Raw genomic sequence first — 57,671 nt, 5'->3', positions numbered from 1 at the left:
TTACACAGGCCATAACCGAGTTCAGATCTCCGAGTTTATTTCCCTGAAAACCTTTAACTCTGGCATAGGCAATTTTAGAACCCAGCCAGGTATCTTCTCCTGCTCCTTCCATCACTCTCCCCCAACGCGGATCACGGCCAATGTCGACCATTGGAGCAAATGTCCAGTGAATTCCACTTGCTGAAGCCTCTGTAGCTGCAACTCTTGCTGCCAATTCAATAGCTGCTAAGTCCCAACTCGCTGCTTCGGCTAACGGAATTGGAAAGGTAGTTTTGTACCCATGAATGACATCCTGACCAAATAACAACGGAATTTTTAAACGGGACTGCATGGCCAGTTCCTGATATTGTCGGGTGTATTTTGTTCCGGTTACGTTTAACATCGAACCTATTAATCCTGCCTTTATTTCGGCTTGTTTGTTGGCATTTATGGTAATAGGCCCCGTTGCTGCATTGTCGCCCGTATACTGATTTAACTGACCGATTTTTTCCTCAAGAGTCATTTTTTTCAACAGAGCATTTACTTTTTGATCTATTGTTTCCTGCTGAGCGGTCGCAAAAAACGATACCATCAACAGGGTAAATGTGGTTATTTTTTTCATAATTAATTTATTTGGATCAAAACAGGCAAATGATCAGATGGATATTTTAAATCTTTTGAATCACTTAAGACTGCATGTTTTTGAATTTTTAATCCGCTGTTTTTAGATACAAAAATATAATCCAGTAACAAATTCACAGGTTCATTGTGTTTGAATTCATTAAAGGTTCCCAAAGGACCAAAAGGTTTTTCTATCGAAATATCCCTGGTATCGTCCATCATCTTTTTGATCTCGACAATTTGTTTCGTGTCCGGTACTGAATTGAAGTCTCCCATTAAAAACACGGGATCATTTTTAGTGTTGATTTCCTTTATTTTTGAGAGAACCAGCTCGACTCCTTTTACGCGGGCTAACTCTCCAACATGATCCAGGTGAAGGTTAAAAACCCAAAACATTTTTTTTGTTTTTAAATCTTTAAACAATCCATAAGTACAAACTCTGTTACAGGCAGCATCCCAGCCCCTTGATACTTTTTCCGGTGTTTCAGACAGCCAAAATGTGTTTGTATGTTCTACCTGAAAACGGTCTTTTTTATAGTAAATCGTACAGGCTTCTCCGGTTCCTTTTTCTTCTCTGCCTATCCCAAATTTATGGTACTCCGGTAAGGCCGAAGCAATCTCAGCTACCTGATTAGGCAATGCCTCCTGAATTCCAAGAATATCCGGACTGTAAAATCTGATTTGAGAATTAAAAAAGTCTTTCCGGTTGGACCAGGCATTTTCTCCGTCAGAAGCAACATCTAAACGAATGTTATACGTCATCATTTTTACACTCTGAGCATAAAATGGAGCACTGACAAAAATCAGAAACATTACGAGAACAATTGTGTTTGTCTTTTTCATAGTAAAAAAAATTGAATTCGTAAAGCTACCATTTCATTAGGCTCAAAGAAAAAAACAATTGTAAAAAGAATGTTAATTTAACCCGTTGCATTTATTTAAACACATAGAAAGTTTGCAGTCGCAATTTACAGTCACAGTTTACATCTAACATTTCACACCTACTCTCTTTCTTATAAATACCTCTTTAAGCCTTTATTTTTTCTGATCTGAAAAATCTAGATAGTTCAAATTGAAACCTCCTTTTTCGAAAACAACTTTAATTTTTTGCATTCCTTTATTTAGTAACACTCCGGACAGTACAACCGTTTTCCATTTGTCATTTCCTCCCGTTGCAGGTAATGTAACGATCTGGGATCTTTTTCCATTTTCTGCTTCGAGATGTATTTTTCCTTCTGAATTTTCAGCCGAATATCGAATCGCTACTTTGTATGTATTTTGCTTCTTTACTTCAGCTGTAAACTGTAACCATTCTCCATCCTCAATAAATGAAACCTGATATCCGTTTGATCCGGCATCTTTGCAGGGTAAAATATCCACGCCATCATTTCGCATCGTATTTCCTTTGTTCCACTCGTCAAATTTTCCGGTTTCGACTCTGTAGTTTATAAAATCTTTGTCTGAATAAGCCTTTTCATTGGTTCCCAAATCATACTCTGTTGCTGCAATTTTTCCGGGAATCAAATGTCGTTTATAAGGTTTGGTATCGTTGGTCTGCACTTGTCGGAACATGGCATCGATCACGTCCGGTTTTACGGTTACGTTTTCCATTTTGTAATTGTCGGCGATTTTCATTAAAGTTTTTTTGGCAAAATCAGGCTTTGGTTTCTCACCGCCGTCTTTCCAGTACTTTAATAAAACATCGTATTCGGGAATCTTTGTAACGGAGGTCACTCCCGCAATATTCTCGATTTTTTTCATGGGCCAGAATGCCCAGCCTATATTGTTGTTTTCGACCAATGTCAATGCCTCTTTGAACCATACGTTCGAATTTTCTCCGCTTTCACCCAACCAGATCGGCACATTGTATTGTGTTCTGTAATCCAGCATTTTCTGAATGGAGGCTGTGGTATTGTAGTTCCAGTATTTGTGAAAACTCAATGCCATATTTTCATCCCATAAAGGAAAAATTCCGTTGTAATTGTTTCCCCAACAGTTTCCTTCAATAAAAATCAAGTGGTTGGTATCGACTTCCCGAATGGCTTTTGTAACCCGAACCATCAGCTCTCTTAAAGGACCGTTTGAGTTTTCATCACAGCCATTTTTATTGGTTCCGGTAAAATTCCAATTGGGTTCATTGATAATGTCATAGGCTCCAATCCACGGATTATCCCGGTAACGTGACGCCAGTTTTTGCCATAAGGCAATCATTTTTTTCTGATTGGCTTCGCTCTCCCACAAGGAGGGTTTTGTGGTATCATAATCCGAAATTGCGGCATCATTGCCTTGGCCTCCCGGAGCGGCATGCAAGTCTAAAATCAGATACATTTTATTTTCGGCACACCATTTCAGCAAATTATCGGTCATGGTAAAGCCTTCTTCAATCCAGGAGATTTCATCCTTTTTTTCTGCTTCGATCGGTGGTGTGTATAAATTGTAATGCATCGGCAGGCGGATCGAATTGAATCCCCAGGCGGCTAATGAATCTACATCTCTTTTAGTGATTCCGTTTGCTTTGTAGGCAGCGTAAAATTCCTTGGTCGCTTCTTCTCCAATAACATCCTGAATCTTCTGCCTGATAACATACTGTGGACTTGCGAAAGGCTGTGTCTGTAACATATAGCCTTCCTGAACCATCCAGCCTCCTGTTCCGAGACCTCTTAAAATGATATTCTTTCCGGTTCCGTCTACAATTTTTTGTCCTTCTCTGTGTAAAAAACCCTGAGCGAAAGTGGCAAAGGAAAGTAATAACGGTAGGGTAATAATTATTTTTTTCATGTCTCTATAATATGAAATAGCTAATTTTCTTTTGACATTCCAACACCAAATATCTTTGCGGAAATAACGATGTTTATTTTCTTTGCTTTAACCCGTTGGGTGAAATTGAACAAAATTTAATTTTAACACATAGAAACATAGGTAGTACTACCCCAAAAAAGAAGGCAAAGTAGAAATATCTTTCTTCCACATAGTTATGTGCTTTTTAACTAGTGAAACGCCTTTTTTAAGTCTACAAAGACTATGACTCTATGTGTTAAAACAATCTCTCCCAACGGGTTACTTTAATAAAAAGTCCTTTTTAAGATTTGCGATCTGAATTGTAAAAGTTCCTTTTTCGGAAATCCATTTCAGATCTTCGTTTACGAATTGCAAATCTTTTTGGTTTAAAGTAAATTTCACCGTTCTGGTTTCGTTAGGCTCTAAACTAATCTTTTCGAATCTTTTTAGCGCTTTTACTTCAGGAGTTATAGAAGCATAATGATCTGACAGGTACAATAAAACCGATTCTTTTCCGGCTCTTTTTCCGGAATTGGTAACCTCAACTGTTATTTTTACTTCATCGGTATTCGTAATTTCTACTTTGTCGATTTTTAAATTCGAATACGTAAAGGTGGTATAAGATAATCCTGTTCCAAATTCAAACTGAGGGGAATAACTTTTCTCGTATTTAGCATCATTATTTTGTTCTTCATCTGCTAAACTTTCTGTATGTTTTCTGTTGTATTTTTCTAATGAATTAGGGTATCTCGGATAGTTGTAAGGCAATCTCCCACTTGGATTTACCTCTCCGTACAGTATATCAACCAAGGCTCTTCCTCCTTCATTTCCCGGCAAATAACATTGTACAACGGCACTCATTTTATCTTCGAAATCACTGATTAATCTTGGTCTTCCTTCGTTTAAAACCAGAATAATTGGTTTGTTTACTTTGGCTAAGGCGAGGGCTAATTTTACCTGAGATTTACTCATATAAAGATTACTGATATCTCCCGGAGTTTCGGTGTAGTTTTTCTCTCCCAGACACAATACAATTTTCGATGCCTTTTGAGCCAGTTCAACCGCTTTTTGAATTTCGGCATCATCTTCTTTTTCAATATCTGCTCCGGCAGTATAGAGTACATTCTCTTTTCCTAATTTAGCCTGAAAAGCTTCCAGAATAGTTAATTTGTCAGCAGCATAAGTATCTGCATTTTCACCCTGCCAGGTGTACGACCAACCTCCGTTCAGGTTTTTCATACTGTTTGCCGTTGCTCCGGTTACCAGGATTTTTTCCTCTTTGTTTAAAGGTAAAATGGCCCCGTTATTTTTTAACAATGTAATGGATTCTGCAGCCGTTTTATAAGCTTCCTGAATGTGTTCGGCTGAACCAAATTTTGGATAATCCTTTAGATTCGCAACTGTATTCTGGAACAGGTTTAACTCGAATTTCATTCTCAGAATTCTGGTTACCGCATCATCAATACGGGACATTGGCACTTCTCCTTTTTGAACTAAATCTACAAGGTCTGTGTAAAAAGTAAATTCTTCGGGTACCATGCTCATGTCTATTCCGGCCATAACCGCGATACGAACCGCATCTCTTTTGGTTGCTGCAATTTTATGTCTGGTATTCAAATAAATAATATCCTTCCAATCCGTTACTACTACTCCTTCAAAGCCTAATTCTTTTTTAAGAATGTCCGTAATCAGATGTTTGCTGGAGTGCACCGGAGTTCCATTGATTTCTCCGGAACTTACCATTACGCTTTTTGCTCCGGCTTTTATGGCAGCCTGATATATGGTTAAATCATATTGTCTTAGAATGCGCTCGGGAATAATACTTGGTGTTCTGTCTTTTCCGGTTGTAGTGCTGCCATAACCAATATAATGTTTCATACAGGAGGCTACGCTATATTTTGATCCTACATTGCTTCCTTCAAAGCCATCTACCAAAGCGACGGCCATTTTGGAAGACAAATAGGCATCTTCTCCAAAGGATTCCCACATTCTGGACCAGGCCGGGTTTCTCGGAAAATCTAAATCCGGAGAGAATACCCATGGAATGGAGGAGGCTCTGGTTTCGTAAGCCGAGATTTCAGCACCGCGTTTTACCAGCTCTGTATTAAACGTTGCGGCCAGACCAATTTGTTGTGGAAACAAGGTGGCTCCGGCGGTATAACTCGCTCCGTGTATGGCATCTATACCATACAATACCGGAATTTTAAGTCTCGATTTGTTGGCTTCATTGGTAATGGCGGTCATAGTCTCCTGCCATCTCTGAAGTGTTGGTGCTCCCGGATTGGGCACATTCAGAATGGAACCGATATGGTACTCCTGAATTCCTTTTTTTAGTTTGGCGGCATCAAAATAACCCGGTTTTTGAGCATCTTCAAAAACAGTAACTGTTATCTGCGTCATTTGCCCTACTTTTTCTTCCAATGTCATCTTTGATAACAACTCTGAAACCTTGGCATCTATATCTGCTCTCGTTTTCCTGGCTTCCTGACTCCATACTGCTCCACAAAAAAATAGAGCAACTACTATAAACTTCGTGTTTTTCATTGTATTTCTTTAAATTAATATGCTGCTACAAGAGGCTAATACACTAGCGTTTGCATGGCATGAGCCGGTATAGTAAGCGTTTTTTTCACCGCATTGATTGCTATTTCGTATACCACTGCTTTGTCTGACTGATTCATTACAACAGTGGCAATTTTTCCGTTTGTATTTAGAAAAGAAGTGCTTAATACACTTTTGTTGCTTATTACATTTCCAATTCTCTTCGCTCCCGGTTGGATGAATTTTGAAAAATGTCCAATATAATAGTACATCGGTGTGTAGATCAGTTCATCTTTTGTAGTGTCAGCATGAATTGGGGCAAAACAAAAATTACCAACATGATTGGGGCCTCCGTTTTGATCCAGCAAAATGTTCCAGTCCGTCCAGCCTGTCGTTCCGTTGTTAAAATCATGGATCATATTGATTCCGTATCGTTCGGCATTTCCCCAAAACTGGAATTTCGAAGCGTCAAATTTTTCGATACAGCCTTCGGTAAACAGCAGGTTTTTGTTTGGAAAAGCTTCATGTACTTTCCCTACAGATTCAAATTTCGGACTGCCTCCGTTCCAGGTTTCGTACCAATGGAATCCAATTCCCCAGGCGTATTTGGAAACTTCAGGATCAGAAAAAACTAAATTAGCTCTTTTCTCGAGCATCTCTCCGCGGTTGTGATCCCAAATAATGATCTTTTTAGATCCCAATCCTTCTTTTTCTAAAGTAGGCCCCAGAAAGTTTTTCAGAAAATCTCTTTCGGCTTCCGGACTGTAAATACAAGATTCCCATCTCTGACTTGCCATTGGTTCGTTCTGAATCGTCAGTCCCCAGACCGGAATTCCTTCTTTTTCGTATGCTTTTATAAATTTAGCATAATAATTGGCCCATGATTGTGCAAACTCCGGCAATAAAACGCCTCCATGTAAAATATCATTATTGTCTTTCATGAAAGCCGGAGGACTCCACGGACTAACAAATAAAGTTAATTTCCCACCGGTTGTTGCAATTGCTTTTTTGAGTAATGGGATTCGGTATTTTTTATCGTGATCAATAGTAAAGGTTTTTAGCTCTTTGTCGCCTTCCTGAATATAGGTATAACTTTCGCTGCTAAAATCACAGCTATGCATATTGGTTCTGGCCAAAGAATACCCTATTCCTTTATTTTTATCGTAGTAAGCGGTTAGAAATTCCTGTTGCTTTTTGGGTGACAGTTTAGCAAAAACTTCTGCGCTGGCATCGGTAATGGCGCCACCGATCCCCAAAAAAGTCTGATCTGTTTTTGAAGGATCAATCGTAATTGAAACCGTTGATTTTGTTTGTTGTGAAACTGAATTTAAAATGAAATTATTGGATAATGACAATCTTAATTGGGTGTTTTCGGCAGTAGTATATACTTGTATTTTTGGGTTTGATTTAAATGAGGGTACTACAGACTGCGCTCCAACTTTTGAAGAAGAAACGAATTGCAGCACTAGTAATGGGGCGATTAAAACTCTATTTATGGCTTTCATGGTACACTCAAAGCGATTTCATTATTATTAAAAGGCAAGGGGCGAAACGGACGAATCAGATTGCCCCTCTAACTAACTCACAAAATTTCAATAGACCAGCGTTTGTATCGCGTGTGCAGGAATTTTTACAATGGTCTGTTCTGTTGCAATAATAAAATTATAGGTAATAGCATTGTCGGTATTGTTCATCACTACAGTCGCCATTTTTCCGTCAGTATTCAAAAAAGAGGTACTTGACAAATAACTGCGGCTTACCGAAGTACTTACCCGAACGGCATTTGGACGAATGAATTTTGAAAAATGTCCGATATAATAATACGATGGGGTGTAAATGAGTTCCCCTGTAGTGGTATCTGCATGTATAGGTGCGAAGCAAAAATTGCCTACGTGGTTCGGTCCTCCAAATTGGTCCAAAAGTATGTTCCAGTCTGTCCAGCCTACAGTTCCATTATTAAAATCATTGATCATAGAAGTGCCGTATCGTTCTGCGTTGGGCCAGAATTGGTATTTTGCAGCGTCAAATTTCTCGACACAGCCTTCTGTAAAAATGAGTTTTTTGTCCGGATATGCTTCATGTACTCTCGCAACATTGTCAAACATTGGCTGAGCTCCTGTCCAGGTTTCGTACCAATGAAAACCCATTCCCCAAACATATTTGGAAGCTTCCGGGTCTGAGAAAATAACATTGGCTCTCTGTACCATTAAATCACGATTGTGATCCCAGGCAATAATTTTCACCTTCTCCAGACCTTCTTTTTTTAAGGTTGGTCCAAGGTAATTCTTCAAAAAATCTCTTTCCTGTTCGGCGGTGTACAAACAGGATTCCCAGGTTTGGGTGGCCATGGGTTCGTTCTGAACGGATGTTGCCCAAATTGGAATTCCTTCTTTTTCGTATGCTTTTATAAATTTTGCATAGAAATTTGCCCACGGTTGATAAAATTCCGGGAGTAATGTTCCCCCTTTGAGCACATTCTTATTGCTTTTCATAAAAGCATTGGGTGACCACGGAGTAGCATAAGTAATCATTTTTCCGCCAGCCGTTTTTATAGCCGCTTTAATCATGGGTAAACGGTATTTGCGGTCATGATCAATCGAAAATGTTTTTAAATCTTTGTCACCTTCTTCGATATAAGAATAACTTCCGCTGCTAAAATCAGAACTTTGAATCGTTGTTCTTAGCAATGAATATCCGATTCCTTTTTGGGTATCGTAGTAGGCATTTAAAAATTCTGTCTGTTTTTCTTTTGATAATTGGGCAAAAATTTCGGCACTTGCATCGGTAATGGCACCGCCAATGCCCAGAAAACTCTGGAAACGTTTGGAGGGTTCAACAAAAACGGACAACTCTGTTTCTATAGGCTGTCTGGATGCCGTAAAATTTAAATGATCTGTTGGTGTTAATCTTAATTGTGTATTCGCTGCTGTGGTATAAACCGTTATTTTTTTATTGGTAGTGGTAAATTTTTGTTGCTGTTTTTGGTTTTTCTGTTGTGGAAAAACAGATAAAGAAAAACATAAACAAGTAATAATATAGCCAATCTTTCTCATTGAGTATGTTTTAATAATTGAGACTTTGATCAAATTTCTTAGTCAAATGATTTCCGGTTTGATTTAAAAATAGCCCATACTCATAATGATCATGGGCTATTTACAACCAACCTTAAACTTAAACTTAACTTACTTCATTATTGTGGATATCCCTGATTTTGAACCATTTTAGTATTATTGAATTCACTATATGGAATTGGGAATGCTTCATTTTTATTGGCCTGAAATCCTTTGAAAGCAAGTTTGGCAGCAGCCTGACCTGTTCTCACCAAATCAAACCAACGATGACCTTCACCTGCAAGTTCTAATCTTCTTTCGGCTAAAATAGCCGGAATAGAAACCGGTACTGATGTTAATCCGGCTCTTAATCTAACAGCATCTAGTAGTGCCTGAGCTCTTGCTCCTGTTCCCCCTAAAGCTTCAGCCTCTAATAAATAAGTATCTGCCAAACGAATAACGTAGGTATTGATTCCAAAATTTAAGAAAGGGTTACTTGCTTTGATATCGGCATTAACCGGTGCATATTTAATAAAATGATATCCAGTCTCCTGATAACTGTCTTTGTACGTAATCAAAGTGTTCGGATCTTTATCCGGATCTCCAGTAGCTCTTGCGGTCTTTGCATCAAAAATAGTAGATGCAAAACGTGGATCGCTTTTCATCGTATTTGCCAGATCAGCGGTAACAACACAAAAACCCCATCCATTAATATAATCCGGCAAAAGTGCTGCTTTTCCATATTTTGTTCTGGAATAATCTCTGATTCCCATCAACTGAGCGGCAACGTTTCCTTCATCGTCACCTCTTTCAAAATTCCCCCAATCTGCATTGGATTTATCGGTGTAGGTAATTTCAAAGATAGATTCTGAATTGAATTTTTTGGTATGATCCCATAAAGAAGCGAAAGTATCCATCAACTTATAACCAAAACTACTTGTTCCTCCGGGAGTTCCGTTTACTTTTGCCAATTCAACCGCCGCCTGTGGCTTTTTGTTATCGTATAAATATACCTTTCCTAAAAGTGCTGTTGCAGCTCCTTTAGAGAATCTTCCCAACTCCGGTGCAGGTAAGCTCATTGGCAAATCAGGAATTGCTTCGTTTAAATCTTTTTCGATTTGTGCATAAACCTCGTCAGGTTTAGCCTGCATAACTAAAGGGATTTCGTTTTTCGTTAGTGGTTTCAGGATCAAAGGAATATTCTTAAACATTCTCACCAGATCAAAATAGTAATAAGCACGTAATGCTTTTACTTCTGCGGCAAATCTTGCTTTCTTAGCGGCATCCATAGGAACATCCGGAAGTTTTACCAGCATGACGTTACATCTTGCTACGCCTTTGTAATAATCTGCCCAAATTGCCGGTGGAATATTCGCCGGACTAACAGAATAGTTCGATGCCACCTGAAGTCCTGGCTGGTCGTCTGAACCACCCCCACCTGCATAGAAGTCATCGGATGCAGAGTTTAAGAATAATAAAGGCGCATTTTCCATTGCTCCTGCAAACTTTCCTAATTTATCGTAAGCTGCTACCAGACCTGAATAAGCCTCGGTTTCGTTTCTGTAAAAATTATCTTCCAGCACTACTCCATCTCCTTTTACCTCCAATTTTTCATCGGTATCGCACGATCCAAGTGTCAGTAACACCCCAAAAGCGAATAATGATTGTTTAAAACTTATAAGTTTCATAATATCTTTTTTTTAAATTTAAAATTGCAAATTAACTCCTAACATATACGATTTTGCCTGAGGGTAATATCCTCTGTCAACACCCTGTACGTTGTTCATTCCGGCTGTAGTAGGACCTCCAATCTCAGGATCATAACCCGTATATTTAGTAATCGTCCATAAATTTTCTCCCGTTACATACAATCTTACTTTTTGCAATGAGATGCTTTCTATCCATTCTTTTGGAAATGAATATCCAAGTTGGATTGTTTTGAATCGGAAGAAATCTCCTTTTTGCAAATTGAAATCTGATGGATTCGTAAAGTTTTTGTTGGAATCATCCGTAGTGACTCTCGGATAACTGTTTGTTGATCCCGGTCCTGTCCAGCGTCCCATAACTTCTGTTTGATAATTTGCGGTAGAAATATCAAGTCTTCTCAATCCCTGATAGATCATATTTCCTCCAGCACCCTGACCGAAAACTAACATATCGAATCCTTTGTATGCTAAATTCATAGTAAATCCATACGTGAATTTAGGCAATGAAGTTCCTAAGAAAGTTCTGTCGTTAGCTCCAATTACACCGTCCCCATCCAAATCCTGCCAACGGAAATCGCCCGGTTTAGCATTGGGCTGAATTACTTTTCCTGTCGCATTTTTATAAGAATCGATATCGGCCTGAGTCTGGAAAATACCATTTGTTTTGAATCCGTAGAAGGAGTTATACGCATGACCTACTTCTGTTCTGTTGATTTCGTAAGAACTGGACTGTACCGTTTCGTCTCCAACTAAGAAATTAACTCCTTTGTCTATATAAGTAATTTCATTTTTGATATAAGAGAAGTTCCCATTAACAGACAGGTTCAATTCTCCAATTTTCTTACGGTAGCCTAATTCAATATCTACACCGCGGTTTTCCATATCTGCTAAGTTAGCATAGGTATTGCCTGTGGCTCCAACATAACCCGGAATTGGCACTTTCATTAAGATGCCTTCTGTTTTTTTGTTGAAAAGGTCCACACTTAAATTGAAGTCACGTAATAACGTAGTTTCAAAACCAATGTTAAGTTGTTTCGTTTCTTCCCATTTCAAGTCAGGGTTTGGAATTGCATTTGGACTTTGTCCGTTAACAATTACCCCACCGATAGTATAGTTTCTTTGAATTCCAACTGTAGAAATGTATAAGAAATCAGGAGAGGAATCATTACCTGTAACCCCATAACCTCCTCTTATTTTTAAAGTATTCACGATTTTATTTTCTCCCCAGAAACTTTCTTTGGAAGGAACCCAGCCTAAAGATACTGACGGGAAAGTTCCGTATTTATGGTTTGGTCCAAAGCGTGTCGAACCATCACGACGAAGAATCCCGGTAAAAATATATTTTTCTTTGTAATCGTAGTTTAATCTGGAAAACAAGGACTCCACTCTGTGTTCTAAAGCTTGTGCATTGTAAGCGTTCGCTATTTTATCAGAGATTGGAATGTCAACATTAAAAGAAGCTTCGGCATGTGTCGTAGCCGGTACACCTCTGTAGGTGATATCATTACCGGAAGTAATATTATCAACATAAGTACCTTTTCCAATTAAAATACCGAAATGATGATTTCCAATTTTCTTATCGTAGTTTAAAGTGTTCTCCCAGTTCCAGCTGAAAGATTTTTTGTACGATCGGAACAATTCATTTACATCTTTTTTGGTAGCTCCGTTTAAGTAATAAACCGGTGTAAAGTTATCTGAACCGTAATAGGCTAATTTTCCCCCTGCAGTTGATTTGAATTTTAATCCGGGTAAAATTTCTGCTTCAGCGAAAATGTTTCCAACAAAATTATCTGCAAAATCATTATTTCCTAATCTTGTTTGCGTATACGCTAATGGATTTGAAGTTTCCTGCGTTACAATTGTAGAGATACCGTAGTAATTTCCGTTTGCATCTCTAAGTGCATTTTTGTTCTCGTACGGAGTACCTGCACCGGTTGCCGCACCCGGAGCAACAAGCACCGGTGTTAACGGATCTAAGTTTATGGCTGACGACAAAGGCCCTCCAAACTCATCATTGGTATTTCCTACACCAATTGTTTTTTCATGAGAATATCCTAAAGTCTGACCAATTTTAATATACTTCCCTAATTTATGGTTAGAGTTCAAACGGATGTTTTTTCTGTTGTAATTAGAAATATCAGAGTTTACAATACCTTCCTGATCTGTTAATCCAAAAGACATGTAAAAAGTTGACGTATCGTTACCACCGCTAAAACTTAGCTCATGAGAAGAACGTTGTGCATGATTATTAAAAATTACATTCTGCCAGTCTGTTCCGTTTCCAACATTTGCAGGAACGGTATATCTATTCGGAGTTCCGCCATTTACGTTGGCTTCATTCATAATAGTTACGTACTGATTTGCATCTAGTAAATCTAATTTTTTAGCTGCCTGAGATGTTCCTGCAAAACCGGTATAACTTACCGAGATTTTACCTGCCTTACCTTTTTTTGTAGTTACAAGAATAACTCCGGCCGCTGCACGAGAACCATAAATAGCTCCTGAAGCGCCATCTTTAAGCACCTCGATAGACTCGATATCAGACTGGTTTAGGTAACCAATACCTCCATTGTCAACAATTACACCATCTACAACCCATAAAGGATCATTATTGTTTAATGTAGTAAAACCTCGAATACGTATCGTCGAAGCTGATCCCGGCTGTCCTGCATTTGCTGCTATAGAAACCCCGGACACTCTACCTTGTAAAGCTTGTTCTACCCTTGTTATAGGGAGACTCTCTAAGTCTTTTGCCTTAACACTGGAAATAGAACCTGTAACGACACTTTTCTTTTGTGTACCATATCCTACTACTACAACTTCATTTAAGGCCTGAGATTCCGCTTTTAACTTAACATCAATTTTAGTTCTTCCGTTTACAGCTTCCTGTACTGTATTATAACCTACAAAACTAAATGTTAAAATACCGTTTGCAGGAACATTGATCTGAAATTTTCCATCGAAATCAGATGCTGTCGCCTTATTTGTGCCTTTTATTAAAATAGACGCACCCGGAACTGGCATTCCATTTTCATCATTTATGATTCCGCTTACTGTAACATCCTGCGCCATGGTGACAACTGAAAACAACAGAAACGAAAAACAAAAAATAAGTAATTTTGTTAATTTCATTTTTCTAAAAATTTTGGTTAATTAATTAGTAATTCGATGCAATAATAAATTTAAAATTTCAGTATCTGTAATTAAATTTCATTACAAAAACACATCAACATATAAATTAACACCTTACAAAAACACATCAAATTATAAATAATTTATTGATTTTCACTATTTTAAAAATAATTTTATACTGTTATAGAATTGTTAACTAAATAAAATAAACACTACATTTACTAAAAATGAATTATTTTCGATTTTATGAAGAATTTCCATAGAAAAACACAATATTCCGATTGCAATAATCCAAAAAGAGAGGATTACAAAACATTACTAATAGAAACCCTGATCTAAAATTATGAAATTCGCAAATGCATCTATTTCGATTTTTATCCTTTTTATACTGCCTTTTACTATTTTTTCCCAAGTAAAAAACATCGGATTACCCGCAATCAAAAACTATAAACGATCCGATTATAAAGGAGGCACTCAAAATTGGAATATTGATCAGGATAAAAATGGCAATATCTATTTCGCAAACAATAACGGCTTAATCCAGTTCGACGGATCAACCTGGAACAAATATCCGCTTCCCAACAATACTGCCATCAGAAGCTTAAAAATAGACGACCAGTCTGGCAGAATATATGTTGGTGGGAATAATGAATTTGGTTATTTTAAGAGTGATGCAAAAGGCAGATTACAATACCATTCCCTTTCTGCCTTAATCAGTAAAAAAGATAGCAGAAACATTAACCTGATCTGGAGAATACATCTTTATAAGGGAGAAGTCGTCTTTCAATCTTTCACCAAGGTGTTCTTTTACAAAAACAACAAACTGCGTCTTATCAATGCCCCAAGAAGATTTCAATTCTCTTTTCTAATAAGGCAACATCTTTATTTTCAGGATAAAGTTTTGGGTATTTTAGAATACAAAAACCAAAAACTAACTCCTTTAAAAGGAACCACTGCTTTAAACGACAAAGAGATCTGGGCAATGTTTCCGCTACCCAACAACAAATTACTTTTTGCAACCTTAGAAAAAGGGCTTTTTACTTATGACTATAATAGCATTACAACTTGGGAAACCGAAGCAAATAGTTTCATCAAAAAGAACACCTCTTTGGGCGGAGCAATTATCGGAAACAAATTCATCGTACTCAATTCGGTTCTCAATGGTGCCGTCATTTGCGACCTGAATGGAAAAATCCTTCAGCATCTCAACCGACAAAAAGGACTCCAAAACAATACGGTACTGACCTCTTTTGTTGACAATAAAAACAATCTATGGCTAGGACTGGATAACGGAATCGCCTTTATAAACCAAAACTCTCCTTTTACCTTTTTTGACTATAGTTATAATATAGGTACTGTTTATGCTTCTGTGATTTTCAACAAAAACCTATATGTTGCCACCAATCAGGGTTTATTTTATCATTCCTGGAACGCTCCTTTTAAAGACGAACCCTTCAACCGCGTCGAGGGTACCATTGCACAAGCCTGGAACATTCAGGTCATTAATAATACTCTTTTGTGTGCAAGCAATAGCGGCGCCTTGGTAATTGAACAAAACAGAGTTTCAAAAACACTGGACAATAGAGGTTATTTCGGCTTCAAAACCATTCCAAACCACCCCGGTTACATTATTGGCGAGAGCTACAATGGTTTTTCTATCTTTAAAAACTCTGCAAACAAAATCACTTACGTTAATCAGGTGGCGGGATTTGATGAGACTACAAATACATTTGAAATCGAGCTTGACAACAATTATTTGTGGCTGAAAAAAGATCCTTATCTGTATCAGATGAGATTGTCTGAGGATTTAAAACGATTTGACCTTGTAAAAAAACACGCTCACATTTCAACATCGAAAAAAGGAATAGGAAGTCTTCAATTGATCAACAACAAAGTTTACTTTCAAACCAAAAATCACTTTTACAGATACAGTGACGAACAGGAAGACTTTTTTGAGGACAAAAAAATAACCGCTTTATTCGAAAAAATTCCGACTGTAAACACTATAATAGAAGACAAATACAACAATTTATGGTATTCCTACAATGAATCACTTGGTGTTTTAATTAAAGGCCCCAATGGAAAATACATCCGCACAGAAGCACCATTTTCTAATTTAACAGGTAATCTGGTAAACAAATATATTTCGGTCAATACAATCGATCCGAAGAACATTTTTATAGGGCTAACGGATGGACTCGCCCATTATGATTCTCAAATTTCAAATAAATTCATCACAAAACCTAAAGTCTTTTTTGAAAGTTTCTCCTCTACCAGCGATACGATTATCACAGGTAATCTTGAAAAACCGTTAACAGACCTTTTAATTCCTTATCAGTCCAATCACGTCAAATTTACGTTCTCCTCTCCTACCTTCGAAAATCAGGAGAATGTAACGTACTCCTACAAACTTGAACCATTTGAAGAAAACTGGCGCAATTGGTCGGGCACTTCCATAAAAGAATACACCAACCTGAGAGAAGGCAAGTACACCATGAAAATTAAAGCAAAAAACAGCTACGGCAGGGAATCCGGTGTGTCTGAAATCATTTTTACCATCTCACCTCCCTGGTACAGACATTTCCTGGCCTATCTGACCTACTTTTTATTACTTCTGGCAGCAATCTATATTGTCTCAAACAGAGTTAAACTCAAAATCAGAAAGAACAAATACTATGAAACGATAGAGCAAAGAAGACTGTATCTCGAAAAGGAATCTAAGATCAGACACGAGCAACACGAACTGGAGAAAGAAATTGAACGCCTAAAAAGCGACAAACTTCAGATAAAAATCCTCGCCAAAGACAAAGAACTGGTGAGCAATTCCCTTCAGGTTGTAAAGAAAAACAAAGTCTTAAATGGCATCATTCACAAATTAAAAGAAATCGACAACGATGCTCTCGACGAATCGACAAAATTTCAGGTGAGCAAGCTAAACAAAAGCATTGTAAAAGAGGTCAACACAGACAAAAGTTGGAAAGATCTGGAGAAGCACATCAAAAACGTACATTTTGAATTCTTAAAACGCTTAAAAGAAAAATACCCTACAATTTCTCCACGCGAACTGGATTTATCCACTTATTTACTGATGAATATGTCTACCAAAGAAATAGCCGAAATTATGAATATTTCGACAGGTGGAGTTGAATTAGCACGCTATCGACTCCGGAAAAAACTAGGTTTAAACAAAAAAGAAAACCTGATTGGATTTCTGATGAGTATCTAAAAACAAAAAGGCATTCTGTAGAGAATGCCTTTTTATTAGTTTATAAATTCTAATGTTCGTTCCAAAGCCATGCCTCTGGATCCTTTTATCAGAATTGTATTTTCTTTAAAATGTATCGTCTTCAAAAACTCAGCAAAAACATCAAAAGTTTCAAAAAACTGAAGTTTGTCGCTGACCACTTTTGTTTCGTAAAAGTACTTCCCAATCAAATAACAAACGGATTGATTTTGATCGGATAGTGAATCTACAATTTGTTTATGTTCCTGTTGGCTTTCTTCGCCAAGTTCAAACATATCACCTAAGATCATCACCTTGTTCGAATTTTCCAATTGCAGGAAATTAGTAATAGCCACAGCCATACTGCTCGGGTTTGCATTGTAGGCATCCAGAATAATCTCATTCGATCCCTTCTTTAATAATTGAGATCTGTTGTTCTCCGGTATGTAATTTTCGATAGCCTGTTTTACCGCCTTTTCTTCTACCTTAAAATAAGCTCCCATTGCTACGGCCGCATTGATATTATTTGCGTTATAAAGTCCTATTAAATGCGATTCTACGCTAAAATTATCGTACCCGATCACCACAAATGGATTGGCCTGAATGCTATTGATTTTCAGGTTTGCCTGAGCATTATTCACTCCAAAAGTAAAAGATTCAATTCCGGCTGATTTTTCAATCTGGATTGGATCTTCGAGGTTTACAAAAGCAATCTTGTTGTTTTTCGCCAGATATTGGTACATCTCGCTTTTACCAATAATTACTCCTTCAACACCGCCAAAACCTTCTAAATGTGCTTTTCCGAAATTGGTAATATAGCCAAAATCAGGCTGTGCAATTTCACACAAGAACGCTATTTCTCTTTTGTGATTTGCTCCCATTTCAACGATTCCGATTTCTGTCTCTTTTGTAAAAGACAACAAAGTCAGCGGAACCCCAATATGATTGTTTAAGTTCCCAACAGTTGCTTTGGTTTTAAACTTCTGAGATAAAACTACATTGATCAATTCCTTGGTAGTTGTTTTTCCGTTACTTCCTGTTAAAGCAATAATGGGAAGTTTCAAATATGCTCTGTGATACTTTGCCAGTTCCTGCAATGTTTCTAAGCTGTCTTCTACCAAAATTGTCCTGTCGTCAATAGCATAAGCGGCATTGTCAATAACAACAAACAAGGCTCCCAATTCTAGCGCCTGCGAAGCAAAAGTATTGGCATCAAAGTTTTCTCCTTTTATAGCAAAAAACATAGAATCCTTTTCAATTTTTCTCGTATCAATTGAAACTGATTTACATTTTAAAAACAAATTATGAAGGTCCTTAATATTCATTTATAAAAAATTTTACATATTAAAAATAAGCAATAAAAAAATTCCAAATTCCAAAAGCTGCGTAAATCAGTTGGAATTTGGAATTTTTTTATTGAATTTTCTTGATTTTAGTTTCTAGGTGATTTTCTTTTCTCAGATTTAGCACCTACTCTGGACATTGCACATCTAAATCCGATGTAATCAGTTGCCATATCCTGAGGGAAATATCTTCTTTGACCCGGATCCAGCCAATAAGCTCTGTCTCTCCATGAACCTCCTTTGTAAACTCTTACATTATCATCGATTAATGTTGTACGTTTACTTGAGTTGTCATATTTCTTAACCATCTGACCTAAACTATCTGTTGTGATATTATGTTTAGGTGAGTTGTACATCGCCTGATCTGCTTTAGATCCTGATTCAGAATCTCCGAAATCAAAATATTTAGAAGATTGCTTGTCTCCGTCTCTGTAGTTAATGTTGTTACTTGTATCGAAGTTAGTTCTTAAGTAAGTTTCATTTTCATCAACAGGAACCTGAGCAATTTCTCCAGGTAAATTTGTTGCTACTTTTTTACCGTTACTTAATGTTTTGTATTGAATATTATCTTTAGTAATAATTTCAATTTTACCATCTTTCCCGATTTTGTTTTTAGCATACTGATTTCCTCTAAAGTAGTTGAAATCATTTGCTTCGTTATCGATAATAGGTCTGTAAACGTCAGCAACCCATTCGGCAACGTTTCCTGCCATATCATACAATCCAAAATCGTTAGGAGCGTAACTTTTTACAGAGTTTGTAATATCTGCACCATCATCAGACCAACCTGCAATTCCACCGTAATCACCGTTTCCTTGTTTGAAGTTAGCCAATTGATCTCCTTTGTTTTTACGTTTTGCAGAACGTGTATAATCTCCAGACCAAGGATATTTCTTTTGTCCTTTATAGATATTGTATTCTCTTTGTCCAACATCAGCAGCAGCAGCATATTCCCACTCCGCTTCGGTAGGAAGTCTGTATTCCGGCAAAATAAGTCCTGAAGAACGTTGTGCATATACATTTTTCTCTTCCTGAACAACACCGTCTTTACCTGCTTTAGGTTTTTTTCTTCCGCTAGGGTTTTTCTTTAACACAAGCTCTTCGTTACCTCCGTAAGTTGTACTTGGAGAAGCAACATAACCTTCTGTATTAAATAAACTTTCAGCGCTAACATCCTGAGTTTTTGCTCCTCTTTTAAGGTAACCGTTTTTCTCTAAAACTGCTTCGTTCACACGATCAGTTCTCCATTTAGCAAATTCAACAGCCTGAATCCAATTTACACCTACTACCGGGTAGTTTGCATAAGATGGATGTCTTAAGTAGTTGTTTGTCATCGTTTCGTTGTATCCTAAACGATTTCTCCATACTAAAGTATCAGGAGATGCTCCTTCGTAAATATTCTTGTAATTTTCTTCTGTTGGTGGGAAAACTTTCTTTAACCATTCCAGGTACTCTAAGTACATACCGTTTGTAACTTCAGTTTCATCCATATAGAATGACTGAACGTGTTGTTGAGTTGGTGTGTTATTCCAATCGTGCATAACATCATCTTGTACTTTACCCATCGTAAATGTACCTCCCTCAACAAAAACTAAACCAGGACCTGCCTGTTGTTTTTTTCCTGCATTTCTGGCAGCAGTTCCATTTTGACTGTCTACGTCCCAACCAGTTGCCCTGGAAGCATGACTGGAACTCGATTTTTTGCTACAACTAGCCGTGCCTAACATCAATACCATTGACATCATTAATTGCAAGACTACAATTTTGTTTACTTTCATACTCATTCTTAGGTGATAAATTTAGGTGCTGCAATATAATAATTAACATTTAATTGGCAACATCTGTTCTAATAATTTTATTTCGCTGTTTTTTACCAGAAAATAACCTATTGTTACGAACGCAAAAATATACTTTTTATTATTTACTATAACATGAAATACTATATTTTTACCTACTAAAATATTTTTAATTAAAAACCGTTTTATCCGCTAATGAAACAAGTCCTGATCTTATATCTTTTTCTCCTTCCATTTATCTCATTTTCTCAGATAAATGGCGACTTTACGTTAGATTGGCAAAACAAAAAAGAGATGAGTTTTGGCGACTCAAAATTAAAAATACCGTATTTTTCCGGAAACAGTTTTCGGTATGATACTACTAAAAAAAGCATAATATTACTGCTCAATCTGACCGAATCCGGTTATTCAAACTACAATTCGATTCAAATTTTCAATGTCGTTTACGAATCCGTTTCAACTGCCGACCTGGGCGACCTTTCGCTCGAGAATATCCCTGAAAAACCAAATGAGTCTCTTAAAACAACTACCTCAAGAGACCTAAAGCAGGTATTCTTATCATTATCGCCTATTATAAAAGAAGGAAACAGCTTCAAACGAATCCGATCTTTTTCTTACAAAAAAACCTCCGACAGCACTGCGAAAAACAGTACCTCTTCTTCTTTTCAAAAAGCAAATACGGTTTACAATTCTGTATTAGCTACGGGAGACTGGTATCGTTTTTACATTGAAAAATCGGGCATCTACAAAATCTCGAGATCTTTTCTTCAAAGCCTGGGATTTGACCCCGGAAAAACAGATCCAAGAAGAATTAAAATTTATGGAAATGGAGGAAAAATGCTTCCTCTTGCCAACAACGCTTATTATCCGGAAGATCTGGCAGAAAATGCGATTCAGATCGTTGGTGAAACAGACGGTGTATTCAACAACGAAGATTATATTCTTTTTTATGGTGAAGGCGTTGAAAACTGGAACACAGAAAGCCAGACTAACCTGAACTTGTACGACACCAAATCCTATTATTATATTACCACTACAGGCAGTGATGGAAAACGAATCGCTCCTCTAAATCAACCCACCGGCAACAGCACTTTAGAGCTCAATACTTTTGACGATTATCAATTTCATGAGATCGACAAAATAAACATCGCTCATTTGGGACGCCAGTGGTGCGGAGAATCTTTTGACATTACTCAGGAGCAGGAATTCAGCTTTAACTTTCCCAACATCGACACTTCAGTCCCTGTAAAAATAGAACTCAAAGCAGCCTCTGCAGCCTACACTCCTACTTCGTTTACCATTTCGGCCAACGGACAAAACATCGGAAGCCTTAATTTTCAAGCCTTGGCACTAAATGCTGATATCAAATATTACAATCAGGAATTACCCTCCAACGCAGCCTTTACCGGAGCCGAAAATGTAAAAATAAAACTCACCTACAACAACAATGGTGTTCCCGGATCAAAAGGCTATCTTGATTTCATAAATCTGACTGCCAAAAGAAAACTTCTAGGCATCGGTAAACAATTCAGATTTCAATACAATTTAGCAGGTTCAACTCCCGGAATAGCCAATTACACCATCGGAAATGCCGCCGCCATTTCTCAAATTTGGGACGTTACTGATCCTACTAACACCTTAAAAGTAGAAAACAACAACCAAGCCAACTTAAGCTTTAAGGCATCGTTGGGTGAAATCAGAACATACATCGCCCTTGACCCTGCCGATTATTACGCTCCTTTAAAAGAAAGTCAATCTAAAGTTGCGAACCAAAATTTAAAAGGAACACTTTTCAGGAATGCGCAAAACAGTTTTCAAGACATCGACTATATAATCGTGACGCCAAAAATCCTTGTTTCTCAAGCTGAAAAACTAGCTACTTTCCACCGGATAAATTCTAATTTGAATGTAAAAGTAATTCTACTGGAGAACATCTACCAGGAATTCTCTTCCGGAAAACAAGACGTGGCAGCCATTAGAAACTGCATTCGATACTTGTACAGCAACGCTTCTGCTTCCGAAAAAAGACTTAAATACGTAAATCTGTTCGGAGACGCCTCATTTGACTACAAAGACCGGATTACAAACAATACCAACATTGTACCGGTATATCAGTCCGTGGTCAGCAACTCTACAGGAGAAGCCTCATTTGCCTCAGATGATTTTTACGGGCTTATGGATGCCAATGAAGGGGTTGTCGTTTTCCCTTTTGGAGGAATTGATATCGCTGTAGGCAGAATGTTAATTTCAGACAATGCTCAGGCAGCAGAAATGGTCAACAAAGTTTTAGAATACCACGACCAGAAATCATTTGGAAACTGGCGCAACAATGTTGTTATGGTAAGTGACGACTCTGACCGAACCTCAGACACAACCTTACAATCACGCCAAAACACCCTGGCCGATGCAATCTCAACCCAAAAACCATTTTTAAACGTAGAAAAGATTTTCCTCGATGCCTACGCCCAGGAAGCTTCCGCAGGAGGATCGAGGTACCCGAAGGCAAGAACCGATATATTTAATGCTTTTGAAAAAGGTGCTTTAGTCTTTAATTACCTTGGACATGGCGGCGAAGACGGTCTCGCAGCCGAAAGAATCTGGGAAAAATCAGACGGTCAAAACCTGAACAATCAATACAAATACCCCTTATTCATTACAATAACCTGCGAGTTTTCGAGATTTGACGACCCAACAAGACCAACCGCAGGAGAATATACTTTTTGGAACCCAAAAGGAGGCGCCATCTCCATGCTAACCACCATTCGCGCCATAGGACAATACAATGCAGAAAATTTTAATGACAGCCTGAACAAAAACCTGTTCTCATACGGATCCAACCAATACACGAGCATCGCCGAAGCACTTCGAATTTCTAAAAATGAAAACCCAAGCTCATCCAGTAATGTTATTTTTTACATTGGCGATCCTGCTTTGATGCTTGCCATTCCGAAACCAAAAATCAGTTTAACAAAAATCAATGACATTGCGATTTCTCAGCCTATTCCCGACTTTAAATCCTTGTCAAAAATTAAAATCACAGGAGAAATCACAGACGAAAACAACACGCTGTTAAGCAATTACAACGGCGAACTGGCAACCGCCATCTTCGACAAATTAATCACCACCAGCACCCTAAATAATGATGGATATAGCCCTGCAATGTCATTCAAAATACTGGGAGAAACTATCTTCAGAGGAAATGCTTCGGTAACCAACGGTCAGTTTGAATTCAGCTTTGTTGTACCCCGAGACATCCGTGTTCCTGTTGATTATGGCCGAATCAGCTTTTACTCCAAGAAAAACCAAACACTTGAAAATCAATCAGGTTACAACACCACTATAAAAATTGGAGGAATAAATGAAAATGCTCCACAGGACAATATAAGTCCAAAAGTGAAGTTATATATGAACGATGAAACTTTTGTATCGGGAGGAATTACAAACGAATCGCCCTTTTTACTGGCGTTTCTTGAAGATGAAAACGGAATCAATACAGCAAGCGGAATCGGGCATGATATTACAGCAGTGCTGGACGGCGATGTAAGCAATCCTTTTGTTCTAAATGATTATTATCAGACAAAACTTGACGATTACACCAATGGAAATTTACGTTTTCCATTGCGAAATCTTGCTGCCGGAATGCACACGATAACATTTACAGCATGGGACGTTTACAACAATCCCGTAACGAGTGAAATACAATTTATAGTTGTTGGAAATGAATCGCTGACCTTAACACACGTTCTTAATTATCCTAACCCATTTTCAACCTATACGCAATTTTGGTTTTCACACAACAGGCCTTACGAACCTCTGGATGTGCAAGTTCAGGTAATGACTATAACCGGAAAAGTCGTTTGGACAAAAAACCAAATCGTCACCACAGAAGGTTTTTTATCGAGAGAAATCACCTGGGATGGAAAAGATGATTTTGGCGATCGAATCGGGAAAGGCGTATACATTTACAAACTCACTGTCAAATCTAATTTAACAAATAAAAAAGCAGAAAAATACGAAAAGCTTGTCATTTTATAATATTCTATATATTTGTATCACCAACACCATACCTAACATAAATGAAAAAAATATCGCTTCTATTAATTTGCCTTTTAATTATTCCGTACGCAAAAGCTCAAAACATTGAACGCCCTATTACTACAGGAGTACCTTTTTTACTAGTCGCAGCTGACGCAAGAGCTGCAGGTTTAGCCGATCAGGGTGTCGCTACATCAGCCGACGCTTATTCGCAACAATGGAACCCTGCGAAATATGCTTTCTCCGTAGACAAGCAAGGATTTTCTATCAGCTACACCCCTTATTTGACAGACTTAGCCAATGATATTTCATTAGGTCAGGCAACCTATTACAACAAAATTAACGACCGAAGTGCCTTCGCAGGAAGCTTTCGTTATTTTGGCTTTGGGGATATTGAACTAAGAACAACCGGAGACCCAAATGAAGCCGCAAGAATCGTTTCTCCAAATGAGTTTGCCTTAGACGGTTCTTACTCTTTGAAATTAAGCGAGAAATTCTCCATGGCGGTAGCCGCAAGATACATTCGTTCTAATCTGAAAATTGCTTCTGAAGAAGTTGACGCGTCAGCTTCAAGCACTTTTGCGATAGACGTTGCCGGATTCTACCAATCAGAAGAAATCGCTTATGCTGATTTTAACGGAAGATGGAGAGGTGGTTTCAACCTGCAAAACCTTGGACAAAAAATAAGCTACGATAACGACGATATCAGTTCTAATTTTTTACCGGCAAACCTTAGATTAGGAGGAGGTTTTGATTTCATCTTAGACGACTATAACAAAGTAGGTCTTAGTGTTGAATTTACCAAACTTTTAGTTCCAACGCCTCCGGGAGCAGGAACTCCTGTAGATGCAAACGGTGATGGTGATTTTACAGATCCGGGAGACATTTCTCAGGCACAAGCTGATGCAGCAAAATACAAAACCTACAAAGACATTGGTTGGGTATCCGGAATTTTTAAATCTTTCGGAGATGCTCCGGGTGGTTTCAGTGAAGAATTAAAAGAAATCACTTATAGTGTAGGTGCAGAATATATGTATCAGGATGCTTTTGCTGTAAGAGCAGGATATTTTCATGAAAGTCCTGTAAAAGGAGCCAGACAATTCTTCTCTTTAGGAGCAGGATTCAAATACAATGTAGTAAAAGTTGACGTTTCGTATTTATTTTCAACATCAAAAGTTAAAAATCCGTTAGAAAATACACTTCGTTTTTCTTTAACCTTTAACTTTGGCGACAAATACGAAGTTTATTAAAACCAGAAAATAAAAAATTAATAACAATCCAAATTCCTGTTTCTTTAGGAATTTGGATTTTTTTTCCCTTAAACAGAAATGAAAGAAATAAGCATTACATCATCCTTCAACATTTACAATAACCTTGAAGAACTCCCAAAAGACATTCAGGAGTTAATGAGTCAGGCGGTCGAAGTTCGCAAAAAAGCATATGCGCCCTATTCTCAATTTCGGGTTGGAGCTGCTTTACTTTTAGACAATGGAAAAATAGTGATAGGATCTAATCAGGAAAATGCAGCATATCCTTCGGGATTATGCGCCGAACGTGTTGCCATTTATCATGCCGGAAGTGTATATCCGGAAGCTAAAATTCTAAAAATAGCCATTACAGCAGCTTCAGACACTAATCAAACCACAGCACCGATTCCGCCTTGTGGATCTTGTCGTCAATCTATTGCAGAATACGAGATCAGACAGGACACCCCTATTGAAATCTTTTTTATGGGAGAAATCGGAGAAGTTTACAAATCGGCATCCCTAAAAAATTTACTCCCGTTTATGTTTGATAAAAAGTTCTTGTAAAAAAAAGCCAAAAAGTAGCTTTTAAATTTTACTTCTTACTAGGAATGTCTTATTTTTGCATCCCGACCTTTCGGGCGCAAATTTGTGGGAGGAAACTATTTTGCGTTACAGGCAACAATTGATAACACAAACAAACTTTAGCAAAAGAAAGAATTCAGATGAAAGAAGTTACAAAAGAGGTATATTTAAAGTGGTACGAAGACATGCTACTTTGGAGGAAGTTTGAAGATAAACTTGCAGCATTATACATTCAACAAAAAGTTAGAGGTTTTCTACACCTATATAATGGTCAGGAAGCTGTATTAGCAGGAGCTTTACACGCTATGGACCTGACCAAAGACAAAATGATTACTGCTTACAGAAACCACGTACAGCCAATCGGTATGGGAGTTGATCCGAGACGTGTAATGGCTGAACTTTTAGGAAAAGCAACCGGTACCTCTAAAGGTATGGGAGGATCTATGCACATTTTCTCTAAAGAACACCGTTTTTACGGAGGACACGGAATCGTAGGTGGACAAATTCCGGTAGGAGCTGGTTTAGCTTTTGCAGATAAATATTTTGAAACAGGAGGAGTTACTATGACCTATTTTGGTGATGGAGCTGCGAGACAAGGTTCTTTACACGAAGCTTTCAACATGGCAATGTTATGGAAATTACCGGTTGTATTTATCGTTGAAAACAACGGTTATGCAATGGGAACTTCTGTGGAAAGAACTGCAAACCACACCGACATCTGGAAACTTGGTTTAGGATATGAAATGCCTTGCGGACCTGTTGACGGAATGAACCCGGTAAAAGTTGCCGAAGCAATGACAGAAGCAATCGACAGAGCACGTCGTGGTGACGGACCAACTTTCCTTGAAATGAAAACGTACCGTTACAGAGGACACTCTATGTCTGACGCACAATTGTACCGTTCTAAAGAAGAGGTAGAAGAATACAAAAAAATTGACCCTATTACTCAGGTTTTAGACGTAATTATGGATCAAAAATACGCTACAGAAGAAGAAATTGAAGTAATCGACCAAAGAGTAAAAGACCTGGTTGAAGAATGTGTGAAATTCGCTGAAGAATCTCCATATCCTGAATTACAACAATTGTATGATGTAGTATACGCACAAGAAGACTATCCATTCACACCTCATAAACTATAAATCAATGGCAACAATTATTACAATGCCTCGTTTGAGCGATACTATGACAGAAGGAACGGTAGCGACTTGGCTTAAAAAAGTAGGCGACAAAATTAGCGAAGGAGATATCTTAGCTGAGATTGAAACAGACAAAGCAACAATGGAATTTGAGTCTTTCAACGAAGGAACTCTTTTACATATCGGAATACCAGCGGGAGAAACTGCTCCTGTTGACTCTTTATTAGCAATCATTGGAAACGAAGGAGAAGATATTTCTGCTCTTTTAGCCGGTGGTGCTACCCCTGCTGCAGAAGCACCAAAAGCGGAAGCTGCCCCTGCTGCAGAAACAAAAACAGAAACTGCTGCTCCTGCAAAAGCAGCAACTGAATTACCAAAAGGTGTTGTAGTAGTTACTATGCCACGCTTGAGCGACACGATGACTGAAGGAACAGTAGCTACCTGGTTGAAAAAAGTAGGTGATGCTGTTGCTGAAGGAGATATCTTAGCAGAAATTGAAACAGACAAAGCTACTATGGAGTTTGAGTCTTTCAATGCTGGTACTTTATTATATATCGGAATTCAGGAAGGAAATACAGCTCCTGTTGACAGCTTGTTAGCGATCATCGGACCTGCCGGAACTGATGTTTCGGGAATTTCTGCAAACTATACTGCCGGAGGTGCTGTAAGCGCTCCTGCAACTGAAGAAACTAAAGCTGCTCCTGCTGCTGAAAAAGCAACAGAAACGGTAGCCGAAACTTCAAACGGAGGAAGAATTCTAGCTTCGCCATTAGCGAAGAAAATCGCTTCTGACAAAGGAATTTCATTAAATCAGGTTAAAGGTTCAGGAGAAAACGGACGTATCGTGAAAAGCGATATCGAGAACTTTACTCCTGCTGCACAAACACCTGCTGCAGCTGCCGCAACTACAACTTCTGCTGCTAAACCACAAGAAGCCGCACCTGCTGCACCAAAAGTATTTGTTCCTGCCGGAGAAGTTTTCACAGAAGAGATCAAAAACTCTCAAATGCGTAAAATTATCGCAAAACGTTTGGCAGAATCTTTATTTACAGCACCTCACTACAACTTAGTGATCGAAGTAAGCATGGACGAAGCTATGGGAGCAAGAGCAACAATCAATACGGTTCCGGATACAAAAGTATCTTTTAACGATATGGTAATTAAAGCTTGTGCTTTAGCCTTGAAAAAACACCCAAAAATCAACTCTCAGTGGAAAGAAGATGCAATCATCATCAACCACCATGTAAACATTGGTGTTGCTGTAGCAGTTGAAGACGGATTAGTAGTTCCTGTATTGAAATTTACAGACGCTATGAGTTTATCACAAATTGGCGCAAGCGTAAGAGATCTTGCCGGAAGAGCAAAAAACAAAAAACTGGGACCACAGGAAATGGAAGGAAGCACCTTTACCGTTTCTAACCTTGGAATGTTTGGTATCACTGAATTCAATTCAATCATCAACCAGCCAAACTCTGCAATCCTTTCTGTAGGAGCAATTGTAGAAAAACCGGTAGTAAAAAATGGTCAGATTGTAGTTGGAAACACCATGATGCTTTCATTAGCATGTGACCACAGAACAATCGACGGTGCAACCGGAGCTCAGTTTTTACAAACATTAAAACAATACATCGAAAGCCCGGTGACCATGTTAGCATAATTTTTATGCCCATGTCCGTCTGAGCAAAGTCAAAATGACTGAGCAAAATCGAATGTCCGTCTGAGCGAAGCCGAACGTCAGTCTGAGCGAAGTCAAAATGACTAAGCGAAGTCGAATGTCCGTCTGAGCGAAGTCGAACGTCAGTCTGAGCGAAGTCAAAATGACTAAGCGAAGTCGAATGTCCGTCTGAGCGAAGTCGAAGACCCCCCTCATAATAAAATCCCGTCCTGAAGTTTTTCGGGACGGGATTTTTTGTTTAATTTTCATCCTCAAATCCAAAACACATAAAAATGAAGAAAATAACTCTTGTAGCTTTATTCTTAGCAGCTCTTGCCTGCCAGAAAAAAGAACAAACCGAAAAAAATACAGCCGTCATTGACGAACACAGCTATTCTAAACCTGAACTCGCTGTCGTTAAACACCTTGATCTCGATATCAAAGTAGATTTTGACACACAAACCATTACCGGAAAAGCATCGTGGCAAATTGACAATGTTAGCAAAGGAAACGAAATCATCTTCGACGAAAACACGCTTAACATTACCAAAGTAACCTTAGGAGACGAAGAAAAAGAAACGAAATTCAAACTTGGCACCGACGTAGAATTTCACGGAAAACCACTTCACATTACTATCGAACCCAACACTACTAAAGTTAACATTTACTACAGCACTACTAAAGACGCAGTGGCACTACAATGGCTAACTCCGGAACAAACGGCAGACAAAAAGAAACCATTCTTATTCTCTCAGGGCGAAAGTGTTTGGTCCCGTACCTGGATTCCATGTCAGGACTCACCGGGCATCCGTTTTACGTACAATGCAAAAGTTACGGTTCCTAAAGATTTAATAGCCTTAATGAGCGCTGTTAATCCGCAAAAGAAAAACGACACCGGAGTTTACACCTTCAAACAAGACAAAGCAATTCCTTCTTATCTAATGGCTATCGCTGTTGGAGATCTTGAATTTCAATCTATCGACAAAAGAACCGGAGTTTACGCAGAACCTTCTTTACTGAAAAAAGCAGCATGGGAATTTGCCGAATTAGGCAACATGGTAGGCGCTGCCGAAAAACTATACGGACCCTACCGTTGGGGACGTTACGACGTACTGGTTTTACCACCAAGCTTTCCTTATGGCGGAATGGAAAATCCAAACCTAACTTTCCTTACTCCTGGCGTTATTGCAGGAGATCGCTCTCTAACAAGCCTTTTAGCACATGAGCTAGGACACAGCTGGAGCGGAAATTTAGTAACTAATGCCACCTGGGATGATATTTGGTTAAACGAAGGATTTACGACTTATGTAGAACACAGAATTGGAGAAGCCATCTTTGGAAAGAAAGAATTTGAAATGCAAAACGTTATCACAAACAAAGAATTAGTCGATAATGTAGCTGAATATGGAAAAGAAAATCCGGACACGAGATTAAAAGTTAGTCTTACCGGAAGAAATCCGGACGATGGAATTAGCCAAATACCGTATGTAAAAGGATATGCATTTTTAAGAGTTATTGAGAATGCTGTTGGCCGTGAAAAATTCGATCCGTTTATTAAAAATTATTTCGATTCACATGCTTTCCAATCGATCACAACAGAAGACTTCGTAAAATATATTAACGAAAACCTTATTAAAGGCGACAAAGCTCTGGCAGATAAAATAAAACTGGACGAATGGATTTACAAACCGGGAATTCCGTCAAACATCCTTCCGGTAAGTTCTCCTGATTTTGATGCGATTGATAAAATCCAAAAAACATGGAGAGAAACAGGCGTAACAGGTCTAAGTAAAAAAATTACAACAACTGCCGAAAAACAGCATTTTATCGATCATCTTCCAACTGACATTACAGCAAAAGAGATGGAAGCTATTGACAAAGAATTTAACTTTACAAAAGGCGGTAACTTCATCATCAAACGTCAGTGGTTTGCGCAAGCCATTGAACACCAATACAAAGCAGCCAATCCTGCTATTGAGCAATTTCTAATTGGAATAAGCCGAACCGGATCGGTAATGATGTTGTACAAAGAAATGGTTAAAACTCCTGAAGGAAAAGCATGGGCTAAACAGATTTTCGAAAAAGCAAAATCAGGTTACCATGCTACAACTATTCAGGCTGTTGAAGGCATTTTGAAATAGTATTCAGTATTCAGTTTGCAGTCGCAGCTCTCAGTCGCAGCTCTCAGTCTCAGCTCTCAGTCGCAGTTCTCAGTCGCAGCTCTCAGTCTCAGTCTCAGTCTCAGTTTACAGTAACTGGGACTGAAAACTGCCAACTGAATACTTACTTATTCTTCGCTTCAATCCACTTTGACATGTACATGGTGCTTTTATAAGCATGATGCTGCAATAAACTCCCCATAAAATTATGCAAACGATGGCTTTTAGCATCCATTAACAATGAATTTACCACAGACATGAATCCATCTGAGTATTTATCTTTCAAATAACACTCGTTGATAATTGCAACTCCCTTTTTCTGAGCCTCGTTCCAAAGATTCTCATCCTGATAAAGTCTAATTGCTTTCTTAGCAAATTCAGCTGCATCATCTTCTATAAAACCATTCCAGGGTAAATTAGCATGCATCGCTTCAGAACCAATTGCAGTGGTCACACTTGGCGTTCCGCATTGCATAGCTTCTAACAATTTCCCTTTTAAACCTGCTCCAAAACGAATTGGCGCCAGTACAACTCTTGCATTTTTCACGATTTCGACAGCATCTACTGCCCTTCCCATGATATAAAATCCATTCTTAGGCTGATGGATCTGCAGTACTTTCTGTGACGGATAAGCGCCGTAAATTTCCAAAACAGCCGCAGGGAAATCTTTTTTGATCAAAGGCCAAATTACTTCTCTTAAGTACTGAACCGTATTCCAATTGGGCTCATGAAAGAAATTCCCAATAAAAACAAACGTATTCCTTTCTTCAAATGATGGTAATTTCAAAAGATCATCTTCAGACATAGAATCTGTCAAAAAAGGAAGATACAAAAGTAAATCGGCATTGATTCTGAACTTGTCTTTTAGAACATCCATTTCAAACGTCGAAATAATCAAAGACAAATCACATCTTAAAATACTGGCAATTTCTCGTTTTGCTACTTCTTCAGAAAAAAGATCTGTCACTTCAAACTTTCGATTTTCTTTAAAAGCCTTTTGCCTGGCAGCGCGTAAACAATGTAAGTCTTCGGTATCGAGAATCCGAATCGCATCAGGACAGTTTTCCGTCACTCGCCATCCAAATTGTTCTTCGATCATAAAACGATCAAAAAGAACAACTTGCGGGTTTAGTTCCTTTACAAAATCATCAAAACTGGCCGAATTGAGCTCAATGCTTTTTTTCGCTACTCCGAACTCAGACAAATCCACCATAAAATCGCTGTCTAATGCCGCACTGACAAATGTGATGTCAAATTTATTCTGTTTAAAAATAGAAATTAACTGCATCATTCTTCCTCCGGCAGCAGACGAATTTGGCTCGGGCCAGACAGAACCGATAATTAAAAGTTTTTTCATTGGATTCATTTACATTGCATTCAAGCTACAAAATAATGCTTTTTTGAGCGTATTCACATGGAATTTCCTGTTTTTTGGTCATAAAAATGAGTAATTTTGCAGCATACAAATTTCGGAATCAATTATGTTAGGATTAAAATTAGCCACAGACCCGCGCTGGGTAAATATAGTAGAATCAAATATCGAAGAGATTTTGACGGATCATGCGTGGTGCGAGCAAAAAGCAGCTTCAAATGCCATCAGCTTAGTGACTTACAATTCTGAACTGGAAGAATTGGTTACCGAAATGCTTGTAATCGCCAGAGAAGAGCTCGAACACTTACAAATGGTGCACGATATTATCAAAAAAAGAGGTTTGACCTTAGGGCGTGAACGAAAAGATCACTATGTAAATGAACTTTTTAAATTTATGAAAAAAGACGGAAGCCGCAGAGATGCTCTTTGCGACCGTCTGTTGTTTTCGGCTATGATTGAAGCCAGAAGCTGTGAGCGCTTTAAAGTACTTTCTGAAAACATAAAAGACGAAGAACTGGCTAAATTCTATCGCGATTTAATGATTTCTGAAGCTGGTCATTATACTACATTTTTAGGTTTTGCACGAAAATATACCGACAATATCGATATTGATAAACGCTGGAAAGAATGGATTGAATTTGAAGGCTCAATTATTACCAACTACGGAAAAAGCGAAACCGTACACGGATAATATTCTTTTAAACTCGATTTTCATTTTTTACCTATAAATACCACAACTTGTTATGTCTACAAATAAAATAAAGACCATTTTACTAAAAACGGCTAAATACCTTGGGATTACCTTTGTTGTCATTATAGGACTACTATTCCTTACTCCCATTATTTTTGAAGATCAAATCAAGGAACAAATTAAAAAAACCGCTAACGAAAAGCTAAGTGCAGAATTGAATTACTCTGATGTTTCGGTTTCGTTTTTTCAACATTTCCCTTCGCTTACTTTAACCTTAAGCGATTTACACCTTAACGGATCGGCTCCTTATACAAAAGAAAAATTCATCACTGCGAAAGAAGTTTCGTTTGGTATCAATGTAGCCAGTCTGGTTTTCAGCAAAGAAGTAAAAATCGATCAGATTTATTTATCAGATTCCTTTATCAATGTAAAAGTAAACGAAGAAGGAGAAGCCAATTACAATATCTACAAATCAAATTCTCAGGCCGAAGCCCCTAAAGACAGTACCGAAACCGCTTTAAAACTGGAACGAATTGAAATTTTAAACAGTAAAATTGTTTACGATGACAAATCAACCAAAATCCATTTTGATGCGTTCGGGTTTGATTATTTAGGAAAAGGAGATTTAAACAAAGCCGTTTTTGATTTGTATTCGAAAGCAAAAATTGAAAAATTGAATATTGTTTATGAAAACGAACCTTATTTAATGAATAAAAAAGTGAACGCTGATTTGATTACAAAAGTCAACGTCAACTCCCTGTCCTTTTATTTCCAACAAAATAACCTTAAAATAAATGATCTTGTGGTCGACTTTATAGGGAAATTCGACTTCCTGAAAGACGGTTATAATATGGATTTTGTGATCAAATCAGACAACAGTGATTTACACGATGTTTTTACCGCCTTCCCTCCAAAATACATTACCTGGCTGTCGAAAACAGAATTAAAAGGAAATACCAACCTGCTTTTAACTTTAAAAGGAGACTATATTGCCGCACAGAACATTGCACCGGATCTTAATCTGGATGTAAAAATAGACAGCGGATTTGTCAATTATAACAAAAGCGCCTTTCCGGTTTCCAATTTAAATTTAGAGATCAAAACAAAAGTTCCCTCTTTAAATCCGGATCTGCTAATTGTTGATGCTAAAAATCTTTCGTTGAACATGAACAAAGATTATTTAAATTCGAAATTTTATGTAAAAGGCATAAAAACCCCGGATATCAACGCCGATTTTAAAGCCAAAATTGATCTTGGAAAATTAATGCAGGCACTTGGAATTCCGAATATCGTTTTAAAAGGAAATCTGGCAGGAGACGTAAAAGCTAATGGGAAATTTGACTTAAAAAACAAACTTCTTCCCGTTACCAACGGAACTATTGACTTGGTAAACGGTTACCTAAAAACACCTTATTACCCAAATCCGATCACAGACATCACCATCAAATCTAAGATCGAGAACCCTAAAGGAACTTTTGGCGATTTAAAAATAAACCTAAAACCTGCTCAGTTTACTTTTGAAGGAAAACCTGTTTTCGTAGAAGCCGATTTGAGTAATTTTAATGATTTGGCTTACGACATCAAAGCCAAAGGAGAACTGGACGTGAACAAAATCTACAAAGTTTTCTCTCAGCAAGGACTTGATCTGGACGGTTCCGTAAAAGCCGATTTGGTTTTAAAAGGAAAGCAAAGTGATGCCGAAAAAGGGAATTACCGCAAGCTGTACAACAAAGGAACACTTGAACTTAGAAATATTGGAATAACTTCTGAATATCTTCCGAAGAAATTCATCATCAAAGAAGGTATTTTCAAAATCAATCAGGATAAAATGTCCTTCAATAACTTTTTGGCTGCCTACGGTCAATCTGATTTCAGGCTAAATGGTTACCTGCAGAACGTTTTCAATTATGCTACTACCAATACTGGTGTTTTAAAAGGCTCTTTTAAATCGACTTCACGCTATATCAATGTGGACGAATTTATGTCGGCTACCCCGACAAATACTTCGGTTACAGAAACCAAAACGGAAGCCCAGCCTCAAAAGCAACCTGCACAAACTGGTGTAATTATAATTCCTGCCAATTTGAATCTGCACTTTACAGCCAACGCTCAAAAAGTAAATTTTGACAAATTGAATCTTTTAAATGCTGTTGGAAATCTAAGTATGAACAAAGGCAAACTGAACATGCAGAATACCGGTTTCAATCTAATTGGCTGTGATGTTAGTATGAATGCCAATTATCAGGCGATAACTCCTAAAAAAGCCAATTTTGACTATGCGATTAAAGCCTCTGATTTTGACATCAAAAAAGCCTACAACGAAATTGAAGTCTTTAGAAAAATGGCCAGTGCCGCAGAGAAAGCACAAGGAATTGTTTCTTTAGATTACCAATTAAAAGGCCGCTTAGACAGCAATATGTCTCCGGTTTATCCATCGCTTGCAGGCGGAGGAACGCTTTCGATAAAAGATGTAAAAGTTCGCGGATTGAAAATGTTTAGCGCGGTAAGCAAACAAACCAATACAGAGTCGATCAAAAATCCGGATCTTTCGAAGGTGGACATTAAAACCACCATCAAAAACAACATTATGACGGTAGAACGTTTTAAGTTTAAGTTTGCAGGCTTCCGACCAAGAATCGAAGGTACCACAAGTCTGGACGGAAAACTAAACCTGAAAATGCGTCTGGGCCTTCCTCCGTTAGGAATTTTTGGAATCCCATTAACCATTACCGGAACTCAGGATAATCCAAAAATAAAAGTGGGAAGAAAATCCCAAAATCTAGAAGAAACAAAAGATACTGAAGAATAAAATCAGAAAACCTGTTCATAATGAGCAGGTTTTTTTATTCAAGAGCCTCTTTAAATTTTATTTGTTGGTTTTCTTATGATGATTTTCAGCTAAAACTTCGTTAAATTTTTCATACAATAGCGCTGCTATTCTATAAAAATTTGCCTTGTTTCGCTCGAAAATCCTTTAATAATTAAACCTCAAAAATAAATTCTAAACAGACTCTAAATCAAATTATATTTATAGTTTTGAATAGCAATGCAGTGTACTCATGAAACAATCTAAAAAAGGAGAGTTTTACGGCCAGACCAACAAAACGATTTCTCTTGAAGGAATAACGTTGACTGATACCGTATATACACACCCTACAGTAGACAGGCACTATCATGAGCATGCTTACTTCACTTTTATCCTGCAGGGCAATGTAATTGAAGGGAACAAAAAAGAGGTTTACAATTGCGCTCCCGGAAGTCTCTTGTTTCATAACTGGCAAGAACCACACTACAACATCAAACCGGAAGGCTTTACCAGAGGTTTTCATCTTGAAATTGAAAAAAAATGGTTTGACGACCTCACCTTAAACAGCAACAACCTGCAAGGAAGTACAACTGTCCTAAACCCCGACATCAAACTTTTGATGTATAAAATTTTCAGAGCGACCAAAATTGACGATTTTCATTTTGACCTTTCTACACAAACCCTGTTAATTGAAATCTTATCCAAACTAAATGGCGACTTTGAAGCCATAAAACATAAAAATCCTAAATGGGTTACAATGATTGATGAAATCCTTCACGATCAGCTTACCGAAACCATTACGCTTGATTATTTATCTAAAACATTAGGCATCCACCCTATTCACCTGTCAAGAGATTTTTCAAAGTATTTTCATTGCAATCTCGGAGAGTACATAAGAAAATTAAAAGTAGAAAAAGCACTTTCACTCATTGCTCTTCAAAGCAAATCCTTAACCGAAATTGCGTACGAATGCGGTTTCTCTGATCAGAGCCACCTGACCCGATCCTTTAGAGAAATAAACGGACTGAATCCTTCCGAACACAAAAAAATACTGTTCCAAAAATAAACCAGATGTTAATCCTGTACAATTTTTAGAATTTATTGCAGACTAACTTTGCCTTTCAATCTAATAATCAATCAAATGACAAAACACTTTCTTTTACTCGCCTTACTATTTTGCAATGGCATCATTTCGGCACAAAACAATAATCTGTTCAAACCCGATGCGATTACAACCGAACTGCATAAAAACAACATTGGTAAAGTTACTTTTATGAAAGGCAACATTCCTTTGGACCAGTATAAAGAATCTGATATTCTGAAATCTTTTGAGCTAACCTACAAATCTGATTTGAATATCAGGGTTTTCATGAACAACTCTGTCATCAATTACTTGCACCAATTGAATCCTGAATTATCTGCAGATCAACTTTTAACAACCGGAAACCTTCAGTTTGCCTTTTACATCGACAATAAACCCCTCTACACTGAAAACCTTAACTACGGATGCAGTTTTGGATCAGCAGGCAGTAAAAACACCTCAACAACCTTTAGAGTCCCTTTGACCAGTACAAAAAAAGAAGACTGGTGGTCTATTTATCTATGGGAAAGATTCAAACTTAACGGCGGAGAAAAAGCCCTAACCAACGGCAAGCACAAACTAAAAATCGAAATTCGCCCTTACCTTAAATCCGATAAAAACAATGAGATTAAAACAGGAGATTTAATTGCAAAAGGAGAAGTTCAGCTCATCTTAAAAGCTCCGAAACTAACCGCCAAACAAATCGAAGTTCAGCCTATCCAACCTAACAGCGGCTGGGAAGTTTCGAATTTTGCTTTTGACAAGAAGAAAATTGAAAAACTCAATGCTGCTATTGCCAGCTACAATTTGAAGGAAATTACAAGCATCGTTGTAGTCTACGATAAAAAACTACTGCTTGAAGAATATTTTAATGATGCTAACCGAAACACTTTGCACGATACCCGATCGGCAGGAAAATCTTTTGCGTCAACCTTAGCCGGAATTGCCATAAACGACGGCTATCTTAAAAATGAAAATCAGACTTTAGACCAATTTTACGATTTAAAGAGTTTTACAAATTACGACCCAAAAAAAGACAGCGTAAAAATAAAGGACTTACTCTCCATGAGCTCCGCTTTTGAAGGATCTGACCAAAATAGCGATTCTCCCGGGAACGAAGAAAACATGTACCCTACAGACAATTGGGTGAAATTCACTTTAGACTTACCTATGGACAAATCCAAAACCAATGGCGGTCAATGGGATTACTTTACGGCCGGTGTGGTTTTATTGGGCGATATCATCCATAAATCTGTTCCTGGAGGATTAGAAAAATATGCCGATGAAAAGCTTTTTAAGCCTTTAAACATTACTCATTACCAATGGCAATATACTCCTCAAAAAGTAGCGAATACCGCAGGAAGCCTTCAAATGACAGCACTGGATTATGCCAAATATGCGCAATTATACCAAAATAATGGCCTTTGGAATGGTAAACAAATTCTAACGACTGATTGGGTTCAAAAAACCCTAACCCACCAGTTTCAGATTCCCGAAAGAGAAAACCAATACTACGGTTATCTGTTTTGGAACAAAACTTTTACTTTTAAAAATACTCCTTACGAAACCTATTACTGCGCCGGAAATGGTGGAAATGAGTTTATGATTTTCAAGAACCTTCCGCTTGTCGTGATCATTACTTCAAAAGCCTACAACAAACCTTATGGGCATGCACAAGCTGATACCATTGTACAGGATTATATACTTCCATCAATATTAAAATAAAAGTCAGGATCAGGCTCAAAAAGGCATTCACTTTACTGTAAAGCGCGTTAGAGATGGCGATTGCTGTTCTTTTGCGATCTCTAATGGCTTTGCATTTTCTAAAATTACCTGTCATTAAAGATTTAACGTACAGGATTTTTTGAGAATTATATTAGTCCTTTACTAAACAGACAATGTTTCGGAAACATATAAAATACCTTTTGCCAACAACCACAACAAGGCCGCCATGCCTAAAAGTCCCCAAGTCCAGTTGCTGCTTCTTTTCCAACTGAAGAAAAATGTCGGGATTTCCCAATATTTAATCACGATAAAAGTGCTTACTCCAATTAATGAAACCCAAATCATCTCCGCAGAATGAATGTAAAAACTATAAAATAAAACCGAGGCAAAAAAGAGCGTTGTCACAAATTGTAAATAATAGTAATTCTTATAATTGCGTTTGTAATTATCCTTAAGCGACAACAGCAAAAACGATACAATTAGCAAACTCGTCAAAGCGGTTATTACATATGAAAAAATTGCATTATACTGCCAAATAAGGAACCCGTCTATGATTAGCGCCAAAACCACACAAGCTGCGAGCGAGTAAACACTTCTTTCAATATAAGTATCTTTCTCTTTATAGGGTATCAGAATCGGGTACATATATTTCTCTAAAATTCGCCAAAAAGGCAAAGCACAAATAGCCGCCATTACAGCAATCACAATTTCATAATTATACACCGTGTCCGCCGGAACTTTATACAAGAGATAAAACAGCGCCACAGTAACGATAATAGCAGGCAGGCAAATTGTTTTTACAGTTTCCCACTTATCATCTCCCCAGAAATTATTCTTTATTTCAAAAATATATTTCTGGACCAAATATTTACGGGTAAAAATTGCTGTGGACTGACTCCATAGCAAAAACAAACCTGTATGAATTACTATCGTCCGCAATGTCATTTCTTCTATAAAACACCCCCAAACAACGCAAGCAGCCCCTACTAACAAAAATTCGTACGTTAATAAAATTGCCGAAAATAAAAGTCTGAATAAGGGAGCAAACTGATTGATCAGGATACCGATCAGTGAATTCCAATAATTGCGCAACAAACCTATTATCGAACATATTGCAAAAAATGCCGAGAGATACAACATCCAATTGGTCAGCGATTGTGTTTGCATCCATAATTGAACTGCAGAATTTTTTACGGGAGTATAGACTATATGAGAGTTGGCGTAAATTTCGTTCGCTAATTGATTTCTTATCGTATCCTTTAGTCCAGAAAATTGTTTTTTGTGCTTTTGCCAATAAACAGTAGCATCAGAACCGCTTTTTTGCAAAACAGCAAACTCGTATAAAATCTTTTTTTGAGCATCGGTCAATGATGCAACTTGCTCGGGAGAGTGAATTTCTTTTGCAAACAGGCTTGTACAGAAAAGAAACAGGAGGAAAACTATTTTTTTCAAAATTTGGATAGATTAATCCTTCCAAAAATACAAATAATTAAGTATTCGATATAAAGCAAAAAACCCGTTCACCAAAGATGAACGAGTTTTGTAATAAGTAATCTAATGATTATGCTTCGAATGGAAGGATAGATACATAAGATTTGTTATCTTTTTTCTTTTGGAACTTAACAACTCCTGCTACTCTTGCGTGTAGTGTGTGATCTTTACTGATGTAAACATTTTCACCTGGATTGTGTTTTGAACCTCTTTGTCTAACGATGATGTTCCCAGCAATAGCAGCTTGACCACCAAAAATCTTAACGCCTAGACGTTTTGATTCTGATTCTCTACCATTCTTCGAACTACCGACACCTTTCTTGTGAGCCATGACGTATGAGTTTAAATATTGTTATTATTCTTTAGTAGCTTCTTTTTTTGCTTTTGGAGCTGCTTTTTTTGCTTTTGGAGCTTCTGCTTCAGCAGATACTTCTTCAGCTACAACCGCTTTTTTAGCCGCTGCTTTTTTAGTTCCACCAGCTGCAGTAATACCTTCAATTACAATTTGAGTAAGATATTGTCTGTGACCATTTCTCTTTTTGTATCCTTTTCTTCTTTTCTTTTTGAAAACGATAACTTTGTCTCCTTTTAAGTGTTGTAACACTTTAGCTTCTACTGAAGCACCTTCTATAGCTGGGGCGCCTAAAGTTACATTTCCGTTATCGTCTAATAAAAGAACTTTGTCAAAAGAAACTTTTGAACCTTCTTCGTTAGCCAAACGGTGAACATAAACCTTTAAGTCTTTGCTTACTTTAAATTGTTGCCCTGCTATCTCTACGATTGCATACATACCAAATTGATTTATTGATTTTTAAGGTTGCAAATATACAACTAATAATTTACTGTGCAATCCCTTATTCTAAAAATATTTATTTCTGCTTTATGTCTGTTTTTCAAGGCGTTTCTGCACTCCAAAAAAGCTATTTAGAAGTAAAATACTGTTAAAATTCAATCATTTCATCCCTGTTTTCCTAAATGCTAATTAAAAAAACCTATTTTTGATGTAACGATAATCAACTCTTGACTACCTATTTATTAGGTAAATATAAATTTATTAATCTTTATGAAAAATTCAATCATTATGTTAAGTGCGGCACTAATGCTCGGCGGAGTGGCTCATGCTCAAAAGGTAGCTTTTGAAGAATACAATTTAGACAACGGTATGCACGTCATTTTACACAATGATCCTTCTGCTCCGGTTGTGATTACCTCGGTTATGTACCATGTAGGATCAAAAGACGAACGTCCGGACCGAACGGGTTTTGCACATTTCTTTGAACATTTATTATTTGAAGGAACTAAAAACATCAAACGCGGCGAATGGATGAAGATTGTTACTGCTAATGGAGGTGTAAACAACGCCAACACTACTGACGACAGAACCTATTACTACGAAGTTTTACCTTCGAACAACCTAGAACTTGGCTTATGGATGGAATCGGAAAGATTAATGCATCCGATTATCAATAAAATTGGAGTTGACACTCAAAACGAAGTGGTTAAGGAAGAAAAAAGACTGCGTTATGACAATCAGCCTTATGGAAACATCTTGCCGGTTGTAAAAGAAAATATGTTCAAAAAACATCCGTACCGCTGGACCACTATTGGTTCCATGAAAGATCTGGATGCCGCAACTCTTGAAGAATTTCAGGCATTCAATAAAAAATTCTACACCCCAAACAATGCTGTTTTAGTGGTGGCAGGTGATTTTGACAAAGCCAAAACAAAAGAATGGATTCAGAAATATTTTGCTCCAATTCCAAAAGGAGAAGAATTAAAAAAACAAACTTACGTAGAAGAGCCAATCAATCAGACCATAAAAGCCACTTACGAAGATCCGAACATTCAGATTCCAATGGTAGTTGCTTCGTACAGAACACCATCGATGAAAACCAGAGATGCGAGAGTTCTGGATTTGATTTCTTCTTACTTAAGTGACGGAAAAAGCTCTAAACTGTACAAAAAAATTGTAGACGACAAGAAAATGGCGCTTCAGATTGGAGCAGTAGGATTTAGTCAGGAAGATTACGGAATGTACATTTTATATGGCTTACCAATGGCTCCTAACACAACAGCCGACATCTTAAAAGAAATGGACGAAGAAATTGTAAAAATTCAAACGGACTTAATTTCTGAAAAAGATTATCAAAAATTACAAAACAAATTCGATAATAATTTTGTGAATGCCAATTCAACAGTAGAAGGAATCGCAGAAAATCTGGCTTCTTTCTATCTGCTTTACGGAGATGTTAATTTGATAAATACCGAGATCGACCTTTATCACTCTATCACCAGAGAAGAGATCAGAGAAGTAGCAAAAAAATACCTAAACCCTAACCAGCGTTTAATTTTAGACTATATCCCTTCAACTAAAGCTCAAAACTAAGTCATCGAATCATGAAAAAAATACATACATTTTTAATCCTTTTATTCCTAACTGGAATTATGCAAGCACAAGACCGTCCACAACCAAAACCAGGCAATTCTCCTGTAGTCAACATCAAAAAGCCACAAACTTTTGTTTTGGCGAACGGGATGAAAGTTTTGGTGGTTGAAAATCATAAATTACCAAGAGTAAGCTTTACTCTAACCCTTGATAACGCTCCTTTTGCAGAAGGAAACAAAAAAGGGGTCGACGAATTAACAAGCGCCTTAATTGGTAACGGAACTAAAAAAACAACAAAAGAAGCTTTTAACGAAGAGATCGACTTTTACGGAGCAAATATTAATTTTTCTTCATCAGGAGCTTCCGGAAGTTCACTTTCCAAATATTCAGGACGCGTTCTGGAGCTTTTAGCTGAAGGAGCTTTACAGCCAAACTTCACGCAATCAGAATTTGATAAAGAAAAAGCAAAATTAATCGAAGGACTTAAAGCCGACGAAAAAAGTGTTCCGGCAATTGCCAGCAGAGTTGTTGACGTTTTAGCGTTTGGAAAAAACCATCCATCGGGAGAATATCTTTCAGAAGCAACAGTAAAAAATGTGACTCTTGCTGATGTTCAGTCTAATTATGCGACCTATTTTGTTCCTGAAAATGCTTATTTGGTAATCATCGGTGATGTTAAATTTAAAGAAACGAAAGCTGCTGTAGAAAAACTTTTTAGCGGATGGAAAAAACAGGCTACGCCAAAAAACACCTATCCGGCTCCTGAAAATGCTGCTAAACTTCAAATTGATTTTGTTGACGTTCCAAATGCCGTTCAATCTGAAATTTCATTGGTGAATACGGTGAATTTGAGAATGAGCGATCCTGATTTCTTCCCTGCTGTTATTGCAAATCAAATTTTAGGGGGTGATTTCAACAGTTACCTTAACATGAATCTACGTGAAAAACACGGTTGGACGTATGGCGCAAGATCAAGTATCGACGGAGGAAAATATGTAACTAAATTCAAAGCTTCTTCTGCTGTTAGAAACACGGTTACGGATAGCGCAGTGGTAGAATTCGTAAAAGAAATCAAAAGAATCAGAACTGAAAAAGTTTCTGAAGATATTTTGAAAAATGTAAAAGCGGGATATATTGGACGTTTTGTAATGCAGGTTGAAAAACCACAAACTGTTGCACGATATGCTTTAAACATTGAAACAGAAAAACTTCCTGCCGATTTCTACGAAAAATACATTCAAACCATCAATAGCGTTACTGCCGATGATGTTTATCGTGTTGCCAACAAATATTTCATGCTGGACAATATGAGAATCGTAATTGCCGGAAAAGGATCTGATGTACTAACAGGTTTAGAGAAACTTCAAATTCCGATTTTCTATTTCGATAAATACGGAAATCCTGTTGAAAAACCAGTAACCAAAAAAGAAGTTCCAGCCGGAATTACTGCCAAAACTGTTTTCGAAAACTACCTTAAAGCAATTGGCGGAGAAAAAGTAGTTGCTACTGTAAAAACACTTTCGATGACAGGATCTACCACTATTCCTCAAGCTCCCTCTCCTTTGACTTTTACTTCTAAGTTAGATTCAAAAGGAAAAATGATGGTATCTCTTGCGATGGGACCAATGAATTTAATGAAACAGGTTGTAAATGATAAAGGCGCTTATATCGAGCAACAAGGACAACGTAAAAACCTTGAAGGAAATGATCTTGCCGAAATGAAAGCCAGCGCTGCTCCGTTTGAAGAACTTCAACTTGTAAAAAGAGCCGACTTAAAAGTAGAAAGTATCGAACCAATAAATGGTAAAGATGCCTACGCAATCAAAGACGGTAAAACAACTTATTTCTATGACGTTGCATCAGGATTGAAACTTGCCGAATCAAAAGTTCGTGAACAAGGCGGAAAATCAGCAACGCAAATTACCAACTTCAACGATTATAAAGATGTAAAAGGAGTTAAAATTCCTTTCAATATCGTTCAGAACGTAGGTTTTGAGTTAGACATCAAAATGTCTGATATCAAAATCAACGAAGGAGTTTCTGAGGCAGATTTCTTGTAAGATACTGAGATGCTAAGATACTAAGGTGCTGAGGCGCTAAGATTTTTTTGAGGCTTAGTCAGAGTTTAAAACTTTGACTAAGCCTTTTCTTTTTTTGCCAAACAGAGCGAAGTCGAAGCTTTGTCCGGCTGAGCGAAGTCGAAGTTTTGTCAGACCAAACGAAATCAAAGCTTTGTCCGGCTGAGCGAAGTCGAAGCTATATCAAACTGAGTCAAAATAAAGCTTTGTCAGACCAAACGAAATCAAAGCTTTGTCCGGCTGAGCGAAGTCGAAGCGCCCCCGTTCCAATTGGTACGCCCTTCGACTCCGCTTCCTTCGACTCCGCTCAGGGCGACAAAACAAAACAAAACAAAACAAAAAGAAGGCTGTCAATTACGACAGCCTTTCTTATTTTAATCATTCAACCTCTAAATAAGGACTTAAAATTTCTGCTAATTCATTCAGCCAGTAGAAGCCGTTTTCAAGGCTTGTTTTGTCTGTCTCAAATGTTTCACATTCTCTCATCATACTTAAAGCAAGCAGATAATTTACTTTTCGAATGGTCTTTGCCATAAATTCAGGATCTACCGATTTGTTGAAGAAATCAATCAACTTCAATTCTGTTTCTTTCGAAAGGGTGTTTGTACTCATAATTTAGAACAGTTAGGAAATTAGGAAGCCCGCACACTTTAGGTGTCCTACGCTGTTCAAAGCGTTGCGATTGTTTCCAATATCGCCACCATATTGCACGGGCAAAGTTTTTTTCGTAAATCATAATTAGAACAGTTAGGACCATAAAGATACCTAAAAATTTTAAATGAGTAAGATTTTTCAGTCAAAATTAAACACAAAACATCGCATGTCATTTCGACGAACGAGGCTCGAGCGATAGCGAATAGGCGAAGCAAATCACACCAGAATCCCATCCCAATTATCGTCAATCTTTGTCGAATTACGAGTGTGATTTCTCCCTTCGGTCGAAATGACAACTTCACGATAAATCAATGTCAGGCTGAGCGAAGTCGAAGCCCCCATCCCAATTGTCGTCAATCTTTGTCGAATTACGAGTGTGATTTGCTTCGCCTATTCGCTATCGCTCGAGCCTCCTTCGCCGAAATGACAACTTTGCGATAAATCAATGTCAGGCTGAGCGAAGTCGAAGCCCCGTCCCAATTGGCACCCTTCGACTTCGCTCAGGGCAACATTCGCACAAAATCAAATAACATCTAACCTTTTACAAACAACATTTCACAGCCAAAGTTACTTTTTAGCCGATAAATATACTCCAATCAAAATTATAAAAGCACCAAAAAACTGAATTGGCGTAAGCATTTCGTTATCCAAAAGCCCCCAGAAAAATGCCACAATCGGAATTAAATACGTTACCGAAGTTGCAAATACAGGCGATGAAATTTGGATTAATTTAAAAAACAAAACATTCGCGATTCCGGTTCCAAGAACCCCTAAAATCATGACAAACCAAATAGAATGCTGTGTAACTTCAAGGCTTATTCTTTGCGGAAAATCGGTCGTACTCAGAATAAGCAAAGCCGGAATAAGCAATACCGCAAAATTTCCGGTTGTGATGCTGAGCGAATTTAAATCGGATAAGTATTTTTTAATCAGATTGACATTTATGGCATAACTAAGCGTTGCGATAACCACCAGAATCACATAATAATAATTTTGTCCCGGATGCGAAGACGCTCCGCTTAAAACCAACAATAAACACCCCACCAAACCAATAAAAACGCCTAAAACCTGTCTTTTTTGAAATTGGACTCCAAAAATAAGTATCCCTAAAATCAATGTATTTAGAGGGGTAAGCGAGTTCATAATGGCTACAATTGAACTGTCGACTTCGGTTTCGGCAATGGCAAAAAGAAAAGCCGGTATAAAAGTTCCGAAGAAAGACGTTATGGCGACAAATTTCCACTGACGGCGGGAGATCTTCTTCAAACTTCTGAACCCGACAATCAATAAAAATAAAGCTGCAAAAATAATCCGGAACGAACCTACCTGAACTGCTGTGAGTCCAACCAAACCTCTTTTGATAAGAATAAAAGAACTTCCCCAGATTAGTGAAAGCACCAATAAATAGGCCCACTTTAATTGTTTTGCATCCATAAAACGTATTTTAGTGCAAATTTGTAATAATTTTACGAATTGACCTCTTCCTTTTTACTAATTTTGCAAAGAACATTTTTTCGCAAATTAAAATCTTAAAAATATGAAATTTACAAGAATCATAGCTTCGATTGCTATTGCAGGTTTAGTACTGGTAAGCTGCAAAAAAGAAGAAGATAAAAACCTGGCTAACATCAAAAATATAGAATCAGCTCCAAAAGAACACAAAGCAATTGCCGCTGAAAATGTACAGACTTCAAGTTTTAAAATCGAAGGAATGACTTGCGCAATGGGATGTGCCAAAACGATCGAGAAAGAATTATCGAATCTGGACGGTGTAGAAAAAGCAACCGTTGATTTTGAGAAAAAAACAGCAACTGTGGTATTTGACAAAACAGTTCAAAACCAGGAAAATTTAACCAAGACAGTTCAGGCAACCGGAGACGGCAAAACGTATAAAGTTTTAGATATCAAATCGTAATTTGACGATGGTTCAGTTCTAAAAAGACTGACAAAAAATAAATCTTTAAACAGTAGTAAACTCAGGCTTGCTACTGTTTTTTTTATGAATCATTTCAATACAGCCCTAAAAAACAATGGAACTTAAATTTAGCCACATAGACATTTTAGTTAACGACCTGCAATCGGCATGCGACTATTATGCGAAAATCCTCGGAGCAGAGATCTCAAAAAAATTCACCTGGGAGAGAGATGAATTACACGTTGTATATGCCGTTGTAAAAATTGGTCAGGAAAGATTTATGCTGGTTCAGCCTTTTTCCGGAAATCTAAGGAATTTATTGGAGACAAAAGGCGAAGGAACAATTTATCGCCACTGCTATTCCACTCCCGACATCGAAGCTGCTTTTGACGAATTGGTACAATCAGGTGTACAGCCAGAGGACGAGAACGGAAATCCGCTGTCACGAGAAAGTCTTAACACTCCAAGTGGTGTTAGAATCATCTGGCTTCCGAAACGTTTTGGAGAATTCTCGATTGAAATCCTTGAAGAATCAGGACTTCAACAATTTATGAATGAAGCTTTTTCTGCTTCCTAAGTTGTGGAAAATAAAATTTGAAATCAATATCGCGTAAGCCTGCTCTTGCCCTTTCAGGGCAATACTCCCCATTTATTTAGTTCATAGTGCGTTGCACTATGCTCGTTTTTCTTTTGGGCTTTCAGCCCGCTTCATCCGCAATTTTTATACCTGATCGTAAATTTTCTCAGTCCACAGGTTTACGGATTGATCCAAAATTAGGTCTTTAAAAACTTAAAAAGATTTTCAAATAAATTGCCTTTTAATTTATATTTGTTGAAGACTCATAAATTCAGAGGTGTTTGTAAGTCTACTTATTTTTCACCTATCACATTCGTATATTAATGCACGAACAAAACTCTCGCACCAGCAGAAATAAGTCTATTAAATAGACTATAAGGACAACCGAAAATAAATGAATAACAATGGATTTAATTGAAATAATTTCAGGAAGATATTTAATTGAAATTTTGGGAGCCTGTGTAAGATTCACTTATTTAAATACAATAATTCTTTTTAAAAAAGACGATTTTATTACCTTCTCAGGAATATGGTCTCCCAAGGGAAATAAAAATAAAAAAGATGCTAATAGCGAAAGAAATCATATGATAGGGGTAATTTTTCTGGGAGGAATTGTGTTTCTTTTAATAATCCTTACATCATTTTGAATATAACTCACACTAGCTAACAGAATCACCCCAACACTGCGCGAAATCTCCCGACTTGATAATCATACTATATTTTGTTTTGCAATAGTTTTTTTATTTTTCTTTGTGAAACATTGGAACAGGTACAAAATTGGGAGACTTCACCAGCAAATGATTCCTAATTGCAAGTAATAAAACTCGGGGGCCATATCGTGTAAATCTGCTTTTGCCCCTTCAGGGCAATACTCCCCATTTATTTAGTTCATAGTGCGTTGCACTATGCTCGTTTTTCTTTTGGGCTTTCAGCCCGCTTCATCCGCAATTTTTATACCTGATCGTAAATTTTCTCAGTCCACAGATTTTCAGACTAACCCAAAATTCAGCCTTTACAAACCCAAAAAGACTTTCAAATAAAATGCCCCCAAATAGTATTTAACTTTTTGAGGGCAGTATAAAATCAAGTCTATCGTTTATTTCCACTTTAATGTTTCCATTAGTCTTTGCATATCATTTCGAATATAACTCGCAGCCGGCATAACCGAATCGAAATTAGGCTTCGCATAAAAATAAACCGATCCTGTGATAAAGTGTTTTGTACTGTCTGTAACGTAAAATTGTGAGTTTGTAGCGGCATTTCCGTCTACGCGGTAAAACATTCCGTAAACCTTTTTTTGAGGGTTTAAATAAGGCTGTTCTAAAATATCATCTGCTTTAATAACATGCTCGTAGGTTAACTTCTGAGCATCTTTGAGCAATTTCACAATATCTCCATGTACCGGCTTATAAGTGAGGTAAATTGTAGCTTTCATCTTTGGATAGGTAATCGCAAATCCGCAATTTTTCTCTCCTTTGATTACGGCCGCTTCATTCATTTCAAAAGTAAAAGGGCAATTGTTTTCAAAACCTACATATTTGGCTTCAGGATAGTCCAAACGAAGGAAACCGGCAGGTTTTGGCACTACATCCTCCTTACAACTTAAAACAGTCAATGCCAGTAAAATTGTTGCTAGTGAAATGGTCTTTTTTAGCATTCTTAATCTATTGTTACTTTTATTTGTTTTACACGTTTCTTATCCACTGTTTCTATAGTAAAAACACAGTTTTCGAACGCTATTTTCTGATCTTTTTTAGGAAAATTACCCAAAATCTCTAAAATGAATCCGGCCAATGTCTCGGCTTCACCTTTATGAGATTCAAAGATTTCTTCATTAACCGCTACGATTCTGTAAAAATCCTTGAGATTAATTTTTCCTTCAAAAAGAAAATTCTTTTCATCTATCTGAGAGAAATTCAGATTCTCGTCGTCAAACTCATCACTAATATCCCCTACAATCTCCTCAATAACGTCTTCCAGAGAGACTAATCCTGACGTTCCGCCATATTCATCCACCACTATCGCCAAATGGCTTTTAAGGCTCTGAAAATCCTTCAATAAATTATCCAGCTTCTTGTTCTCCGGAACAAAAAATGCTTTTCTGATTAAAGAGGTCCAGTCAAATTCTTCCTTATCAATATGCGGCAACAAATCCTTGACAAACAAAACGCCTTCTATCTGGTCTATATTGTCGCGATATACCGGAATTCTCGAAAAGCCTTTTTCTATTATTTTAGGACAAATCCCGGAAAAAGGTTCTGACATTTCTAAAGCAAAAATATCAATTCTTGGGCTCATGACCTGCTTTGTATCAGTATTACCAAAAGATACGATCCCTTCCAGTATTTTTTGCTCTTCTGTTGACGTACCTTGTGAATCTGTCAATTCTAAGGCTTGTGAAAGTTGATTTACAGAGAAATTATTCTTCTGTTTCCCCAATTTATGATGCAAATATAGCGTAACACTTCGCATCGGCAAACTGATTGGCGTGAGTAATTTATCTAATACAGCCAATGGATAGGCAGTTCGTTTTGCAAATTTTACATTGTTACGGCTGGCATAAACTTTAGGAAGTACTTCCCCGAACAACAAGATTAGCGAAGTAACCAGAACAATCTCAAGAATAAACTTAAGGGCCGGCGACTCTATGTTTCCAAAAATATTCCGGCCTGTAAAGGAAAACAGAATAACGGTTGCGATATTAAAAAGATTATTAGCCACTAATAAGGTCGCGAGAAGTTTCTTAGGCCTGTCCAAAAGGTCGGAAATAATTTTTCCTTTTGAATGATTCTCCTGCAAGGTGTCGTCGATATCTTTTTGAGACAAAGAGAAAAGTGCCACTTCGGCACCTGAAACTATCGCTGATAAAAACAGCAAAATAAATATTCCGACAAAGCCAATTATCAAATTGATGTCTACTGTCGTATTAAGAAACAAACTGGGCTCCGGGTCCAAATTAAAAAGAATTAGTTATACATTCAAAAAGGCAGATCATTTATAGGTAAGCCTTCATTTGCTGCGTCAAAGTTAGTGTTTTTTGGTGACTCACTGTCCTGGTTAGGCTTATGATTTCCGGTTTCTTTTTTGGTATTCAAGAAAGTAAACTCAGTCACCTGAATTTCTGTGGTATATTTTGTAGTACCGTCTTCAGCTTGCCATTGACGTGATTTTATACGTCCTTCAATAAATATCTTGTCTCCTTTCGACAAATATTTCTCGCAAATTTCGGCCGCTTTATTACGTACAACTAAATTGTGCCATTCGGTTGAAGTTATTTTTTCATTGGTCGTTTTATTGATATACACTTCGTTTGTAGCCAATTGAAAACGTCCGATGCAGTTTCCTCCCTCAAAATAATGCATTTTTACATCATCGCCTAAATGGCCGATTAACATCACTTTATTTAATGTTCCGTTCATAGTTTTTTAGTGGTATTTATCCCAAAGATACATTTTTTTAGCAAATTATTTCCTGCTTTTCCAGAAAATTGTGAATCACAATTGGAAAAGGAAAAACATTTAACTCACTAGCTTTCAAGCCATTTTCTATTAAACCCTCAATTCTAACCCTCCAGAACTGTATGTGCAGATGTTGGTGCGAAAGTTTATGAATAACAGTACTTTCGGCATAATCTTCTATACCTATAATTGTATACGACGAAAAAACAGTGTCTGTAACTGCTTTCGAAACTACATCAAAGTCTACGATTTTATCCGTTTCCCAAAGCGGAAACTCATACAGATTGTGCCAGATTCCTTTTGCCGTTCTTTTTTGAAGTATAGTATTTCCTAAAGCATCTTCTACAATGAGATAATTAAAGAAACGATTGGTTACTTTTACTTTCTTAGATTTAACAGGCAAAACGGCTACCTTTTTCTTTTGTAATGCTGCACAGCTATCATTAAAGTCACAAACCGTACAATCAGGACTTTTAGGCACGCATTGTAAAGCTCCGAACTCCATTATCGCCTGATTAAAAATAGCAGGGTTATCCTTTGGCATTAATTCATAAGCCAGTTCGGTAAACTCTTTTTTCGTTGCAGGCGAAGCGATATCAGATTCAATATCAAAATAACGAGAAAGCACTCTGAATACATTTCCATCCACTACAGGAACAGTCTCATTATAAGAAAAGGAGGCAATTGCTGCAGCCGTGTATTCTCCAACACCTTTTAATTTTAAAAGTTCTTTATAGCTAGGAGGAAAAACACCGTTGAGCTCATTGGCGACATATTGAGCCGTTTTATGCAAATTTCGGGCACGGGAATAATACCCTAATCCCTGCCAAAGTTTCAAAACCTGCTCTTCTGAAGCATTTGCTAAATCATATACGGTAGGAAATTCCTTCGTAAAAGCAAAAAAATAGGGTGTTCCTTGCGCAACTCGAGTCTGTTGCAACATAATTTCTGAGAGCCAAATATGGTATGGATTGGTCGTTTTACGCCATGGCAAATCACGTTTGTTTTGTAAATACCATTTTATCAACACGTTAGAAAAATTCATTGCAAAATACTTAGAATACAAAAGTAAATGTTTATGTAATTAAAATTTAACGATTTAGCTTGATTAATTATTTTTTTAATTCTTATATTTGCAAACTCAAAAAAATAGTACACCATTTATAAAATAAAATAGGAAAGAAAATGACGAAAGCAGATATCGTAGCGAAAATTTCGGAGAAACTAGGTCTTGAAAAAGGAGATGTTCAAGCAACAGTTGAAACTTTTATGGAAGAAGTTAAAACTTCACTAGAAACTGGAGACAATGTTTACCTAAGAGGTTTTGGAAGTTTTATTGTAAAAACAAGAGCTGAAAAAACTGGTAGAAACATTTCTAAAAACACTACTATCAAAATTCCAGCACACAATATTCCTGCGTTTAAACCTGCAAAAGTTTTTGTAGAAGGAGTAAAAACAAATAACGAAGCAAAGTAATACTATTAATTAATTATAAAATCGACACGATATGCCAAGTGGTAAAAAAAGAAAGAGACATAAGGTAGCTACTCACAAACGTAAAAAAAGAGCGAGAGCTAACCGTCACAAGAAGAAAAAGTAGTTTTAAACTACTTTTTTCTTTTTAAACGTTCATTGAAATTGGAATTGAGTCTCAGTAAACAGTCACAGTTTGCAGCCTAAAACTGTTAACTGCTACTGCTAACTGCTTACAAAAATTCCCCCGGGTTCAATACCTGTTAAAAATATTGTTTAATCCATCCTTACAATTAGGCCTTAAGCTATAAGCTTTAAGCTTTAAGCAAATTTATTTTGCCTATTGCCTACTGCCTACTGCCTATTGCTAGAAAGTTCGGATAAAAATTTACAGTGTGAATAAAGAATTAATCATTAGATCTAGTTCTGAAGCCGTAGATTTTGCCTTATTAAAAGATGGAAAACTAATTGAATTACACAAAGAAGAAGAGAAAAGCAACTTTCAGGTTGGTGATATTTTTATTGCTAAAATCCGAAAACCAGTTGCCGGACTTAATGCTGCTTTTGTAAATGTAGGCTTCGAAAAAGACGCTTTTTTACATTATCACGACTTAGGTCCAAACTTAGCTTCTCAACTGAAATTCATAAAACTTGTAAGCGCAGGTAAAATAAAAGATTTCTCCCTAAAAACCTTTCAGTTTGAAAAAGAGATTGACAAAGATGGCATCATTACTGATATTTTAAGTGCCAATCAATCTGTTTTAGTTCAAGTTGTAAAAGAACCTATCTCGACCAAAGGGCCAAGGATAAGCGCTGAGCTTTCACTGGCAGGAAGATTTATTGTTCTCGTTCCGTTTTCTGACCGTGTTTCTATTTCTCAAAAAATAGAAGACAAAAAAGAAAAGGATCGTCTAAAAAAACTTGTTCTATCGATCAAACCTAAAGGATTTGGTGTTATTGTTCGCACAGTAGCCGAAGGCAAAAACGTAGCCGAATTAGAAAAAGATTTGCAGAACCTGCTTGGCAGATGGACTGCAATGTGTAAAAAATTACCAACTGCTCATCATCCCTCAAAAGTATTAGGAGAACTCAACAGAGCTTCTTCCATATTAAGAGACGTTTTCAACGATACCTTTAGTGGTATTCAAATAGATGATGAAGAGTTGTACCATCAAACGAAGGAATATCTGCAAGAAATTGCACCTTCAAAACAATCGATTGTTAAGTTTTATCAATCAAATGACACTCCAATTTTTGAGAAATACAATATAGAGAGACAAATCAAAACTTCTTTTGGAAGAACCGTCTCCATGAGTAAAGGTGCTTATCTTATTATCGAACATACTGAAGCTCTTCACGTTATAGACGTAAATAGCGGAAATCGTTCGAATAAAGCAACCAACCAGGAAGACACTGCTATGGAAGTGAATATGATTGCCGCCGCCGAAATTGCCAGACAACTTCGTTTGCGTGATATGGGCGGAATAATCGTAGTTGATTTTATCGATATGTCTAATCCAGAAAACAGGAAGGTTTTGTTCGACTTCTTGCGAGAAGAAATGAGCGACGATAAAGCAAAGCATAAAATCTTACCGCCTAGTAAATTTGGTTTAGTTCAAATTACCAGACAACGCGTAAGACCAGAAGTTAATATTAAAACCAGAGAAGAAGATCCGAACAATGAACATGGCGAAATTGAAGCGCCAATTTTAATCATTGATAAAATCTCATCTGATTTAGATAGAATTCTAAAAACCCACAAAAGTGTTGTGCTTAACGTACATCCGTTTGTGGCTGCATACCTCAGTAAAGGTTTTCCATCATTACGTTCAAAATGGTTTTTTGAACATAAGAAATGGGTGAAAATCATACCTCGTGACGCTTACACGTACTTAGAATACCATTTCTATGATAAAAAAGGAAATGTTATTTCAGAATAAAAACAAAACCGTCTCGTTTTTTTAACGAGACGGTTTTTTTATGCTTTTTCGCGAACCTAAACTGTAAACCTTATTAAACAAGTATAACATCCTAAATAGATCCCTAAAAAACAATAGATAATATATTATCCAATATAGTATAAATTTTGTATATTTAGCTAATATTTTAGCCAAAATGAAAAACTACTCCATCAACAAAACACCTAGTCAGGTTCAAAGTGAATTAGCCGAGCAATTCAGAAAGTTCAGAAAAAGCAAAAAAATAGCACAATCTGAATTAGCCAATAAATCTGGCGTTTCCCTGGGAAGTATCAAGCGTTTTGAGCAAACTGGGCAAATCTCACTAGAATCTCTATTAAAACTCGCCCACCTCTTTGATCGATTAGAGGATTTCAATTCTATATTTAAAATTGACACCAATTTAAAAGAAATTGAAAAATTATTTAAACCTTAATTATGCAAAATACTTCAAAAGTAAAAACCTTTTTAAATCTTGGAAGCCATAAGACAGAAATAGGTGATTTAGTGCAAAATAAAAACAAAATCTATTTCAAATACCATCCCGATTTTATAGAAGGCGGCTTAGAAATTTCACCCTTTAAAATGAAATTATCCAGAGAAATCCTCACTCCGAACGAACTTCATTTTGACGGACTTTTTGGTGTTTTCTCTGATTCTATTCCTGATGGATGGGGGAAATTACTGCTTGACAGAAAATTACTCTCTGAAGGAATCAGCTTAAATAGTATAACAGCATTAGACCGATTAACTTTTATTGATAATAATAGCATTGGAGCCATTTCATATGAGCCAGAACATGAAAACACAAACAGCCTTTCAAGTAACATTGATTTAGATCATATTTCAGATGAAATAACAACTATTCTAAACGGAACTTCTGAAGAAATAATAGAAGAACTGTTTCAACTTGGAGGCTCATCCGGTGGAGCAAGACCCAAAATCTTAGTAGGCTTTAATTCCAAAACAGAACAACTATTTTATGGAAAATCTGATTTACCGGATGATTTCGAACATTGGATCATTAAATTCCCTTCTTCTAATGATTTGCCAGACATCGCATTAATTGAATACGCTTACAATAAAATGGCGCAAAATGCAGGAATTGAAGTCAACGAATTTCGCTTATTCAAAAGTAAAAAAGGCAATTATTTTTTTGGCTGTAAGCGTTTTGACAGAATAAAGAATGAAAAAATCCACCTTCACTCTGTGTCAGGATTATTACATGACAACTACAGAATGAGCACTTTAGATTACGGACATTTAATGGATTGTGCATTTATATTAGAAAAAGACTTTAATGCCTATGCCAAAGTATTACGATTGGCTACTTTTAATGTTTTGGCACATAACAGAGACGATCATAGCAAAAATTTCTCTTTTCTGATGAATAAAAATGGAGATTGGAAATTTTCACCTGCTTATGACCTGACTTTTTCTAATTCCTCATACGGGCTTCATAGTACAACTGTAGCCGGAGAAAGCAAAAACCCCGGACTAAAGCAACTACATGAATTAGCGAGACATTTTGGTGTTAAAAATGCGAATCAAATTTTTGAAGAAGTAAGTCAATCCTTGAGTCTGTTCGAAAAAATAGCATCTTCCTTAGATATCAGCAAAAGCTCTGTCAAACTAATAAAAAGCAATTTATTAGTTTAATCCCATTTTTCAAAAAAATCAAATGTCCGTCTGCGCAAAGTCAAAGATACACCAGGAAAAACTTCTATCCCTCTCAGACAGGCAGAAAACATCCTGATCTCTAATTGGTTTTTAGAATTTAAACTTTGCCCTTCCTTTTACTCCCTCACAATTTCAATTTTTCGTCTGATTTCATTGCCAGAAGCATCTACTACTGTGATATAATGCGTTCCTGAAGTAGGCGTAACCGGCAATTCGTGAAAAGTTTTTGTGGTGGCTTTATAAACGTCATCCACGTACCAAAAAAGCTCTTTTTCTCTTTCGGAATAGGCTACTTTTAAAATCACGGGCTGAACTTTGCTATTAAAATCTTTGGTTAAATAAATTTTACCATTGGTTTTGGGATAAATAAAATCCATTGTTGTGGTTTGTGTACCCTGACAGCCTTCTTTAAACGGAGGCAAAGGCGAGTACTCAATATGCTGGCTTTTGTAATACCATGCCATAACCGGAGGCAGAACAAACCAGTTTTTTGTCACCATATTATCAATACTCTCACAACTGCTGTTTACCTGAAATTGTCCGGTTATATCGAGATGAACCGTTTTGTGATACGGACAAACGCTGGTCGACTTCCCTTTTTTGGGAACCCATTGCTTTATTTTCGGACAGCCGTCTTTGGCCAAATAACCGCTTAAACGACAAACCTCAACTTCTGCTAAATCTTTATAAGGCGTTTGAAACCATCTTTGTCTTGGCAGTAAATTAAAAACATCAAATAAAATCGGTGCGGCACTTGTAACTCCTGTTAAAGTAGGCCTCCCCTCACCTGTTGCATTCCCAACCCAGATTCCCACCACATATCTTGAATTTGTACCAATTGCCCAGGCATCGCGATTACCAAAACTGGTTCCGGTTTTCCAGGCAATTTTAAGCGAGCTGTCGTAAAACTTCCAGGCTTCATCTCCTTCCGGCCTGTTGACCTCTTCCATGGCGTTGTAAGCCGCCCAAATTGATCCGGCACCCAAGATATTCTTCTGATCACTTTCGGAGCCAAAATCGGGCTCAAAATTGCTCTTATAATTTAATTCCGTAAATTCATTCGTTCGGTATTGAGCCTGATTCTTAACATAATAATTTAGTGTAGAAGACAAATTTGCATACGTTCGGCATAGATCCCACAAATTGCTTTCGGCTCCTCCTAAAATAAGGGATAATCCATAATGATCGGGTGTTTTATTGATATCCTTCAATTTAAATTTCTGCAATTCCTCATAAAATTTATTCACGCCAAACTCCTGCAGCATCAAAACCGACGGGATATTGAGAGAGCGCGACAAAGCCCGATGTGCCGGCACTGCTCCGTCAAAGGTCAGATTGAAATTT

General features: G+C 37.3%; 41 protein-coding genes (2 of these 41 running past the window's edge). 20 read left to right on the top strand and 21 right to left on the bottom strand.

Going from position 1 to position 57,671, the window contains the following annotated elements; all coding sequences use genetic code 11:
- The 8 genes from LNQ34_RS11135 to LNQ34_RS11100 form a co-directional block, all read right to left on the bottom strand.
- Positions 1 to 601: the 5' end (the start) of a glycoside hydrolase family 3 N-terminal domain-containing protein gene (locus LNQ34_RS11135; protein ID WP_229999746.1), read on the bottom strand. It extends 1,625 nt beyond the left edge of the window; 601 of the gene's 2,226 nt are visible here — the first part of the coding sequence; the start codon lies at positions 599 to 601; its stop codon lies beyond the left edge, outside the window.
- A 2-nt stretch (positions 602 to 603) separates the two neighbouring features.
- On the bottom strand, positions 604 to 1,443 hold the full coding sequence (locus LNQ34_RS11130; protein WP_229999744.1) for an endonuclease/exonuclease/phosphatase family protein: 840 nt from the start codon (positions 1,441 to 1,443) through the stop codon (positions 604 to 606).
- Positions 1,444 to 1,635: 192 nt separating this feature from the next.
- The gene (locus LNQ34_RS11125; protein ID WP_229999743.1) at positions 1,636 to 3,378 is read right to left on the bottom strand and encodes a cellulase family glycosylhydrolase; all 1,743 of its coding nucleotides are present in this window, start codon (positions 3,376 to 3,378) and stop codon (positions 1,636 to 1,638) included.
- 279 nt (positions 3,379 to 3,657) lie between these two features.
- On the bottom strand, positions 3,658 to 5,922 hold the full coding sequence (locus tag LNQ34_RS11120; RefSeq protein ID WP_229999741.1) for a glycoside hydrolase family 3 N-terminal domain-containing protein: 2,265 nt from the start codon (positions 5,920 to 5,922) through the stop codon (positions 3,658 to 3,660).
- 35 nt (positions 5,923 to 5,957) lie between these two features.
- Complete coding sequence (locus tag LNQ34_RS11115; RefSeq protein WP_229999739.1) at positions 5,958 to 7,424, bottom strand: glycoside hydrolase family 30 protein; 1,467 nt, start codon at positions 7,422 to 7,424, stop codon at positions 5,958 to 5,960.
- A gap of 87 nt (positions 7,425 to 7,511) precedes the next feature.
- Positions 7,512 to 8,972 carry a glycoside hydrolase family 30 protein gene (locus LNQ34_RS11110; protein WP_229999737.1) on the bottom strand — a complete coding sequence of 487 codons (1,461 nt, stop codon included), beginning with the start codon at positions 8,970 to 8,972 and terminating at the stop codon, positions 7,512 to 7,514.
- Between the two features lie 137 nt (positions 8,973 to 9,109).
- Positions 9,110 to 10,657 carry a RagB/SusD family nutrient uptake outer membrane protein gene (locus tag LNQ34_RS11105; protein ID WP_202702246.1) on the bottom strand — a complete coding sequence of 516 codons (1,548 nt, stop codon included), beginning with the start codon at positions 10,655 to 10,657 and terminating at the stop codon, positions 9,110 to 9,112.
- Positions 10,658 to 10,675: 18 nt separating this feature from the next.
- On the bottom strand, positions 10,676 to 13,807 hold the full coding sequence (locus LNQ34_RS11100; protein ID WP_229999735.1) for a SusC/RagA family TonB-linked outer membrane protein: 3,132 nt from the start codon (positions 13,805 to 13,807) through the stop codon (positions 10,676 to 10,678).
- Positions 13,808 to 14,150: 343 nt separating this feature from the next.
- Here LNQ34_RS11100 and LNQ34_RS11095 point away from each other — a divergent pair, with 343 nt between their 5' ends.
- Positions 14,151 to 17,033 (top strand): helix-turn-helix and ligand-binding sensor domain-containing protein, encoded by a 2,883-nt coding sequence (locus LNQ34_RS11095; RefSeq protein WP_229999733.1) that lies wholly within the window; start codon positions 14,151 to 14,153, stop codon positions 17,031 to 17,033.
- A gap of 35 nt (positions 17,034 to 17,068) precedes the next feature.
- Here LNQ34_RS11095 and LNQ34_RS11090 read toward each other — a convergent pair whose 3' ends face one another.
- Entirely contained in the window at positions 17,069 to 18,355 is a 1,287-nt protein-coding gene (locus LNQ34_RS11090) for a UDP-N-acetylmuramoyl-tripeptide--D-alanyl-D-alanine ligase (RefSeq protein WP_229999731.1), read from the bottom strand.
- A gap of 107 nt (positions 18,356 to 18,462) precedes the next feature.
- A complete protein-coding gene (gene gldJ, locus LNQ34_RS11085) occupies positions 18,463 to 20,151 on the bottom strand; it encodes a gliding motility lipoprotein GldJ (RefSeq protein ID WP_202702520.1) in 1,689 nt (562 codons plus the stop codon).
- A 213-nt stretch (positions 20,152 to 20,364) separates the two neighbouring features.
- Here gldJ and porU point away from each other — a divergent pair, with 213 nt between their 5' ends.
- The 6 genes from porU (at position 20,365) to LNQ34_RS11055 (ending at position 30,964) form a co-directional block, all read left to right on the top strand.
- Positions 20,365 to 24,204, top strand: a complete 3,840-nt coding sequence (gene porU / locus LNQ34_RS11080) for a type IX secretion system sortase PorU (protein ID WP_229999729.1) — start codon at positions 20,365 to 20,367, stop codon at positions 24,202 to 24,204.
- A gap of 41 nt (positions 24,205 to 24,245) precedes the next feature.
- Entirely contained in the window at positions 24,246 to 25,454 is a 1,209-nt protein-coding gene (porV, locus tag LNQ34_RS11075) for a type IX secretion system outer membrane channel protein PorV (RefSeq protein WP_202702522.1), read from the top strand.
- Positions 25,455 to 25,532: 78 nt separating this feature from the next.
- On the top strand, positions 25,533 to 26,015 hold the full coding sequence (gene cdd, locus LNQ34_RS11070; RefSeq protein WP_202702523.1) for a cytidine deaminase: 483 nt from the start codon (positions 25,533 to 25,535) through the stop codon (positions 26,013 to 26,015).
- 158 nt (positions 26,016 to 26,173) lie between these two features.
- Positions 26,174 to 27,172 carry a pyruvate dehydrogenase (acetyl-transferring) E1 component subunit alpha gene (pdhA, locus tag LNQ34_RS11065; protein ID WP_056190513.1) on the top strand — a complete coding sequence of 333 codons (999 nt, stop codon included), beginning with the start codon at positions 26,174 to 26,176 and terminating at the stop codon, positions 27,170 to 27,172.
- Positions 27,173 to 27,176: 4 nt separating this feature from the next.
- Positions 27,177 to 28,826 carry a dihydrolipoamide acetyltransferase family protein gene (locus tag LNQ34_RS11060; RefSeq protein ID WP_229999720.1) on the top strand — a complete coding sequence of 550 codons (1,650 nt, stop codon included), beginning with the start codon at positions 27,177 to 27,179 and terminating at the stop codon, positions 28,824 to 28,826.
- 290 nt (positions 28,827 to 29,116) lie between these two features.
- Positions 29,117 to 30,964, top strand: a complete 1,848-nt coding sequence (locus LNQ34_RS11055) for a hydrolase/aminopeptidase (protein WP_202702525.1) — start codon at positions 29,117 to 29,119, stop codon at positions 30,962 to 30,964.
- A gap of 142 nt (positions 30,965 to 31,106) precedes the next feature.
- Here LNQ34_RS11055 and LNQ34_RS11050 read toward each other — a convergent pair whose 3' ends face one another.
- Positions 31,107 to 32,348 carry a glycosyltransferase gene (locus LNQ34_RS11050; protein WP_229999718.1) on the bottom strand — a complete coding sequence of 414 codons (1,242 nt, stop codon included), beginning with the start codon at positions 32,346 to 32,348 and terminating at the stop codon, positions 31,107 to 31,109.
- A 115-nt stretch (positions 32,349 to 32,463) separates the two neighbouring features.
- On the opposite strand from LNQ34_RS11050, the gene LNQ34_RS11045 reads away from it, so the two are divergent.
- From LNQ34_RS11045 to LNQ34_RS11030, 4 genes are all read left to right on the top strand, one after another.
- Complete coding sequence (locus LNQ34_RS11045; protein ID WP_017497237.1) at positions 32,464 to 33,045, top strand: MiaE family protein; 582 nt, start codon at positions 32,464 to 32,466, stop codon at positions 33,043 to 33,045.
- A gap of 52 nt (positions 33,046 to 33,097) precedes the next feature.
- A complete protein-coding gene (locus tag LNQ34_RS11040) occupies positions 33,098 to 35,854 on the top strand; it encodes an AsmA-like C-terminal region-containing protein (protein ID WP_229999716.1) in 2,757 nt (918 codons plus the stop codon).
- Positions 35,855 to 36,104: 250 nt separating this feature from the next.
- A complete protein-coding gene (locus LNQ34_RS11035) occupies positions 36,105 to 36,917 on the top strand; it encodes a helix-turn-helix domain-containing protein (RefSeq protein ID WP_229999714.1) in 813 nt (270 codons plus the stop codon).
- A 75-nt stretch (positions 36,918 to 36,992) separates the two neighbouring features.
- Entirely contained in the window at positions 36,993 to 38,657 is a 1,665-nt protein-coding gene (locus LNQ34_RS11030) for a serine hydrolase domain-containing protein (protein WP_229999712.1), read from the top strand.
- 162 nt (positions 38,658 to 38,819) lie between these two features.
- On the opposite strand, the gene LNQ34_RS11025 is transcribed toward LNQ34_RS11030, so the two are convergent.
- The 3 genes from LNQ34_RS11025 to rplU form a co-directional block, all read right to left on the bottom strand.
- The gene (locus tag LNQ34_RS11025) at positions 38,820 to 40,109 is read right to left on the bottom strand and encodes a hypothetical protein (protein ID WP_229999710.1); all 1,290 of its coding nucleotides are present in this window, start codon (positions 40,107 to 40,109) and stop codon (positions 38,820 to 38,822) included.
- 109 nt (positions 40,110 to 40,218) lie between these two features.
- Positions 40,219 to 40,479 (bottom strand): 50S ribosomal protein L27, encoded by a 261-nt coding sequence (gene rpmA / locus LNQ34_RS11020; protein ID WP_017497241.1) that lies wholly within the window; start codon positions 40,477 to 40,479, stop codon positions 40,219 to 40,221.
- Positions 40,480 to 40,503: 24 nt separating this feature from the next.
- Positions 40,504 to 40,938 carry a 50S ribosomal protein L21 gene (gene rplU, locus LNQ34_RS11015; protein WP_070905843.1) on the bottom strand — a complete coding sequence of 145 codons (435 nt, stop codon included), beginning with the start codon at positions 40,936 to 40,938 and terminating at the stop codon, positions 40,504 to 40,506.
- A 273-nt stretch (positions 40,939 to 41,211) separates the two neighbouring features.
- Here rplU and LNQ34_RS11010 point away from each other — a divergent pair, with 273 nt between their 5' ends.
- Both LNQ34_RS11010 and LNQ34_RS11005 read left to right on the top strand, forming a co-directional pair.
- Complete coding sequence (locus LNQ34_RS11010; RefSeq protein ID WP_017497243.1) at positions 41,212 to 42,534, top strand: M16 family metallopeptidase; 1,323 nt, start codon at positions 41,212 to 41,214, stop codon at positions 42,532 to 42,534.
- Between the two features lie 11 nt (positions 42,535 to 42,545).
- Positions 42,546 to 44,594, top strand: coding sequence for a M16 family metallopeptidase (locus tag LNQ34_RS11005; protein ID WP_229999709.1), 2,049 nt, complete (start codon positions 42,546 to 42,548; stop codon positions 44,592 to 44,594).
- Between the two features lie 396 nt (positions 44,595 to 44,990).
- On the opposite strand, the gene LNQ34_RS11000 is transcribed toward LNQ34_RS11005, so the two are convergent.
- Complete coding sequence (locus LNQ34_RS11000) at positions 44,991 to 45,224, bottom strand: hypothetical protein (protein ID WP_202702531.1); 234 nt, start codon at positions 45,222 to 45,224, stop codon at positions 44,991 to 44,993.
- 609 nt (positions 45,225 to 45,833) lie between these two features.
- On the bottom strand, positions 45,834 to 46,700 hold the full coding sequence (locus tag LNQ34_RS10995; protein WP_229999708.1) for a DMT family transporter: 867 nt from the start codon (positions 46,698 to 46,700) through the stop codon (positions 45,834 to 45,836).
- Positions 46,701 to 46,803: 103 nt separating this feature from the next.
- On the opposite strand from LNQ34_RS10995, the gene LNQ34_RS10990 reads away from it, so the two are divergent.
- From LNQ34_RS10990 to LNQ34_RS10980, 3 genes are all read left to right on the top strand, one after another.
- Complete coding sequence (locus LNQ34_RS10990; protein WP_017497247.1) at positions 46,804 to 47,181, top strand: heavy-metal-associated domain-containing protein; 378 nt, start codon at positions 46,804 to 46,806, stop codon at positions 47,179 to 47,181.
- A gap of 115 nt (positions 47,182 to 47,296) precedes the next feature.
- Complete coding sequence (locus LNQ34_RS10985; protein WP_229999706.1) at positions 47,297 to 47,758, top strand: VOC family protein; 462 nt, start codon at positions 47,297 to 47,299, stop codon at positions 47,756 to 47,758.
- 404 nt (positions 47,759 to 48,162) lie between these two features.
- The gene (locus LNQ34_RS10980) at positions 48,163 to 48,405 is read left to right on the top strand and encodes a hypothetical protein (RefSeq protein WP_229999705.1); all 243 of its coding nucleotides are present in this window, start codon (positions 48,163 to 48,165) and stop codon (positions 48,403 to 48,405) included.
- Positions 48,406 to 48,854: 449 nt separating this feature from the next.
- Here LNQ34_RS10980 and gldD read toward each other — a convergent pair whose 3' ends face one another.
- Genes gldD through mutY form a run of 4 tightly spaced genes read right to left on the bottom strand, consistent with a single transcriptional unit; the run spans position 48,855 to position 52,261 of the window.
- Complete coding sequence (gldD, locus tag LNQ34_RS10975) at positions 48,855 to 49,415, bottom strand: gliding motility lipoprotein GldD (RefSeq protein ID WP_229999703.1); 561 nt, start codon at positions 49,413 to 49,415, stop codon at positions 48,855 to 48,857.
- Between the two features lie 2 nt (positions 49,416 to 49,417).
- Positions 49,418 to 50,713, bottom strand: coding sequence for a gliding motility-associated protein GldE (locus LNQ34_RS10970; RefSeq protein WP_229999701.1), 1,296 nt, complete (start codon positions 50,711 to 50,713; stop codon positions 49,418 to 49,420).
- A 23-nt stretch (positions 50,714 to 50,736) separates the two neighbouring features.
- Entirely contained in the window at positions 50,737 to 51,177 is a 441-nt protein-coding gene (locus LNQ34_RS10965) for a single-stranded DNA-binding protein (protein WP_017497251.1), read from the bottom strand.
- A gap of 37 nt (positions 51,178 to 51,214) precedes the next feature.
- Positions 51,215 to 52,261 carry an A/G-specific adenine glycosylase gene (gene mutY / locus LNQ34_RS10960; protein ID WP_229999699.1) on the bottom strand — a complete coding sequence of 349 codons (1,047 nt, stop codon included), beginning with the start codon at positions 52,259 to 52,261 and terminating at the stop codon, positions 51,215 to 51,217.
- 140 nt (positions 52,262 to 52,401) lie between these two features.
- Between mutY and LNQ34_RS10955 the strand changes: the two genes are divergently transcribed.
- The 4 genes from LNQ34_RS10955 (at position 52,402) to LNQ34_RS10940 (ending at position 56,306) form a co-directional block, all read left to right on the top strand.
- Positions 52,402 to 52,692 (top strand): HU family DNA-binding protein, encoded by a 291-nt coding sequence (locus LNQ34_RS10955; protein ID WP_007805026.1) that lies wholly within the window; start codon positions 52,402 to 52,404, stop codon positions 52,690 to 52,692.
- Between the two features lie 392 nt (positions 52,693 to 53,084).
- A complete protein-coding gene (locus LNQ34_RS10950; RefSeq protein ID WP_202702537.1) occupies positions 53,085 to 54,629 on the top strand; it encodes an Rne/Rng family ribonuclease in 1,545 nt (514 codons plus the stop codon).
- Positions 54,630 to 54,804: 175 nt separating this feature from the next.
- Positions 54,805 to 55,083 carry a helix-turn-helix domain-containing protein gene (locus tag LNQ34_RS10945; RefSeq protein WP_202702538.1) on the top strand — a complete coding sequence of 93 codons (279 nt, stop codon included), beginning with the start codon at positions 54,805 to 54,807 and terminating at the stop codon, positions 55,081 to 55,083.
- A gap of 2 nt (positions 55,084 to 55,085) precedes the next feature.
- Positions 55,086 to 56,306, top strand: coding sequence for a type II toxin-antitoxin system HipA family toxin (locus LNQ34_RS10940; protein WP_229999698.1), 1,221 nt, complete (start codon positions 55,086 to 55,088; stop codon positions 56,304 to 56,306).
- A 137-nt stretch (positions 56,307 to 56,443) separates the two neighbouring features.
- On the opposite strand, the gene pbpC is transcribed toward LNQ34_RS10940, so the two are convergent.
- Positions 56,444 to 57,671, bottom strand: partial view of a penicillin-binding protein 1C gene (gene pbpC, locus LNQ34_RS10935; protein WP_229999696.1) — the 3' portion only. Its footprint extends 1,148 nt past the window's final position; 1,228 of the gene's 2,376 nt are visible here — the last part of the coding sequence; its start codon lies beyond the right edge, outside the window; it ends in the stop codon at positions 56,444 to 56,446.

Origin of the sequence: Flavobacterium lipolyticum (assembly GCF_020905335.1) — a bacterium.
Taxonomy (GTDB): Bacteria; Bacteroidota; Bacteroidia; order Flavobacteriales; family Flavobacteriaceae; genus Flavobacterium; species Flavobacterium lipolyticum.
Note: the sequence above shows the minus strand (reverse complement) of the source record. Positions and strands in the feature narration are given on the sequence as shown.

Coding starts and splice junctions, on each gene's coding strand:
- LNQ34_RS11130 (WP_229999744.1), bottom strand. CDS start 1,443: ATGAAAAAGACAAACACAATTGTTCTCGTAATGTTTCTGATTTTTGTC.
- LNQ34_RS11125 (WP_229999743.1), bottom strand. CDS start 3,378: ATGAAAAAAATAATTATTACCCTACCGTTATTACTTTCCTTTGCCACT.
- LNQ34_RS11120 (WP_229999741.1), bottom strand. CDS start 5,922: ATGAAAAACACGAAGTTTATAGTAGTTGCTCTATTTTTTTGTGGAGCA.
- LNQ34_RS11115 (WP_229999739.1), bottom strand. CDS start 7,424: ATGAAAGCCATAAATAGAGTTTTAATCGCCCCATTACTAGTGCTGCAA.
- LNQ34_RS11110 (WP_229999737.1), bottom strand. CDS start 8,972: ATGAGAAAGATTGGCTATATTATTACTTGTTTATGTTTTTCTTTATCT.
- LNQ34_RS11105 (WP_202702246.1), bottom strand. CDS start 10,657: ATGAAACTTATAAGTTTTAAACAATCATTATTCGCTTTTGGGGTGTTA.
- LNQ34_RS11100 (WP_229999735.1), bottom strand. CDS start 13,807: ATGAAATTAACAAAATTACTTATTTTTTGTTTTTCGTTTCTGTTGTTT.
- LNQ34_RS11095 (WP_229999733.1), top strand. CDS start 14,151: ATGAAATTCGCAAATGCATCTATTTCGATTTTTATCCTTTTTATACTG.
- LNQ34_RS11090 (WP_229999731.1), bottom strand. CDS start 18,355: ATGAATATTAAGGACCTTCATAATTTGTTTTTAAAATGTAAATCAGTT.
- gldJ (WP_202702520.1), bottom strand. CDS start 20,151: ATGAAAGTAAACAAAATTGTAGTCTTGCAATTAATGATGTCAATGGTA.
- porU (WP_229999729.1), top strand. CDS start 20,365: ATGAAACAAGTCCTGATCTTATATCTTTTTCTCCTTCCATTTATCTCA.
- porV (WP_202702522.1), top strand. CDS start 24,246: ATGAAAAAAATATCGCTTCTATTAATTTGCCTTTTAATTATTCCGTAC.
- cdd (WP_202702523.1), top strand. CDS start 25,533: ATGAAAGAAATAAGCATTACATCATCCTTCAACATTTACAATAACCTT.
- pdhA (WP_056190513.1), top strand. CDS start 26,174: ATGAAAGAAGTTACAAAAGAGGTATATTTAAAGTGGTACGAAGACATG.
- LNQ34_RS11060 (WP_229999720.1), top strand. CDS start 27,177: ATGGCAACAATTATTACAATGCCTCGTTTGAGCGATACTATGACAGAA.
- LNQ34_RS11055 (WP_202702525.1), top strand. CDS start 29,117: ATGAAGAAAATAACTCTTGTAGCTTTATTCTTAGCAGCTCTTGCCTGC.
- LNQ34_RS11050 (WP_229999718.1), bottom strand. CDS start 32,348: ATGAATCCAATGAAAAAACTTTTAATTATCGGTTCTGTCTGGCCCGAG.
- LNQ34_RS11045 (WP_017497237.1), top strand. CDS start 32,464: ATGTTAGGATTAAAATTAGCCACAGACCCGCGCTGGGTAAATATAGTA.
- LNQ34_RS11040 (WP_229999716.1), top strand. CDS start 33,098: ATGTCTACAAATAAAATAAAGACCATTTTACTAAAAACGGCTAAATAC.
- LNQ34_RS11035 (WP_229999714.1), top strand. CDS start 36,105: ATGAAACAATCTAAAAAAGGAGAGTTTTACGGCCAGACCAACAAAACG.
- LNQ34_RS11030 (WP_229999712.1), top strand. CDS start 36,993: ATGACAAAACACTTTCTTTTACTCGCCTTACTATTTTGCAATGGCATC.
- rpmA (WP_017497241.1), bottom strand. CDS start 40,479: ATGGCTCACAAGAAAGGTGTCGGTAGTTCGAAGAATGGTAGAGAATCA.
- rplU (WP_070905843.1), bottom strand. CDS start 40,938: ATGTATGCAATCGTAGAGATAGCAGGGCAACAATTTAAAGTAAGCAAA.
- LNQ34_RS11010 (WP_017497243.1), top strand. CDS start 41,212: ATGAAAAATTCAATCATTATGTTAAGTGCGGCACTAATGCTCGGCGGA.
- LNQ34_RS11005 (WP_229999709.1), top strand. CDS start 42,546: ATGAAAAAAATACATACATTTTTAATCCTTTTATTCCTAACTGGAATT.
- LNQ34_RS11000 (WP_202702531.1), bottom strand. CDS start 45,224: ATGAGTACAAACACCCTTTCGAAAGAAACAGAATTGAAGTTGATTGAT.
- LNQ34_RS10995 (WP_229999708.1), bottom strand. CDS start 46,700: ATGGATGCAAAACAATTAAAGTGGGCCTATTTATTGGTGCTTTCACTA.
- LNQ34_RS10990 (WP_017497247.1), top strand. CDS start 46,804: ATGAAATTTACAAGAATCATAGCTTCGATTGCTATTGCAGGTTTAGTA.
- LNQ34_RS10985 (WP_229999706.1), top strand. CDS start 47,297: ATGGAACTTAAATTTAGCCACATAGACATTTTAGTTAACGACCTGCAA.
- LNQ34_RS10980 (WP_229999705.1), top strand. CDS start 48,163: ATGGATTTAATTGAAATAATTTCAGGAAGATATTTAATTGAAATTTTG.
- gldD (WP_229999703.1), bottom strand. CDS start 49,415: ATGCTAAAAAAGACCATTTCACTAGCAACAATTTTACTGGCATTGACT.
- LNQ34_RS10965 (WP_017497251.1), bottom strand. CDS start 51,177: ATGAACGGAACATTAAATAAAGTGATGTTAATCGGCCATTTAGGCGAT.
- mutY (WP_229999699.1), bottom strand. CDS start 52,261: ATGAATTTTTCTAACGTGTTGATAAAATGGTATTTACAAAACAAACGT.
- LNQ34_RS10955 (WP_007805026.1), top strand. CDS start 52,402: ATGACGAAAGCAGATATCGTAGCGAAAATTTCGGAGAAACTAGGTCTT.
- LNQ34_RS10945 (WP_202702538.1), top strand. CDS start 54,805: ATGAAAAACTACTCCATCAACAAAACACCTAGTCAGGTTCAAAGTGAA.
- LNQ34_RS10940 (WP_229999698.1), top strand. CDS start 55,086: ATGCAAAATACTTCAAAAGTAAAAACCTTTTTAAATCTTGGAAGCCAT.